Here is a 57,671-nt window from a genome sequence, read left to right on the forward strand (position 1 = left end):
CAAGGTGATTTTTTGTATAACTTTCGTTGCCGCACCCGCATAGCGGGTGGTTTTATGATTCGCGACTATGTCGCGAACCAGTCTAAAGACAATAATAAAGAAGAGCCTGCATTGCAGGCTCTTTTATTATCCAAAGATTTCTTCTAGTAGTGCGTCGTCGATGATGGTACCAACGTAGAAGTCGCTGAAGATGCCGTATTTTGCACTGGCTACTTCAAAGCGCATATCATATACGATTTTTTTGAATTGGATGTCGTCGTTACTGAAGATGGTAATACCCCATTCCCAGTCATCTAAGCCACAGCCACCTGTGGTGAATTCAGATAAAACGTCCAAGTATGTTTTACCAAGTTCACCGTGAGACTTCATCAAGGCTCCGCGTTCTTGCGGTGGTAGCATGAACCAATTATCATCACCTTCGCGTTTTTTACTCATATTATAGAAACAGATATATTTATCGCGAGGTACGTGAGGATATAGTTTTTGGTTAACTTCCTCTGTATCAAGTTTAGCCTTAACATAGGTGCTTACTTCTGTTACAGATGTATAAGAGTATGTTTGTACTAATACGCTTGCAATGGCAAGGCGGCGGAATTTGCGTTCTACTTGCGCCAAGTATTCAAGGGATGGACCAAGAATCCATAGGATTAAGTCCCCTTTTGCTCCATTACAATCATAGAATGCATAACTTCCTTCTTTAGCTTGATGTTTAGCTTCAAGGTCTGCTAAGAATGCTTTTAATTCATTGCGCGCTGCTGCTTTTTCATCCTCTGTGAAGCAGTTCCATGCGCTGAAATCCATGGCGAATACCATGTGTTGGCTATGCCAACCTTCTACTGTAGGGATTGCTTTTCCCATTATGATCACTCCTATCTACGGTGATTATATCAAAATAATAATGTATCTATATAACTAAGGAAATCAAAAGACTCCACTTACTATTATAGCATATAGAGTCTTTTCAATTTAGTTTCTATTGAGATTTTTTATTAGTACATTCTTTAGTTAAGACTAAACTTCTACTTTTATGCTGAGGATAATCCTATAGCTCTTAATACTATACTAACTCTTTTAAGCAAGTCACTATTTTACTTGTCATTCACAAGTTTTTCTACCAGTTCTTTTGCTTGTTTTACACCATCAGGGATTCCAATGCCATCAAAGGGCGTACCAATGAGGTGTAAATTGGGATAATGCTCTGCCACATGTTCACGAACAGCTTTAATGCCTGCGCGATGGCCTACATTATATTGAGGCATACAGTGAATGAGGCGATTGATGCGCACCCACTCTGGTTTGACAGAGAAACCCATGATATGTTGAATTTCTTTGACTGCCAATTCTGAAAGTTCCTCTTCGCTGAGTCGTTCTACCACGTCATTGCCAGGCTTACCGATAAAGACGCGCAATACCACCTTATCATCTGGCGTTGTTTGAGGCCATTTTTGATTAAGAATAGTACATGCTGTAAGAGGCGTATCTGTGTTTCTAGTAATGAGCAAACCCGATCCCTTGAGATCACCATCAAAGGTGCTTTTATCAAAAGACATAATAGCAATGGCACAGCTAGATTGCTCCATAGAACGCAAGAAGTCAAAACCCTGATCATCCTTAAACCATTGTGTATACGTTGCCGGCGGCGTACTGATAATCACATGATCTGCCATAGATTGACAACCACAAGAATTGTTATACTGATTGGCCACATCGATTGCGTACATGCCTTCAACATATCGAATATCCGAAACTAGTGTACCTGTATGCAAGTGTACATTACTAGGCATAGCCTCAACAATAGCGGTAATCACGCTTTCAAGGCCGCCTGTCAATTGACGAAACATGCCGGATTGAGCCGCTGTTCCCTTCCGACTTTCCATATCCGTTTGCGCCTTAGCAGACTGATGATTTGAACTAGTCTTTGTTATATGGTTAGAACTGCTTGCACTATTACTAGCAAAATTAGCTTGACTAGACTTTGCTTCGTGGCTTTCAAATTGACGGTCTGTCATAGTACCTTTACCAGCACGAGGCACATCGCCTTCTGCTACAGCATCTTTAGCTGCTTTAGAGACACCTGCTTTGGAATGACTCATCTTAGCAGCCATCATACCTTTCACCATGTTCCCATATTTTTGTTCTACTTGAATGAAATGAGGGAATGTCGACAATAGACTAATTTTATAAATATCCCCACCATAAATACCCGCTAATAGGGGCTCGATGAGTTTATCCATCATTTCTTGACCTAAGTGGTATTTAAAGAAATGACCAATGGATACATCACCATTTTCATCGAGTTGGTATGGTTTCTTAAAATAGTCTAAGCCAGCGCGCAATTTACCATGCCAAGAAATGAGCGTTGCTTTCACAAAGGGCATCATTTCCGTAGGAATGCCCATGATAGAGCCACCTGGAATAGGATGGATAGAACCCTTATCATATACAAAGGCTTGGCCTGTTTCATTAGACACAAGGGTATCCCCTAGTCCAAGATCATGCACGAGATCTGTCATTTCTGTTTTACGACCCAAATAGGAGTCTGGACCGAGTTCTACAACGAAGTTATCAACTCGTTGCGTTTGTATTTTCCCACCGAAGCGTGGGGCTTGTTCGTAAAGAGTAATGGTCCATTCTGGCTTTACATGACCTAGATAATAAGCCGCTGTTAGCCCTGTTAAGCCACCGCCCACAATTGTTACGTTCACGAATGAATCCTTTCTATTATTGCACTCGCCATTGCTTGTAAAAATATTTCATTACAATTTGGCATGGGTGCACGCATATATGTTGCGCCCTTTGCTTCAACGAGTTCTTTACACTCCACATCATTATCGTACAATACCTCAACGTGATTGCTTACAAATCCAAATGGTACAAAAACAATGCGATCAACACCAGTTTGTAAGGCTTCGTTGATAGCATCCTCTACAGTAGGGCCCAACCATTGTCCATGAGGAGCTGCACTTTGCCACGCCACAGTCCATTTCGGTAATTTACAATGTTCAGCAATCTCTTTGGCGCTTTCCTCTAAAGCTAACGCATACGAATCGCCACCATGATTATTGATAAGAGGTATACTGTGAGCACTAAAAATAACAAATAAATCTTTATTAATATTCACACAATTTGAAACTGCTTTTACCCAGTATTCCTTGAAAGTTGGTTGATCCCACCATGAACGGATAAAGTCGAATGTCACATTATCATAATTTGAAATAGCTGCTTGTACTTGTTTTTCATAAGCTCCAGTACCGAGAGCGGTGAAGAATGGAGCCGTTACAATAGCGATAATATGCTCCACTCCTTGCTGGACTAAGGAGTCAACTGCATCTGCAATGGACGGTTTCATGTGTAAAAAACCAATAGCGGAAGGCATAGTCAACAACAGAGTAAGCAAGGTTCTATATTGGCACTCTGCCATAGTTTGAAGTTCAACATTTTCCCATTGACCGATTGTATCATAACGCTTAGTAAGATTAGCAATCTCTTCTTTCGTTGGTACACGGCCACGACGAATGCTCGTCATATAGGGTACTAAATCATCCTTACTTAAAGGGCTACCATAAGACAGGAATAATAATCCTTTTTTTTCTACTTTCACTAATTTACCTCTCTTGAGCCCAAATTTCACGACTACGTTCATGCACATAGTCCGTTAGCCAATGGAGTTTTTGAGGATCTGCCTCGGGGAATACGCCATGACCTAAATTAAAGATATGGCGACCATAGCGAACTCCTTCGAGCAAAATACGATCTACTTCGTGAGCCAATGTTTTTTCGTCTCCGAACAGATACGCTGGATCTAAGTTACCTTGCACGGTTTGCGTTACACCCCGTTCATTCGCCATAACAATGGAACTACGCCAATCAAGGGCAATGACGTCTAATGGCAAATGAGACCAAATAGACACCAAATGGTCAGTGCCAACGCCATTCATCGCTATAGGTAAATGAGGATATTTAGCTTTTACAGCCTTAATGATTCGTTCCATATGAGGGTAAATCCCTTGTTTATACTGATCTGCATTAACAGCCCCTACCCAAGAGTCGAAGATTTGAAGTGCATTGGCACCCGCTTCGGCTTGCATGGATAAGTACGCAATGGACATGTCCGCCAGTTTAGTCATCAATGCATTCCACACATGAGGAGCACCGATGAGCATGCCACGAGTCTTATTGTAGTTCTTCGTTGGTCCCCCTTCGATAAGGTAGGATGCAATCGTAAACGGCGCACCGCAAAAACCAATGAGTGGCACGTCGAGCATGCCAGATGTTAAGAGTGTAATCGTTTTACCGATATACTCTACCTTGGTAGGATCAAAGGAATCTAGAGCCTCTACATCAGCCATAGAACGGATAGGCGTGCTAAACACAGGACCCACACCGGCCTTGAGCTCAACATTTACATTCATAGCCACCATTGGGCTCATGATATCTTTGTAAAGGATAGCCGCATCAACGCCGTATTCCTTAACAGGTAATTCCGTAACACGAGCACATAACTCGGGCTCTTTTGTAATTTCAAATAATGAATATTTCTCTTTGATTTTGCGATATTCCGCTTGGCTACGACCAGCTTGACGCATATACCACACAGGCGTTACACCAGGGTTCTTCCCTTGGATCATGTCCAAATAAGCTGTGTTCAAGTACTCAACCCCTTTCGTTCTAAATGTATACTAACACACTATGGTAACTAAAACAGTTACTTTGGTTACAATCACACACAACAATGCCATTAATATTCCCTGTGAAAGCTTGTAGCGACCACAGGGATTATTTCATTACCTCGTTGATATCTATTTAATCTAATTAGTCTTTAATTCAACTAGTCTTTAATTCCAGTCCGAAATTAATTTAGCTACGACTTAGTCTATGGCAATCGATGCCCATAATAGATTGAGCCATATCATATACGGAGCGTTGACAGGTAAAGAGCCAAATCTGTTGATTCTTTCCAAGCTCAGCCAACAGTTCCAAGGCACTACGTTGACGATTTTCGTCAAAACGCACCAAAATATCGTCCAAGATAATCGGCAAGGACTCCACTTGATAAGAGAATACCTTAGCTAGGGCGAGACGCAAGGCCAAGTACACTTGATCAGCTAAGCCACTAGACCAAAATTTAAGTTCTAGTCGTTCCCCATTATTGTTGATAAGTGCTACCCCTTTATTAATACCTAGAATATCAAGCGTATACCTCTCACCAGTTAGTTTTTCAACATAAGAGGAGGCAAGCTCTAACATATGAGGTTGTTTTTCTTGTTCATACGATTGTTGAGCCTTATCCATACAATGGCTTATCAATACTTGTGTAGCCCAATCTTCGAGAGCAGACTCTAATTCACTTTGTAAAGCCTCTCGTTCTTGCAACATTTGGTGTTGCTCCTGGTCAGATCCAAGTGTACGCATTGCTTCAACTATTTGACCACGGCGTTCGTACAAGGTAGCCAATTTATCTTCAATAGAGGCTATTTCACGCTCAGAGTGAGCCAATTCATCTAACCAGTTATCTTTGTTGCCTTCTCGCAAACGACGATAGAACAAGTCTTTATTCTCCGCGTCAGGAGCAAGCAAATCAAGCTGCACTTGACTTTGCTTGTAGATGGTTTGCCACTGTTTATATTGGTCCTCATCGATAAGATGTTGACGATACTCGTTGGAACTTTCCATACCCGCTTTATGGAGCAGTTCTTGTTGACGAAGGAGTAGCTCTTTTTCCTTACGATGCCAATTATCATATTCATTACGGAAGCTTTTACGTTGTGCTTCCTTTTGTTCCCATACAATCTTATTTTGTTGGAAGTTCTTATATTGGTTATAAATGCGTTTTAGCTCTGTTGGAGATACTGGTGCCTCTATCCCAAGGTTATACCACAAAGCCATCGCTTGGTCTTCAATAATACGTAGACCTTCTTTATGCTCCGCTAAACGCTTTTCATAGCCTTCTATAGTACGTAGTTGCTCATGATATTGATCATATTCATGTTTGAGGCCAAAGAAATCATCTTCATCGAGACTCTTAGCCGCCCCTTGCGGTAACCAGTTTTGCCATGCTGCGAGGGCTTCATCGTAAATGCCTTGTAATGTATGACCTTCTTGAATCCAACGTTCAAGATGTGCCGCCCCTTCTAAGGATGGTACAGGACTCACTGTAGGTGTAGCAGCCTTGATCAAAGCCTCTAGCTGATGCTCTACATCAGATTTATGGGAGGATAAAATTTGTAACTCATAGTTTAATTTAGATACATCCGAGTTACCATTATGAAGCCTCCAGGTAGCATACCAGAATAGCCCCATAGATAGAATCAAGAAAATAAAGCCACCTATAGTATATAATGCCGATTCAAGAACCAACAGGCCTGCTAATACTACCAATACAGCTATAACAGCACCTATACCACTAATGCGTTGTAGCCATTTTGGCAGAATTGTAGGCTGTGCAGCTGAACCAGAACTATTCCGTCTAGCCTCTACTCGATCTATATCCATTAAGATACGATCTAATTCACGTTCTAAATATTCTTTTTTAGCTAATTCTTCTTCACTAAAGTTAGGTAAGGATGCCCCTTCAAGGTTCGCTTTCGGCACCTCATCGGTAGCCTCTGCAGGTTTGCGGTCTTGCCAATGTAAAAGTTGTTCTTTTGCGGTGCGCAAACGACTTGCCAAACGTTCTCCATCAAACCAATTGATGTCTTCTGCCATTGGCTCATCGTGACGCCACGCAGAATGTAGGGTGCGTGAAAACTCCAATTGTTCTCTAACCTTACGGATATACGCATCGCCTTCCTCGCACTCACGGCGTAATTGCTCCCATTTAGCACCTTGTTGAATAAGGTCTTCAATATCTTGACCGTAAGTTCCAAATGGGCTATCAGGACTAAAGTTAGCCGGCATCAATGCCGCTTCCTTTTCCTGCCATAATTGCATATTGTCACGAGCCCGTTTAATTTCTTCATCAAGGCGAAGAAACTCATCACGACTCAAAGCGAGCTCACTATTGTACTGCTGCATGTGCATACGTGCCTCTTCACTGCGACGATACGTATCCCATGCACGCAATACTACATCGATACCATCCCGATATTCCTTCCATTCTTTCAACTGATTTTGCAATTCCATTTCGGTTTGCTCCGTACTGTGAAAGACGGTTTGTAATTCCACATATTGCGCTTCATGCTCCGCCAACTGACTCAGCTTTTGTCGATTTTCTTTAAGCTCATCCATCAATACATTGATACGACGTTTACCATTCGAGGATGCTACAAGTAGGTCTGTAGCCCCTTTTTCAACATTCTTAACAGCTCCACCTAAGTGTTCTCCCCCTTCGGCGCCAAAGAATCGAGAACGAACCTCTACCTCTTGTAATACATCAAGTCCTTGTAGGTCGTCTAATGTTAGCGCAAATATGCGGTTATATGTTTTTTTATCGATGCCATGCCACCAATATTGAGCCGGCTCTTCATGGATAGCAGGATTACCAGGACTGTAAAAGTCTAACTGCTTACCCTTACGACCGATATAGTAGCTTTCACCATTACGGTCCACATCAAGGGCCCCCGTCATAGGGCCATAAACCTTATGAGTACCGCCAAATAACAAGGTGCGCATCCCTTCGAGCAAGGATGTTTTACCACTTTCATTAGGACCATACATGAGTTGAACCCCATTATCACCCGTGGTGAAAGACCAGTCGCGATACGGGCCAAATTCATCAAATCGTATGCGTTTAATGTTCATCATTAGCCCCCATCAATACAGTAACACCTTCAATTTCACAACGTTTTAAAGCTCGTGCCAATAATTCATCACTTAATAAATCGGCATATGCGCCTAAGCGCTTAAATTCAGGACGATCAGCCATGATTTGGCGCGCAGTCTGTATCGCATCCCCATCTACCATATCATCATAAGCACGCAAATAATCACCTACTACATCTGTTAATAGACGTCGTTCAACTAGATTAATACTAGGTCTTGTATTAGAAGTGATACGGTAAGGCATAACAAATATAGATTTGCCTTTCTCTTCATTTTGAGACTCTTGCAACCATAGTTTTCGAATCCCCTCTTGCGTACATAGGCGATGTAGAGGTCCTGTACCGGACACAACGATGGATAGCAAGATGTTTTTCTTATGCTGCTTTCGCAAATTTTCTTTTTTACGGCGCAAAATCTCTAAGAAATCCGTTTCATTTTGCATGCCAGCAATATCGATTTTGATTTCCTCAAATCGGACAGCGCAGGTATCGATAAATCGCAAATCACAATGACCATTATGTGATACAGATACAATATAACATCCCTTAGGTCCATGTTCTTTACGATGCAAGCCTTGCGGATTACCAGCATAAACTACGAGAGGTTCCTCGCTAAGAACTTGAGATTTATGAATATGGCCCAATGCCCAATAATCCATAGCGGCCTCTGTTAAATCAGTTAAATTACAAGGTCCTGTTACATTATGGTTTTCAGAGCCTACACTAGAACCTACAGTACCATGCATGACAGCAAGGGAAAACTCATCCCGTTCAAAAGCTCTGTATTGACGAGCATAGTTGTCACTTTCATTACCATGACCACAACTAATACCATATACGCCACCAATTTCTATATTGTTAACGATGAGCGGAAAACGTTGTACCTGTTCACTAGAAAATATATGGACATTATCTGGCATCTGCAGTTGCGCCTTCCAGCTTTCAGCAGGATCATGGTTACCTTGTACCATATAGACATCAATACGATGCTCCGCCAAGCGATACATGGCGCGCACAAAACGGACTTGAGCCTCTAAATTATGGTCTTCACTATTATAAATATCACCAGCTATTACGACAGCATGAACATGTTCTGTAATAGCAGTATCAATAATTTTATCTAAGGCTACATAGGTTGCTTCACTTACGGCGCGATCAACAGCGCTGCTAATACCTGTAGCATATTGAAAGGGTGCCCCTAAATGCAGATCACCACAGTGTATAAATCGAAACGGCTGCATCTATATCCACTCCTCCATTAATATTCTTATTATAGTTATATATAGTAATTACAATAGTTTATTATACTACAAAACCTTAAAGATAAGTTAAAAATAACTATCATTTAGCATCAAAACAATATAGTTAAACTAAACTTCTCTTAACTATTAATAAATATAAATTATAAGATAAGCACATTTTCTTTCATCATAAGAGATAAATCATAATATGTTATTATTTTTGTTAACCAATTCACGCATTAAGTTGACAATTTATACGCGAACGTTTACAATCAAATTGTCAATATATTATGTTTTTATTAAGTTAACAATTTCCTGGAGGCTATTATGGCTTTGCCTATAGATCAACAACCATCCCAAGTGGGTACATACGAAAAAATACTTACCATTGCAAACCGCATCATGAACGGCGGCGAAATTACAAAAGAAGAAGCAATCGAGCTAATTCATACTTCAGATGATGATACTATGATTCTACTCGCTATGGCTGATAAAATTCGCCAACATTTCAATGATAATTCTGTAGATGTATGCGCCATTGTTAATGCTCGATCCGGCAAATGTCCTGAAAACTGTAAATTCTGTGCTCAATCCGCACACCACAACACAGGCGTTCAGGAGTATCCTTTCATGGATGAAGAAAGCATTCTCCAAGCAGCACGTAAAGCTAAAAAGGCTGGTGCCATTCGTTTTTCCATCGTAACAAGTGGTCGTAATACTAATAACCCTGATGAATTTGATCAAATCATCCACGTATTAGGCCGTATCAAAAACGAAATTGGCCTTGAAATCTGCTGTTCTCTTGGGTTGTTAACTTACGAACAAGCACTCAAATTAAAAGAAGTTGGTGTTACTCGATACCACTCCAATATCGAAACGGCACCTAGTCACTTCCCAGATATTTGTACTACACATTCCTACGAAGATAAAATGTTTACCATAGATAATGCACAAAAAGCAGGCATCCGTGTTTGCTCTGGTGGCATTCTTGGCCTTAACGAAACATTAGAACAACGCGTAGAAATGGCGTTCGAACTTAAACGTTTACATATTGACTCCGTGCCATTAAACATTTTGAATCCTGTTAAAGGGACTCCATTTGAAAGCAACGAAGCTTTACGTCCATTGGATATCTTACGTACCTTCGCCGTATTCCGTTTCATCTTGCCAAATGCATTGATTCGTACTGCAGGCGGTCGCGAAGTAAATCTACGGGACTTACAAGCTTATGCTCTAAAAGGTGGCCTAAACGGTATCATGGTTGGTGGCTACTTAACCACTGGCGGTCGTTCACCTCAAGACGATCTCCAAATGATTCAAGACTTGGAGTTGACTCGCAATACAGCTCAAGTCTAAAAACCTCATATATACCATTCTCCATATCTAGAGGATGTAGTATATAAATTATTCCCTAATGCTTTATAAATATTTTACACATAAAAAGAACCATCTAGTTTGCTGTACTAGATGGTTCTTTTATTTCCATAATAAAATGTAAATGGCTTGACCATTTGTGTTACCCGCAATGGGCTCAGGATTCTCATTAAATTCTACATTCTCATACGGCGTCCCGTCTGACATGTACGCATCTACCTTCAATGTTTCCATGGTTCGATTATATCTACTGATATAAACTTTATATCGCAATTCGTCGCCACCCAGTTCATTAACTCGCAGCCACAAAAGTGCATCGTAATCACTCTTCTGTACACTGTCATTGTCAATAAATAATTGGTTTCCTGATGCATCTGGTCCAACATAGTACCAGTCCGTTGCGTTAGTAGTCCCCCCTATACTGAGTAGCCACAAAAGTGTTAATATGGTGAATATTTTACTCATATGACTGCCCCTCTCATGCTATCGAGCTGTATATTTTATAAAAGCTTAATGTGGATAAACCTTTATAAAATATACAACTTCTCCTTTATATAATACCAAAATTGTCCCATATTTATCAACAATAATTAAAATTAATTACCATGTTTTTTACAAATATAAGAAACTTAAAGAAATTTATTAAATTTCTTCATTTTTAACTCATTTACCCTTCCTATAATGATAATGTCAAATGATAGACAAAGGTAACAATTCCCTGGTTACCGTACGTGTATTTATCTCCCGACAAGTAATACTAACCCCAAACCTACTACTTGTTTAAATACATGTTTCATTTGATATTAATACTAACACTCCCCTTACATGAAAAAAGGACTCTATATAGAGTCCTTTTTTCGTTGCTTCATAAACTTATACATATTGTTAAGTCTATATACATATTACCATAAGGGTTAATAGTAAAGGGTTTGTAAGAACTCACGAATTAACAAGTAACACTATACTCTTATATAAAGAAAAAAGCTCAAAAGCTTAAGGAAATACGATAACCATTACGCTTTTGAGCGTTTCTTATTATAAACTATAATTTACTAATTACTATTTTACTTCAGCCCAACCTAAAGCAGCGCGTTTTTCATCGATATCTGCCAAGATTTTCTCAGCTACTTTAGCAGGATCTGTATTAACATACATAACAGAACCTAAGATGTCTTTAGTGTCCTCTTTCAACCATTTTGTTACAGCATCAGAGCCTTGTGTAGGTGGTTCAACGCAGTGGTAAGAGTTAATACCCATTAGGCGGAAGCCAAGGGATGCATCGATACCTTTTTCGTTAGACCATTCAGGACTAGACATAGCAAATGGCAATTGAGGTAAGTTAAGGCCAAGTTCTGCAGCAATACCGCCGAAGATACCAGAGGAACGCGCATTATCTACACATTCACCCACATGCCATACTGGTGGTTGATCATCGCCCAAGAACTCTTGCAATGCAGGGCTACATTTCTTGTTAGCATCTGTATTACAATAGCCAAGTTTCATCAATGGGAAAGATGCACAACCGTTTGTAAGGATGATACAGCCATTTTTAATAAGTGTATCAACAATATCTACAGTTGCCTTTTCATAGATAACACGAGGGTTAGAACAACCTACTACGTTAACGATACCGCGAACTTTACCAGATTTTAAAGCCTCTGCCAATGGTTTGAAGGAACCATAATGTTTAACAGTGGATTCTGGAGAGAAGCCAACTTCTGCTGTGATTTCGTATGGCGGAATGAATACAGGCATACCTTTACGCAATTCATGCGCTTCAAGAGCACGATCCAAAATTTTGCGAGCCAAATCTTTTGTTTCAGCCAAGTTAGTGTGATGATGATCGTAGCCGATGTGTTCAGCACCTGGTAAACGAGCTGCATCAGATGTAGTGATAACCTTTGTGTTGAAGCAACGTGCTACGTCCATGATAGCAGGATATACGTCTTGTACGTCAGCTACCCAGCAATCGAGTGCGCCTGTACCAAGTACGAGCTCAGCGCCGATAGCATTACACAATGGAATAACATTTTCATAGCGGTACATACTGGATAAGCCAGAGCAGCAAATACCATAGAATTGAATACCTTTAGCTCCGATAGCTTTTGCTTTTTCTAAATACTCTTCGGACGCACCAATCTTACAAATTTGAGAAACCAATGTTGGCAAGTGACCATGAACAGCGATGTTAACATACCCTTTTTTCAAGGCTCCAATGTTAACTTTGGATGTACGGCGACCGCCTTGACCGAATAATGCATCAGTAGCGATATCTGCGGCCACTACGCCTGTGAATGTGAACGCAAGACCACAACGTAAGAATTGTTTCATGTTGCTTTCCCAATCGCCATCTGTACCTACGGTTGTACGATGATATGCATCAAAGGCTTCATTGTATGCGGAAACAGGCAAGATATCCAAGTTTTTCCAAACTTCGCGACGCTCTGCAGGAGCCATAGCTGTAATTGTTTTATATTCACCTGGCAATGCACGGCTCAAATCTTCGAGCAATACATCTGCTAAATCATTAGCCACTTCTTTCAAGGAACGACCTTCTTCAGGGATGTTGAAAGCCTTACATACAGTACGGATTTTTTCTTCCCCTAAAATTGGAATGTCCAATTGGTCATTAGCAGCAGCTTTCAAAGAAATCAAGATTTCACGAGCATGTGCACCATGTTGAGTCAAACCACCTGCAGCAGCACGTGTCATATTACGAGCTACGATGAGGTCAGCATCCGCACCGCAGACACCACGAGGACTCTTAGGTGTAATTTTACAAGGGCCCATGAAACAGATACGACAACATATACCAGCAATACCAAATGTACATTGTGGTTGTTGTTTATCAAAGCGGTCAAATACCGTATCACAACCGATTTGCTCCATACGAAGAATCATTTCACGCACAGCAGGATCTGGTGTTTGTTCAATTACATCTTGTTTTGTAGGCCATGTTTTACGATACTCAGCAACAGCTTTCATGTAGTCATTTACACCATGTTCATGAGGTACCCCTGGTTCATGAGTGTGTGGCACCCATTTATCCGTCGGAAGAGCCTTTGCATGACTATGGTCGTGACCATGATCATCATGACCGCCACAGTGGCAATGATGTTCATGATTATGGTCGTGACCATGTTGTTCACCATGATTGTGTTCATGGGTATTTTTATTTTCCACATCTTTACTCATTTGAAACCTCCTAGGGGCCTACATAGGCCAACCAATAAAAACAAAAAACATATTCTACTTTTAATTCACTTTAAATCCACTACAATGATGGGTTTTAAGTCCTATCTCCTAAATATGTTTTAAATCACTTTAAGTATATTTTCTGAAAAGACATTTGTCAATTAAAATTTGAGAAATTTTTGACGCATCTATATCTAAGAATATGATAATTACTATATTTATTAAATTCGATTTTTTCAGTTTCTTTTCATAAATAAAAAGAGACTAATTCCTAAACTTTACAGGAATTAGTCTCTTTATTTTATTGATTAATTGATTGATTTACGTATTAATTTATGTATTAATTATTAATTTATTAATATGATCCTCCCCTCAGGATATGCCACCTAAATATCTTTATACCTATGCACTACAAAAATTGCTGCATGATATGTGCTACTTCAGATAAATGGAAACGTTTTGCCCGATCAGACCTTGCCACAAGAACTAATTGGCGGAAACAAAGTTTCGATGCAAGAGGATAGAATTTAACCTTATCGTCATCCCCCTTGCTATTGAGCGTGCTCGGCAAGAATGTAATACCATAATCATCTTCTACCAAGGACCGGCATGAATCTAAAGTTTCAGCGCCAATTACGGCTTTTGGCACAAAGGATTCCGCTTGACACAGACGGTTTACCAACGTCCGCAATTTGAGTCCCTCTCTTAGCAAAATAAACGGAAATGCTCCAAAGGGTGCAATTTCTCGAATTCCATCATTAGTCATGAGAGAATCTGCAATATCTATGGCCTTCTTGTTTTCCACACTAATGGCCAATAAAATCTGTTCATCTAAAACGGGATAACTTTCAAGGTCCTGAGAATAAATCGGCGTTGGAAATAATCCTACATCTACTAAGCCATCACAAATTTGCTGTTCCAAAAAGTGAGATTCTCCCTCTACAACATGGAACTCCCAAGTAGGTTCAATCTGTTGAAAGCTTTTCAATGTTTTCCCGAGCATATGATGTCCATAAAATTGAGACAAGCCGATACGCACATGATAGGCTACATCTGTGCCTTGATTAATGATAGATTGCGTTAAAGCCTCCGCCTTTAAAACTAACGGCATGCCCTCTTTTGCAATTTGTAACGCCGCAGCCGTTGGCACGACTTTTGTACGATCACGAACAAACAACGTAACTCCTAGCTCTGCTTCAATGCGACGAATTCCCTGACTCAACGCCGGCTGAGAAATATATAACTTTTTAGATGCCTTAGAAAATGATGCCATCTCAACGATGGTACTAATATATTTAATGTCTTTTATGTCCATATACGAGTCCTTATAACTATGTACATATACAAGTCTTATAATAAAACATTATTTCTATTATAACTATATATTACTAAAATATACGTTACATATACATGGGGAAAATAAAAAAATACCAAGAAATTTAGTGCCTTACAAACCTAAATTTCTTGGTATGTCTTATAAGTTAAACGAACTACATATAGTATGCGGTAAAACCGCATTCTATTACAGCCCTTTTTAATTTTTAGATTACATTAAAGATTTAAGTACATCCAATACTTCTTGAGGTAATTCGTTTTTATGACCTTTAAGTTTTTCTACATAATCATAGCGGAACTCAAAAGCTTGGTGCAATTGGTGATGATACTCGCGTACTTCGAATGGAGGTTCAAAACCAGGAACCTCTACATAAGAAAGATTTTCGTATTCACAGAACGGTTTAAATTCTAATGTACCTTCTACTAAACGCTCTAACAAATCGAGAGTAACTTCTTTAGGAATTTTATTTTCCAAGAAGAAGCCGGTGTTCATGATATAGCACTCTACACCACATTTAGAGAATAATTTTTTATAACTTTCATAGTCACGAACCAATGGATATGTACGGAATGGATTTGCATATGGTTCGATAACAAGCGCATTTGGATCGACGTGAGCATCAAGTTTTTCTGCTGTAGAACGACGAGTCGCAAGGGTTGCCCCCATTGTAGAAGCCAATACAGGATCGGAAATCTTAAGGATTGGTGGCAATGTTTTATCTTTCATAAGCCATACTATGGCATTAACAGGTTCACCTACGTAGTTTACGCGGTTATCTGTCCAGAATTGAGATTTAATAGCACGACCATTGCTGTTTCGCACATCTTCGGCCAGTACAACCTTACGTCCATCCTCATCCATCGTTACACCTACATTTTGTAGCGTCAACAAGAATTCGTTAGCAGGATGTTCCACAGGATAATCTTGCATTTTATCGAAGTACGTAGGTTCAAGAGCAATAGAACTCAAATCCTCAGTATTGATGATATATGCATCGTCATGCAGGATAGAGATATCATAACGACCATCATGTTTTTCATGAGTCAATGTGGATTTACCGGAACCAGATAAACCGAATACACCGATAGTGTAAGATTTACCACCTTCAAGGTTGTAACGTTTCATGCCACCGTGGCAAGCAACATAGTCGAAACGATTTGCCAAGGACCACGCAAGTGTAAGTGTACCTTTTTTATGCTCTCCAAAGTAGCGCATACCAAGAATCATAGCACAGTTATGCGCAGGGTCAAAAATAGCAAGACCGCCTGGATGACCTGGTACAACATAGTCAGGATCAGAGTAAATATAGATGTCGCCTTCTGGGATCTCTACACTGTCATTGTAGAATTCTTTTACAGCTGCATCAAAGAACTTGAAGTTCATGAGCCAAGAATACAAAATAGACGCGTGATCTTTTGGAATCATCAAATGAGCACGAGCTGTGAATTTTTTATCAAGACCAACGATAGATTCTGCAGAAATCCACTCTTTATTGCGGCTATCATACACAGCATCACGTGCAATATTCGCGAGTTCAACTTCATCGATGCCCTCGTCTCCAATAATACGACGAGCTTTAGCATAACGACCTGTAGTTTTACCATCATTTGTAACAAGGACCTTTGCATCAGCTGGCAAACCTTGTTCTAATGGTTTAAATACTGGCATATCGAGGACGATAACACCTGGCTCTTCAGAGGCTAGTTGATACGCTTGTGCCACAGATGTTACAGGAGTTACATTGTTCCCATAGAATGCAGTTTCAATTGTACTGCGCATCATAGAAAATAATGGATTTGTTTTGATTTCACTTTGCTTCCAAACGCGTCTTGTAGACATAGTATCTAGATCCTCACCTTTTAATATATTAGTAATTTCTCTTGTAAAAGTAATGTTGTACATGAAAACACTGCTTAGGCAAATACTTTCATTATTTTCTATTTTACCCTGTTCAATCAAATTTGTATACATAAAACAGATGATTTATAGGAAATTATTGTATGTTTATTTTAAATTAGTGCAACACATTTGGCCAGATAAAAGAGACGAGGTCCAAAGTCCTCGTCTCTTTTCAAGGTTTAAAAGTACAATTATTTCTTATCTTTATTGATAAATGCATCGATTTTGCTAATTAGATCATCTACCTCAAAATCGCCGCGTTCTGCCATCATCTTGATTGTTGCCACCTTAGCCATTACTTTTACCATAGGTGTTTTTAATTTCTCAAATTTAGGATTTAAAGAAATCAAATGATCTACAATATCCGGGCATTGTTTAATTAGATTTGACAATGTTGTTTTTGCATCGATATGGAATCGACCATTTGCATCAGTTGTTAATGGTTCTTCTTCTACCTCTTCTGCTGCCTCTTGAGCCAAGGATTTTTCTTTACCACCATCGCCTACAAAATCAGTTTTATCCCAAGTCAACAATGTACGGGAACCCTCCAGTTCACGGATATGAGTACAGTCTTGCATCATTTCCAATACGCCGCGGAATTTACCATTTTCATCGCGTACTGCGGTGTAGATAACATAGATGAACAAGCCTGGTTTATTGATCCAGAATTCCGCTTGGCTTTGTTCGCCAGAACGGAACTTCTCTACGATTTCTTCTACTATATGAACAGATTTTGCTGGGTGACAATTCTTCACCTCACGGCCGATAACGTTCGCACTGCGAGGGAAAATACGATGTGCCGTATCGCTGTAGAACTTAACTAGTTCATTTTCATCTACATAGGATAAATCTACCGGTAAATGACGGAACAACAAATTAATTTGCTCTAATGTCAATTTACCCGTTGCTACATCGAGGACTGCGTCCTTACCAACGGGCGCACCACCAACAGGACCTACATATTTAGATAGCAAGCCGGCTAAATCATTTAAGAACTCGTTAGATACAGCACCACCTTGAGCTGAATTATTGCCATTCAATTGTGCCGCAGAATCATTGATACCTGGCACTACATATAAGCCTGGCGCATTGATGATAGCATAACCAATTTCATGGTCATTTTTACTCATCCGCACAAACTCTTCGTCACTCAACAATTTATAAGACGTTGGCAATAAGACTTCTAGTTCTTTAGAATTCAAATCCCGTAATTTCGCCAAAGTTTCTGGTACGGACGCTAGGAATTCTTCATACTTATCTTCCCGAAGCAATGCATAGGATGCAGAGATAGCATCGCGCACAGCATCATCAAAGGTCCACATAATGCGCGTTGGACGGTCAAAGCCGTGGTCCTCAAGCATTGGATACAATTGATTTTGCTTACGAGACAGATGTGTTCTCCACTCTGCTAAGGAATCAAAAACGCCGAGCCACGGATTTTTGATAAACTTCTCTTGCTTTAATAACTCATCCGCTTCTAGTGCTACCTTCTCAACAGCGTTAATTTCTTCCAAGTATGCCCATAACGGATGATTTTCAGGGTACTCATTTTCGGCACGCACCAAAACGCCATCAAATAATTCTAAGAGATCATCCATTTTCTCTAGGATTTCTTCGTCCTTGTAAACACCTTTCAAGCTTTGCTCTGCATAGGCAAATTCATCAGGTGTACAAGTGCCTAATTTTTCTTTTAAAATGCGATTGCCCTCTTCTAAGGACAATTTACCATCCAAATAATCTTCTTTAATGGACACGATAATTCTGTAACGTTCATTATTAATATCTAGCTTTTGTTTTAATGGATTCATATGCTTATACCTCCACGGGCTAATTTATTATTACAGTTTTATTATATCATTTTGAAAGTAATTTTCAGTTGCTACAGATACAATTTTGATTAATTTTTAACATTTACGAATCCAATATTATGAAAATGAATAACCTTACTTTATTTTTTAGAATATTTTGGCATGCAAAAACTGCACCTCGAAATTGTGTCCAATTTTTTGGGTGCAGTTCTGTATGAGTGATTTTGATTAGTTTTTAAAATCAATATATTCAGTTTTAGAAGATGCTACAGGTTTACCATTGGAATCTGTAGCAGGACTAAATCTCCATTTAGAAATAGTATCTACAATAGCCGCATCAAGAGCACTAGAGCCACTAGATGAAACAACTTCAACGTCCCCTACAGAACCATCTTCCTTGATGGTAAAACGTATATCCGCACCATGAGCTGCTTCACCATAGGCAGCGAGCAGTGCTCGGTCAATAGGTGGTGTAGCTATAGCTACTGGTGGGTCGTATGGAGCTGCCAACACAGAAGCTACCATACTCATTACAAACAATGAACTTAATATAATACAACGCAACACTTTATTCATCGTTTTCTCCTTATTTAGCTTTCACAGCTTGCTTAGGCAGAGTAATTGTCATCCCAATAATGGATTCGTGTGCCTTTTGATCTGTGCCAATAGCAGGTGTGAATTTCCACTGTAAAATTGCTTTTTTTACTGCTTCGTCAACTGGAGCATAGCCAGAAGAACGCTCAACGAAAACATTTTTAACATTACCTTTTTTATCAATCAAGAAGCGTACGCGCATATCAGGCGCTACCGTAGCGGTTTTAGGAATCTCAGGCAACTCAGGTTTTACAATAGTAACCTCACGTGGAGATTCTAAAAACTTCGCCGCATCGGCTGTATAATCACTTACCATGCCAAAAGATGCAACAAGTACACCTGCAGCAGCGTATCGGAATAATTTATTCATAAGAAGCCTCCTTATTAACCTTTTGTCTATGCATAATATCATACTAAATAAAGATGAATATTAAAAGAATAAATTCTTATTGATAAAATTTCTCATTTATGATATATTGAATTCAAGATAACTGTCCGGACTCACATATCTAGTTGATATGACAAAAAACTACACAAAGGAGGTTCATCATGAGACGTAGAAAGCGTATTCAAATGAAGGTCATGATGGTACTTGGTATTGTTGCCCTCGTTGGGCCTAACCATCTACAAGCACTTATTCCCTAGATTATTTTGACCTTAGCAGAAGACCGTATAACTGCCACTAGCCGCTACGTTAGTAGCGGCTAGTTTTCCGTTTAAATTCAGAGAGATATTTTCCTTCTTCAAATTATTTCATTATTAGAACAAAATATGTCCCTCAAACAAAGTCATTAATGTTTTTAAATTTAGTATCTATAAAAAGGAGACTTATTATGAAATTTAATCGAATTTTATTAGTCGTCGTATCATTAGCACTTATAGTATTTGCCCTTGCAGGCTGCGGAAAAGACACAGCCCAAGATAGTCAGAAAAAACTTAATGTCGTAGCTACAACGACGATGTTAACGGATTTAGTAAAAGAAATCGGCGGTGACCATGTAACCGTTCAAGGTCTCATGGGCCCAGGTGTAGACCCTCACCTATATCAAGCGAGTGCAGGCGATGTAACAGCTATGTCTAAGGCGGATGTTGTAGTATACAACGGCATTCACTTGGAAGGTAAAATGGGCTCCATTTTCGATAATCTAACAAAGCAAAATAAAGCGACCATCCGCGTATCTGATGCCATTGATCCATCTACATTGCTCGACTTTGACGAAGAAGATGGTGTAAAAACAAAAGACCCTCATATTTGGTTTGACGTTGCTAACTGGAAGCTGGCAGCAAAAGCAGTATACGAAGGTCTTGCTAAAGCCGATCCGGCTCATAAAGAAGATTACAAAAAACGCTATGACGCATATCTTACTAAGTTAGATGAAACTGATGCGTACGTTAAAGCTCAAGCAGAATCTATTCCGAAAGAATCTCGCGTACTTGTAACAGCTCATGATGCATTCCAATACTTCGCTCGCGCATACGGCTTTGAAGTAAAAGGTTTGCAAGGTGTAAGCACTGCTACAGAAGCAGGCACACAAGATGTGAATGAACTGGTTCAATATATCGTAGACCACAAAATTAAAGCGATTTTCGTAGAGTCTTCTGTACCACATAAAACAATTGAAGCCGTTCAAGAAGCAGCTAAGGCTAAAGGCTGGAATGTTGCCATCGGTGGCGAATTATATTCCGACTCTCTCGGTTCTGAAGGTACTGAGGGTGGCACATATATCGGTATGGTGAAAGCTAATATTGATACAATTACCAAAGCACTTAAATAATCATTTATTAGAATTTCTTAATTGAATACAACAAAGTAAATTTACTTATACTAAATTAGATTGACTTAAGTTTACTTTATTATTGTAAGTACATGTGCTACTAGCAATTCACAGCCAGTAGCACGCATTAATACAAGGAGGTTTCCATGGAATGGGCCGTTGAAGTTGAAGATATGACCGTAGCATATACGACAAAACCCGTATTATGGGACGTAGATATGAAGGTACCCATCGGTTCCTTAGCGGCCATTGTCGGCCCTAATGGTGCCGGTAAATCTACATTATTAAAGGCCATGCTCGGCCTACTAACAGTTATCTCAGGAAGTGTAAAATTTTATATAGATCACCACTTAGCGATGGACAAAAACGATTACAAGAAAATCGCCTACGTCCCTCAAAGTGGTAGCGTAGACTGGGACTTCCCTACCACCGTACTAGATGTAGTACTCATGGGTCGTTATGGTCATCTAGGTTGGTTTAAGCGTCCTAGCAAAAAGGATAAGGAACTCGCCCTCTCCATGATAGAAAAAATGGGCATGAGCGACTATGTGGATCGACAAATTCGCCAGCTTTCAGGGGGACAACAACAGCGCGTCTTCCTCGCAAGAGCCCTCGTCCAAGAGGCAGATATTTACCTCATGGACGAACCGTTCAAGGGCGTCGATAAAACCACAGAGCATGCTATTATTTCTCTTTTACAAGAAATGAAAGCTCGCGGCAAAACGGTTATCGTCGTCCACCACGATTTAAATACGGTGCCCCAATATTTCGATTGGGTAACGATGGTGAACAAACAAACTGTCGCCTATGGTCCTGTAGCAGATACGTTTACGGACGAAGCTATTGAGCGCACCTACGGCAAGGGGAGGATTGTATGACCATATTCCAATCCTATACGACGCAGATGGTACTGCTCGGCACGGCGTTATTAGGCCTCGCTAGCGGTATCGCTGGCACCTTTGCGGTACTTCGCAAGGAAAGCCTCATCGGTGACGGCCTATCGCATGCGGCACTGCCCGGTGTGGTCATTGCCTTCTTGCTGACAGGCATCAAGGACATCGAGGTTCTCATCGCCGGTGCCGCACTTTCATCGATAACTGCGGCTTGGCTCATTACCATCACCGTAGAAAACAGCAAAATCAAATTTGATGGCGCTTTAGCCACCATACTCTCCGCCTTCTTTGGGCTCGGTATGGTATTGCTCACCTATGTACAAAGCTTAAACAATGCTGGTCAGGCGGGGCTTTCAAAATTCATATTTGGACAGGCAGCCACCATATTGGCGCGTGACGTGTACATCACATCTGCAGCGGCACTCATCATCATCGTGTTAACCGCATTATTCTGGAAGGAGTTAAAGCTCATCTCCTTCGATGTGGAATACGCCGAAACACTACAAATTCCCGTCACTTTCACCCTTATTTTATATCGTTCACTATTGATCATGACCATCATCATCGGCATTCAATCGGTAGGGGCTATCTTGATTAGCTCCCTCCTCATTGCACCCGCCGTCGGGGCAAGACAGTGGACGAACAAACTGGGCACCATGTGTATATTAGCAGGATGTTTCGGCATGATATCCGCCATCGGCGGTACTATCTGGAGTACAGCGGTCCCCAAATTACCGACAGGTCCAGCTATCATCGTCATTTTATCGATTCTCGTATTATTGAGTCTCATCTTTGCTCCTAACAGAGGTATGCTCTGGCAGTTCCGTAAAAATAGACGGTCAAAGCACGCATTATTGTTAGAAACCACAAGGACTCCCAAATCCAAGGCACAGCAAAGTATTTACATAGCAGAGGACGCACAACCTCGCATAGGAGGTGCCCCATGACAGTTCATACAGAGATATTGCTCATTGCCATTGCGGTGTCCATCGCATGTGCCATCCCTGGGGTCTTCCTCGTATTACGTCGCATGTCCATGATGGCCGATGCCATTACACACACCGTATTCCTCGGCATCGTGCTAGCCTTCTTTATAACGGAAGATTTAAACTCTCCATTTCTACTCGTCGGGGCTACCTTAGTTGGTGTAGGCACCGTATGGCTTACAGAAATGATACATAATACGGGGCTTGTCAACGAAGATGCGTCTATCGGCATCATCTTCCCGCTTCTATTCTCTATCGCCATCATTCTAGTCAGCCTATACAGTGGTAACGCTCATCTCGATGTAGATACCGCATTACTCGGCGAAATAGCCTTTGCCCCCTTTGATCGATGGATTGTGAACGGCACAGACTTGGGGCCTATATCGCTATGGATTTCCCTAGGCGTGGCGCTCATCAATTTAATTTTAGTCATGCTATTCTACAAGGAATTGCAACTCTCCACCTTTGACCCGCTACTAGCGGGGCTCTTCGGCTTTATGCCAGCCCTCATCCACTATGTACTCATGACCATGGTATCCCTCACCGTTGTGGCCTCGTTCCAAGCGGTAGGTGCCATTCTCGTCATCGGTCTCATGATAGGACCTGCAGCCATCGCTTATTTATGGACGGACTCTGTGAAAGCCATGCTTAATAGTAGTATCATCATCGGTATTATCTGTGCTGTCATCGGTACAGAAGTCGCTTTCACCATGGACGTATCCATCGCGGGTTCCATTGCAACTACCATCGGTATCGCACTGATTATCGCTGTTATCGCAACACCGAAGACTGGCTATATCGCCACATACCGCCGTCAACGTCATTTGCGTCGCCATTATCGGGAAACGATGATGCTATGCCATATTTATACTCATATGGATACGCCTATCGCGCACGTTGAAAACGGCATCGGTACCATTCATGAGCATTTGAACTGGAGGCCTGATTATACTCATCAAGCTGCTTCACAGCTAAAGAAACAAGGTCTATTATATGTGACAAATGGACACTACGTGCTTACTGATAAGGGTATAGCACAGGTTAAAGAGATTATTTAAATACAATACCACTACTTTTCCCAACAAAAAGAAGCTGAAATCAATGCTGCTCTGCAAAGATTTCAGCTTCTTTTATTATTAACTAATTATTTTACAGCCTATTAATATAACTGGATTCACGTCAATGACTATCTATAATAAATAGTTCCAACACTATAATAGATCAGTGCAATCACAAAGAATCCTATTAATTAATAATAGCTTCTAATGGAATTACATGAGGTAGCCCATTGTCATCCATATAAATTTTCGTTTTAACACGGTATACATCTTCCATCATGGCTTCTGTAAAGATGTCTTTCGGCGCGCCTTGAGCGTATACTGTACCCTCTTTAAGCACGATGATTTCATCTGCGAACATAGCCGCCAGATCAAGATGATGCAATGTTACGAGCGTTGTAAAATCATTTTCTTGAGTCAGATTTTTTAGCAATGTTAATAAGTCAAATTGCTTGTACAAATCTAAAGCACTTGTCGGTTCATCAAGAATTAAGATTTTAGGTTCTTTTACAAGGGCTTGCGCCATGAACACAAGTTGGCGTTGACCACCGCTGAGCTCCATGATGCTGCGCGATGCAAAGCACTGTAAATTCAACCGTTCCAATACCTCTTGTGTGGCTGCAATATCCTCATCACTTACGCGGAAGGACATGGATCCCATGCGCCCTAGCATAACGACTTCAAAAACAGATAGATTGACTTTACAGTCATTATCTTGAGACAAATAGCTTACTGTACTACTAAAATCCTTTGTAGAATATTGAGATACAGGTTTACCATTAACGGAAATCTCGCCCTTGCCTTTCAAGATACCCATAATTGTTTTTAAAAGTGTAGATTTACCAGCACCGTTAGTACCAATGAGCGCAGTCAATTTACCTGTTTTAGCAGCAAAATCAACGCCCTTTAAGATCTGTCCGTCTTCCGTAGAGGAATAACCAAAGGTTAGATTATGAACTTCAATCATTTAAAATAGCTCCTTTTCCTAGTTAATACCAACGAGAAGAAGAAAGGTACACCGATGATTGCTGTCACAATACCGATTGGGAACATCGCCCCAGGAACGAGCATCTTACTTGCAATAGATGCGAGAGACAAAATCGCCATGCCACACACTGCAGATAACGGTAAGAAATACCGTTGATCTTCACCTACAAGCATACGTGCAATATGTGGTCCTACAATACCGATAAAACCAATGGTTCCAACGAAAGAAACAGCAACGGCTGTAATGATGGAGATGAAAGCAAACACTTTTACTCGTAAGCTTTCAACATTAACACCAAGACCAGAAGCCTTTTCATCGCCTAATTTTAATGCTGTTAAACGCCAAGATTCACGCATCATAAGCGGAAGCATGATTGCTAATACGATAAGAACAATAGAGATATTAATCCAATTAGCTTTCGCTAAGCTACCCATTGTCCAGAATACGATGTTTTGAAGTGCCTCAGGAGATGCCATATATTGCATCAAGGATTGAAGCGCTTGGAACAAGAACATCATGCCGATACCGGCGAGAATCATCGTTTCAGAGGAGAAGTTCTTAATCTTATTAATGGAATAGATAAAGAAGCTCGTCAAACTAGCAAATACGAAGGCGCCGAATGGAACCATAAAGACACCTAAAAACTCTAATGCACTAGCGCCTACAACAACCATGAGAGATGCACCGAAGCCAGCCCCTGCGGATATACCAAGTGTATACGGGCTAGATAACGGGTTATCAAGGATAGTTTGCATACCAGCACCAGCAATGCCCAAAGAAGCACCTACAAGCAATGCCATTATAGCCGTCGGAAGGCGAATCGACCAAATGATGACATATGCGTTTTTGGAAACCTCTGCTGGGTCTGTTAATGCGAGCCATACATCACTTAACGTAAGTGATGCAGGGCCTACAATAATATCGGTAACAAAACTTACCGCACAAATGATCAATCCGATAATAATGAACAATAGTTTTTTATAACTCTGCTTCTTATAATCGTACTGATTGTTAGTATCCGTCACTATACAAAACCCCTTCTTAGTTTAAATGCATAAACCAAACGCCACCGTAAGAGAATGGAAGGAATTTATCATAGAATTCCTTAAGTGTGCCTTCAGGATCTACATCCTTGAATTCCTCAGGATAGAATGTTTTAGCTAAGTATTCAAATACTGCAACGTCATATACTTCACGAGGTAAACCATGGTGAGTAGAGAATACGTTTTTAGATTGAACGGCTTTCAATTCAGGCCAGCCTTGACGTTCTGTGGTGAAAGCTTTCAATAACTCTTGAGATTTAGCTTCATTTGTATCAAAACCTAAACGCATGGATGTAGGTTTCTTAGGCCAGTAAGAACCAATAATCATGATGATATCTGGGTTTCTTTCCAAAATAAATTCTGGGTTAACAGGGCCTGCTTTTTGAACTACATCTTTTGTAATAAGGTCGCCACCTACTTGCGTTGCTAATGCGCCCCAGGCTACATTTGCACTATACGCAAAACCTAAACCTTCTGGGCCTTCGTTACCTGTTTCAATATAAACAGTTGGTTTTGGTTTATTGATTTTGCTAATGCGGTCCATAACTCTTGTTAAACGGTCAGTATAGAACTTGTTGATTTCTGCTGCACGCTCTTCTTTACCCAATGCTTTACCGATAGCTTCGATAGATTTTTGGTGATTTTCAAGCTTTTCCGCATGGTAATCGATGTAGATAGTTGGAATACCAGCTGCATCGATTTTAGGTTTGTAATCAGATTCATATTGATCTTTGAAAAATAATGGCATGAAAATAACATCTGGATTTAAGGAAATAACTTTTTCCACATCAAATGTTTTGTCATTTACGTTACCAATGAGAGGAATTTTTTCCAATTCTGGAACGTCCGCTTTATAGCGATCCCACATATCTGTACGCAATTTGCTCAAATATGGGTCCATGCCAACAATAGTCTTAGCTACATCTTTACCTTGCAATGCAGCCATAGTCAAGAACGCACCGCCAGAGGCACTCAATTGAACTACTACGCGTTCTGCTGGTTTTTTTAACGTAACTTTTTGACCTGTTACGTCGGTAATTTCAATTTGTTTGCCAGATTGTGCCGCATCCTTTTTCGTATCTGCTGGACCACCACAAGCAGTCAAGAGCATACTCACAATCAGTAGAAAAACGGTGGCAATATAAGCCATACATTTCTTTTTCTTAACCATAGAATACCTCGATTCAAAATTCAAAACTCAATACATTCTAATAAATACAATGTACGACAGCATTTATATAGTTTTACTCCATCAACTCCTTCTACACACACTCTTAATTCATATGCATAAACCAGATGCCACTATAAGAGTATGGCAAGAATTTATCATAGAACTCTTTCAGTGTAGCTTCTGGATCTACATCCGCAAACTCTTCAGGATAGAATGTTTTTGCTAAATATTCAAAGACTGCTGCATCAAATACTTCGCGTGGAAGGCCATGATGCGCGGAATAAACTTGTTTATTTTCAACAACTTTCAAATCACTCCAACCTTGACGCTCTGTGGTGAAAGCTTTCAACAACGCCTGAGACGAATCTTCGGTTGCTTCAAAACCTAAACGCATAGAGGTTGGTTTCTTAGGCCAGTAAGAACCCATGATCATGATAATATCTGGATTTTTCTCAAGTATAAACTCTGGATTAATAGGAGACGTTTTCTTAATAACATCCTTGGTGATGACATCAGCACCAGCCATAGTAGCTAATGCCCCCCAAGAATAATTACTACTAAAGGAATTACCAAATTCTTCCGGACCATTCATACCAACTTCAAGGTAAACTGTTGGTTTTGGTTTGTTAATTTTACTAACACGATCGAGAACTCTTGTCACGCGATCCGTATAGAACTTGCTGATTTCTGCGGCACGTTCCTCTTTACCCAAAGCCTTACCTATGGCTTCGATAGATTTTTGATGACTTTCAAGTTTTTCAGCATGGTAATCAATGTAAATCGTTTGTACACCTGCTGCATCTAATTTTGGTTTAGCATCGGACTCATATTGTTCTTTCAAGTCAAGAGGAATGAAAATAACATCTGGGTTCAAGGAAATAACTTGCTCCACATTAAATGTTTTATCACCGATAGTCCCCACTACTGGGATCTTAGCTAACTCAGGCATTTCAGCAGTAAAGTGCTTCCACATATCCGCCCTGTAATCCTGCAAAGATGTATCCATACCGGCAATAACCTTTGGAGTATCTTTACCCATAAGGGCAGAAATCGTAAAAAATGGACCACCAGCACCACTCCACTGTAAGACAACTCGCTCTGCTGGCTTTTTCAGTGTTACCGTACGTCCTGTTACGTCAGTAATCTCAATAGGCTTGCTATTTTGCGCCGTATCTTTCTTTGTCTCACTAGTACCTCCACATGCAGCGATGAGCATACTAACAATTAGGAGGAAAACCGTGGCTAAATACGCCATAAACTTCTTTTGTTTGAACATAAGTACCTCTCTTCTCTCAACTAAAACTATCACTATAAGTGCACATAAAAAGCCCGTCTCCCCACGAAGAGGAAACGGGCTGTCATCTCAGTTAGACTAACTACCACGCCTAATAAGCTAGCATATAGTATGAGCTTTCAACTATGCATAGCTAGTATAAATTCATCTATATCAATCCCCATCCCTGTCTCTCGCAGGTCAATTGGCAATTGTTAATTAGGCAGTTCTCCTGGCTCCAGTTCAACGTTACTTTGCGCCTTCCCAAAAACTTCAGTGACCGAGAGCATTTCACCCTCTATGCAAAGTACCTCGCTGTTACAGTGGCGTGACCGCTTTGGCTTATACCAAATTCTCTATTAAGTCAATAGACACCTAACCCAATCATATGTGATTTTTCTCATCGTAGCATGAGGGATATACAGTGTCAATAAACATATAGGGGTACAGCTATTCTTGTAAAATCTATACTTTTCAGCAAAAAAGAAGCTAAAACTCAACCACTAAGCAGAGTTTTAATTTCTCATTAGGACAGTCTGTAAAAATGTCCGTCAAATTCTATAATTTATTTTTATCGATTAATAACTTTTCCTCTACAATTCAAGGCGCATTTGATACCATTTGGCACCGCCGTGATCAGACTCAGACTCACCTTCATTTACAAAACCAAACTTAGCATAATAAGGTATCTTTTCTTTCTTACAGGTTAGAATAACACCCTTACGTTTTTCCTCTCTCGCAAGGTCGATAAACGCCCCAATTAACTTACCACCTACACCGCGATTCCGATACTCTGGCAATGTATTTAAGCCAAATATCATCTGCCAAGCACCGTTTGGATTATGTAAGGAAGCATCGGCGAACATCTCATCCGTCAAGACTTCATCATCCGTTACAAAACCATCGATAAAACCAATCGGCGTAGCTCCATCAAAGGCAATTAAAAACTGACCTGCATAATGGTCTAATCGTTCCTTAAAAGCCTCACGAGGCGCCGCCTCTGCAGGAGGGAAACAAGTTGCTTCTATATGTGTCACTAAATCTAAATCAGCGGTTGTCGCTTTTTGTATTAATATATCCATATCCTTCTCCATCGTATCTACATATCGGTTTTAGTATATACCGTTTACATAACAAAGACTACACGTAACTCTATGTACGTGTAGCCTTTTATTAACAATTTGACCAGTTATTTACTATACAGATTATCCGACCAATCATCTTTTCGTATATTTAGGCACATTCCGATATTGCATCGGTAAGGAATTTTCTTTTACTTTAAAACCATGCTTCTCGTAAAAGGTTGCATTCTTGCTTTCACCAATCATAACATTAATGTACAAGTAAGACTTGTAAGCCTCTTTCACCATTTCTAGCAAATGACCAGCAATACCTTGGCCATGATACTCAGGATGAACCAACACATAATTGATGAAGCATACTAACTCGCTATCATCCATGACACGAATAAGACCGACTAAACGGTCACCGTCCCAAGCAGTAATCACGCGCGACGAATTCATCAAAGCCTTATACAATCGATCAGGATATTTACCTACCACCCAACGAACAGACAGAAATAACGCTGCTACTTGCTGGGGCGTAAAATTTCGCTCCTCAGTATATGTAATCTCCATAAAAGCTCCTCCACATTATCAAAAAATCCAAGGTTTTTCCAAAGTAGCCGCTTTATTAAAGGTTAATGTACAGAGTGTAGGATTTTCTTTATCTAAGTAAGCAATAAAAACTATTTTATTAATCAATTTCTCTTTTACCATCATCGCTTTTTCAGCATCGTGATACATATATTCACGAAGCAATTCCGGAAGAGTAAACCGAATACTAAGGCTGTAAATCTCATCGTTATTAACTATTGGTACTATAATCCATTCATCAGGTTTATCTGGATCAAAATGTATTGATACTTGTTGGTGCGGATTAGCTTTCAATAACTCATTAAATTCTGAATTAGCTAATAGAGGAATCATATATACACTATTTATTGTAGCCAAATATATAAATTGATTTTCAATATTATTCTTTAAATCCATTATCAGCTTTTTTAAATCAATATCAAATAAATATTCATCCCAACAATAAGAAGATCTCCTATAATATGCCACTTCATCACGAATTAATTCTGAAAATGTCCTTTTGAAACTATTAAATTCAGTATCATCTATACCTGAATCATCCATCAATTCATCTATTATTTGTTGAATAAGGTTTATGATATCTTTATATACATCACTAGATAAATCAATTAAATGTATTTTATGAGCAATTGCATAACGTTGTGCAGGCTTTGAAAAACCAGATGTAGAAAAGATAGCATAATGATATTGATAACGTTTGACAGATAATTGCTCCGTACTCAAATTTACAGTAGCGTAGTTAGTATTAATATCATTTAAACTACCAACACCCATTCTAACTCTATCAATACCAACTTTTGTGCTTGCATAACACTTTGCTTCTACAAATAAGCGCAAAGGATATACAAAGGGAGGCGTTATTTTAAAAGTCCCCAATGTGTCAAACTGATGATAACCTCCACGCCCTCGAACATTTAAACCATTATGTTTACTTTCTATTTCTTTTTCGCCATGTGGTACACCAGGTTCACAAGGAATATTGCTCTCTGTAATTACTTCATAACCATTCACTTCAATAAGTTTTGATAATACTATCTCTAAAAGGTATCCTTTTGCTTGCTGTTTATTCATGTTACTGCGCTCCTAAGTTATAAGTGCCAAACGTATTTTTCTACAACCTCTTGCTCATATATATAACATCGACCATAGGGTTATGATAATACGGCTCGCATTCAACAAAGCCATGCTTCTCATACAAATGGATCGCAGCTTGCAACGGTTCAATTGTATCTAGCACCATTTCTTTATATCCAGAGGCTTTAGCATGGTCCATAATACTTTCAATCAGACGATCACCGAGAGCATGTCCGTGCCCTTCGGGACGCACATAGAGGCGTTTCATTTCACAACGGGTATCGCTATGCTGATAATACACCACCATGCCAAGCACTACATCATTATCATCGATAGCAACCAATAATTCACCATTGGGCGCCGTATATTTCTCACCGATATCTGCTAGTTCCTTATCTAAATTCTGAAAGGACAAATCGCGACCAAGCCATTGTCTCTGTAATCAACTCTTTTACTTGATCTAAATACGGTTTTCCATCAACAATCTTAATCATTTAAACTCCAATAATAGTGATTACTTTAACTTTCGCATCTCACGAATAAACGCCTCTGCCTCTTGTAGATTCTTAGGGAATTCAAAATAAATACATTGCTCATGTCCACAATAAGGATTTCGGAAGTCATAGCCGCTCAACAACAAATACTCGATAATCTTCCATTCTTTATCATTAGATTTTTTAGGAGCCTTGAACTTCTCGTTCACAAAGTACATTTTACCTTTACATGTAGGGCAAGTTTTATTTCTGTTAAACAACTCATAGTTTGTGCCCTCCGACAAGGAGATCCGGCAGGTTACACATACATTTTTATAGCCCATAGTTATTTACTCCCATATGGTTTATGTTGAAAGATTTCTTTTACAATCCCTTCACCAACAATATTTCCGCCTTCCATGATAAAGAACTCAGTACCTGCTTGTAGAGCAGAGTAATCTACAGTTTCATAAAGTGGCAGCGCATTAGCTTCTATTTGTTTATTAAAGATGACATCCTCACCATCAATAAAGTTAATACCAAGATATTCCTCAGTACCTTTTATAACTATATGAGGATAGTACATTCCATTATTTAAATTAGGTGGAGTTCTCCTCTTCTTGCTAAAGAAAGTAACTGTACAGCCAATAGTAAAATCTAAATTACTCATTTCGAGCCTCATTCAACTACATATACCATATCACCTTTAAAGTATATCCGAGGAAAAACTAAATTACTCTATGTTAAGATTATCTAATCAATCTAAAACCTTTTTTAAAATTCCTTATTTTCTAAAACTATATTATATATTTTAACCAAAAAGACTTTTATAAAGCCCTTTAATTTCTTGTGCGTATTTCACTGCACCAGGAAGATGCATTCGTTTATAGTAATCTCCTAAAATTTCTGTATGATTTTTCAAAATATCAAATTCAATCATATACATAGCAATACTCGTTATAGAATATTTTCCTATCTCAAGTATAGTTGATTTATCTTCTATATCTAATTCCTCGCCTTTTGGAAATTCACCATCAGAATATTCTTCCCAAGTTTCATCACTGTATTGCCAAAAGGCATTACTCCAAAGAATCAGTTCTTTACGATTGTATTCTATTAATTGCTCGAAAAACTGCACTAACTCTTTCTCAGAATATAACTTGCAATTAAACCCTTCTAATAAGAATTGCCTTTGATTCAATCGATTTCTTAGTTCTTGAATTTCTATACTTTGTAGTTCTTTATTAAAGTTATCAGGTCCTAATTCCTCTATAATATCTAAATATATAGGGCTATCTAAAAATTCTTTTAAAGTTTTCATATTCTTACGTCCTTACAGAATTAACACCTTCCATAATAAAGAACTCCGTACCTGCTTTTAGAACAAAATAATTTACAATTTCAAAAACTAACAACATATTATCTCATATTTGTTTATCAAAGATGACATCTTTACTACTATAAAGTTTATACCAAGACTCGGTACCTTTTATAATGATATGAGGATAGTACATTCCATAATTTAAATTCGGTAGACTTGTTCTCTTCTTGCTGAAGAATGTAACTATGCAGCTAATAGTAAAATCTAAATTGCTCATCTCAGCTCTCATTCAACTACATATACCATATCACCTTTAAAGTATATGTTCATTATACAGTGTACGGGATTCCCTTCGGTCCATAACCAACCTTGGAATACAGCGTGACCCCAATTATAGGTCTCTGTAATGATTTCAAATTCACTTTCACTATAATCCTGCTGATACTGAGATAACTCAATTCTTTTACCTGTGAAAGTATCTAGAATTGTATTGTTAAATACGAGAATTTCAAAAAAATCTATATCGCACGTCTCAAACACGACTTGAGCCTTATGAGTTTGCTCAATACCGTTCTCATAAGAGAAAATGTACTCAAAAGTAAGAATCAAATTATCATCTGCGTATTCTATTTTCTGTACCCTTGCATCGTGGAGAGAATATTTGGAATGATTGCCAAAAGATTTTGTTGTTTTCATGGATCCTCATTACACAATTAACAATACTATAATCTAAAACTTAATTAATTTGAGCCTATTTTATTAATCCTTTTCATCTAATATTGTATCATAATAATAAATGATTATTTATCATTCACTAATTAAATATTAAAATACAAAAAAGTACATAATAATGAAAAATGCCCCCTTTACTAGACAAGCAGTAAAAGGGGTATTTTTCATGAGATATAATTATAAATATAAAAGGAAGGCAATTGATTTATTTTATTAAGGTGAATAACCTAAGACACCAAACGGAGTATTAACACATACTTTTCATAAACAAATAAAGAAACAGAGTAAACAAAAGGAGCTTCATAATCCGAAAATTATTAACCTTTATGGAGATAATAAAAAGTTACTCTCTAAAGTATAAATATGAATTAGTGTGTCAAGTATTATCTGGAAAATCTATAAATGCAATAACAGTTCAGGCTAAAATTAATACCAAACACCTTTATCAATAAGCCTGAAGGACAACAATAAAAGGGTCCTAAAATGAAAACAACTAAGAATATCTTACCTAGAAAACTCAAACCAAACAAATATGAGGAGCTAATTCGCTTACGAGCTGAAAATACTTATATTAAAGCTGAGAGTGAAGTCATAAAAAAATTGACTTGAAAGAAGAAAAAGAAGCTACACATCTTAAGGCGAAAAAACACGACATTATTCAGTCTGTGTCCATGAAAATGACTACATATCATAACGAAGAACTTTTAAAATAATATCATTATGTATAAATAGTATAGAATCAATATTTTTATTATCAAATTTACATCTATTTCTGCTCACTCAATTACTTACAAACATAAAATAGTCATATTCTATCATGAGCTAAAAACAATAAATAAGAGTAAAGTAAATTAAAAATCAGTTGATCATTTTTATAAAATTCTTCATTAACAATACGCGTCAATCCATGAGTTGAATAGTTATATTTATCTACAAAAGCACCATTTATTAAACTTGATTCATATATATTATATATACTAGTTATCGCTTTCTTATCTCTATCATCCTTTACTTTAGAGAATAAATTAGCTTCAATGCTCTTTTTGGAAAAAATCTTTTTAAAATTTTCTTTTAAATATTCATTCTTATTTTCTTTCAATAAATCCAAAATTGCACAACAAATTACTTCTAACAATGTTCTTACAGACGCTACTCTCAACAACTTACAAGTATCATTATCATAAACTTTATTAAATTCTTTTATAAAATTCACTAAATCATGATCCAGTTCAATACTTTCACTTAAAGAAATTAATGGATGTATAAATCCCATCTTATTAGTTTTAATATCAACCTCTTTTTTTGTACAAGAAATCCTTTGATTAAAACTAAATTCTCTATTTGAAATCTTATCAATAAATCGAATGTTAAAAGTAACATCTGATGGACTCATTACAATAAACTTCTCATTTTTTCTATCAAAAAAAATATTCTTTTCTGGCAGAATATCTATATGTTCTAGTCTTATTTTTTTAGTTCCTTTACAATCTGTTACTTCTAAAACTTCATCTAGCATGTACTCTTTGGCAAGCTCTAACTCACTTAGTAGAAAACGCATTTTGGCACTTGGATAATCTATAATACTTATATTCGTCACATCTCCATTATTATGCAAAACTCTCCAACTACCAAGTTTCATTGAATCAAAATTTTTTTCAAGGTTATCAGCATAATATATTTTTTCTATATTATACTCATCAATTCCACTACCTTTTAAAGAATCACCTTTGATCATTTTAACGTCTCTAGTCTTAGGTTTTTGTTGTTTTTCCGATTCTTCAATTTCTTTTATCTTATTTTGAGAAGAAGAAGATATAAAATTCAATAGCTCTTGCAATAAAAGTTGATTTCTAGATTCAATTAACATAGTTCTATCTGAATTAAAATCTAAAATCCCTTTTTTCATTAAATAAATATTAATAATACCCGCTTGTTGTCGTATGACTTTTTTTGAGCTACTAGATACATTAATTTCAACATCATATAAATCATTACTAAAATATACATTATTAAAATAGACTAGAGGTGTAATTTTTTTCAATTTCTGATCTTTATAATAGTCAGAAACTTTTTTTAACTCACCACTGTTAAATTTAAAATAATCTATTTCCAGTTTTATTTCAAAATCATTATTAGCTAATAAACTATTATACTTTTGATCAATATCTATATCATACGATAAGCCATTTATATAGATCCTATAATAAAATATATCTTTTTCTCTATACGTTTTGCTTTGAAAACATGTTTTTGCAATGATTTTATCTTTAACCAATGAATTGCTGATATCAGATGGTATCTCTTTAGCATCTTTATATAATTTATTGATTTTAACTTTAAAATTATCATCAATAATCGAATTCTGTAATTTTAAAAAATCTGAGGAATTATCTAATACTTTCCTAAAAAGTTCTATGGCTTCCGAATTTAAATTTTCTATAACTATTCTTGTTCCATTTTTTTTTAAATCGATACTTGAACTTTCAGAAATATCAACATTAGAATCATGGATATCCTCTAACCCCTCAATTTCATTCATATCTATAGTAAAACTATAATTAGTCCCCTGCTTTGAAGTTTTTACAGTAACCTTACTACCAAATTTAAAAACAGAAAAAAATCCCAATCCTTTTTCACCTGAAATTATTCTGCCATTTTTGACAACACCGTATTCTTTATTACTATGACTAACAATAAGTAACGAATGAATATCATCTAAGTCCATTCCATCTCCATCATCAAAAATTTCAATGTTATTATCACAAACGTTAATTTCTATGGTATTAGCCATAGCTTCATATGAATTTTTTATCAATTCAACTATTGCATAAATTGTATTCGGAATCTTTTCTGAAATTTCCTTAATTATTTTTCCAGATACTGATAATCTCATCATTATCTCCTACTTTGTGAATATTAAAATCGTTTCTTCAGATATAGACTTTACAACCTTTTCATTTTTTCCTGAAGAAAGTGTAAGAGGCGTCTTTTTGTATAGTATATTTCTATTAAATTTAGAAATTATTTTTAATCCTAGATTTTCTGCTATTTCTATCGTTATTTTATCTAACGGTTGCCGAATTGCATCTATACTCCTATTTCCTACCGTCATTATTAAGTACCCATCTTTAGATAAACAACTTTCTATAGATTTCAACACAACACAATAATCTTCAAAAAAATTAATTACTTTTTCTTTCTTATTCACAGATATTTTATTTAAATATTCACTAAGTGACTGTATATTATTTGTATTACAAATCGTTCTTCTTTTTCCTCCAATACTAATTTTATCTATTGTAGAATATTTATCCAATATACAGGGTTTACATGGCAAGTCCTTAGTATCAATCCATTTAAGATATAAAATTGAAGATTGACCATATGTAACTGTAGTAGAATTATCACCATACGGAGGAGAAGTACAAATAATTTCAAACTTCCCCTTTAGTTTATGTTGCATAACATCACAACAATCACCATAAATAATCTTTACTTTATTTTTTTCTTCATAATTTAAGAAACTAGCATTTTCTTTAACTTTACCAATAAAATAATCAATGCAATTATTTTGTATAAGATTTATTTTATCCTTAGGCAAAATATGTAGCTTAAAAGTACTTGTCCTATCGTTACTATATTTAAATATTGTTTCCGACAAACAAACCCAAAAAAATTTTCTAATACTTGCATCTTCCTCAGCAATTATACATTGCCTAATTTTACTTAGTGACTGAATTATATCTTTTCTAAACCATTTTTCTATATTATAAAAATAATGATTCTTAAAACTTATTTCTTGATTCAATTCAGTGTTTATTCTTTCAATTGCATATAACAGCTTATTACGATTATACAGATTTGTTTTTACATATGATAATAAAGTAGCATAAGGATTAATATCTATACCTATTGAATTAATCCCTAAATCTTGTGCAATTGCCAAAATAGTTCCTGAGCCACAAAAGGGATCTAACAACTTAATATTATTACCTTTAATTTGTTTTATAATTATATTTAATAACTCATATTGCATATCTGGAACCATTGTAGCTGGATACTTTCCTATACTATGTATTCCTGTTTTAATTTTCCCTTTAAAATCCCAATATCCTTCCGGATATTTATCTAATTCTCCAATAATATATTGCATCATAGCCCCCTACGTCCATCTACACCTATTAAAATAATAGTTGCATACCTGATTGTGGTTAATCATCAATATTTTCTATGATCAGAGTTAGTTAAATTCATAATTATTTCTCTACGAAAATCTCTTACTTGTATTTTTATAATATTATGACATATGAATTTATTCACAATCTAATATAAAAAAGCATTCTCTTTTAACTTTGGTATCTTCAAAAATTAGTATGTGCAGAAAATCTAATAAAACTCCAGACATTGTTTTATATAGATAATTTTATCTGTCCAAACAATTATCAGTGCTTCAAAAAAGCTAGGAAATTTATTAAATCATTCATCTATCTTTACTTATTTTTAACTCTACAGATTCTCCATAAATAGCTTTCCGATATATTAGCTAATCACAACCTTCTCCTTTTTATTTTAAATATATCCAAATCATAGACAATCTAACTTTATATATTTCCAATCCAATTTTATAATGCAACACATATAAAATATTAATTTATTCCCACTCAATTGTAGCAGGTGGTTTAGATGTAATGTCGTACACGATACGGTTGATATGTTGTACTTCGTTTACGATACGACGGGAGATTGTGTCCAATACGTCGTAAGGGATGCGTGCCCAGTCAGCAGTCATAAAGTCTGTTGTTGTTACGCCACGCAATGCCAATGTGTAGTCGTATGTACGGAAGTCACCCATAACGCCTACAGTACGTGTAGATGTTAATACTGCAAAGTATTGGTTGATGCTGCGATCAAGACCAGCTTTTGCAATTTCGTCACGGAAGATGTAGTCCGCATCACGCAAGATGTCGAGTTTATCTTTAGTAATTTCGCCCATTACACGGATAGCAAGACCAGGGCCTGGGAATGGTTGACGCCATACGAGGTAATCCGCCAAACCTAATTCAGAACCAAGTTCACGTACTTCGTCTTTAAAAAGATTGCGCAATGGTTCGATAAGACCTTTAAAGTCTACAACTGCAGGCAAGCCTCCAACGTTGTGGTGAGATTTAATAACTTCCGCTTCGCCAGTACCGGACTCAATAACGTCAGGGTAGATTGTACCTTGTGCTAAGAAGTCAACGGAACCGATCTTACGGCCTTCGTCTTCGAATACGCGGATGAATTCTTCACCGATAGCTTTACGTTTAGCTTCTGGATCTTCAAGACCAGCCAATTTATCTAAGAAACGTTTTTCTGCATCGACGCGGATAAAATGCATGCCGGAATCTTTGAAAGCTGCTTCAACTTCATCGCCTTCATTTTTACGCATTAAACCATGGTCAACAAAGATACAAGTCAATTGATCGCCTACGGCTTTAGAGATAAGTGCTGCCGCAACGGAGCTATCTACACCGCCAGACAATGCCAATAATACTTTGCCATCGCCTACAGTGTTACGGATGTTTTCAATAGCAGTTTTAGCATAGTTTGCCATTGTCCATGTGCCTGTGAAGCCACATACTTCGTACAAGAAGTTGTGAAGCATTTCTTTACCATGTTCAGTGTGTAACACTTCTGCATGGTATTGCATAGCATATAGTTTGCGTTCTTTATTTTGCATGGATGCCACAGGGCAATCCTTAGTATGTGCTACGATTTCAAAGCCTTCTGGAACTTTTGCTACATAGTCAACATGAGACATCCAAACAACTTGGTCTTCTTCCAAGCCTTTGAACAATGGAGATGTAGTGTCCACTTTAGCAGGTGTTTTACCAAATTCACGGTTGTCCGCAGATTTAACTTCGCCACCTAATGTATGCGCCATAAATTGCATACCATAGCACATGCCAAGAATAGGAATACCAAGTTCAAAAATCTCTTTCTCAATTTTTGGAGAGTTTTCTTCATACACGCTGTTAGGACCGCCTGTGAAGATGATACCTTGCGGTTTTAATTCCTTAATTTTATTCAGCGCTTTGTTGTATGGATATACTTCGCAGTATACGTGATTTTCACGAACACGGCGCGCGATCAATTGGTTATATTGACCACCAAAGTCAACAACAATTACAAATTCCTTGTTTTCCATGCCTTCCTCCATATGCATCTATTTGTGAAAGTATATTCACTATTTTTTATGCCCATACATTTCTGTACTGGGGCGCGTTTTTCCGAGCTAAACGCTAATTTTTCATTACATTTTATTATACCATAGGAAGTATAACGACTCCACATATTCCGTATGGAAATTATAAATAAGAATTCAATGTTCGGATTTCTAACTATCACGCTTTAAGAGCTCTCCGTATGTAAGTCAATTTGCTGACAATACTAAAAAATTTCTAGCTATCACTTTTTAGGAACCTCTCGCTTATACATTTTTACAGCCCCCACCGGACAGATGGAATAGCAGTCGCCACAACTGATACAGCCTTTCTCAATGATAAATCGAGTCTTACCTTCGGTGATGCATTGAACAGGACAATCCTCTGCACAAGCTCCGCACTTAACGCAAGTGTCGTCAATATTAAACTTTAGATTCCCCATTATACATCACCTCCTATGTACTGTTTATCTGTGCCAAACTTAACATTATCTACTCTTAAATAGTAGGATTCATATTTTAATACAACAATAGTTATTATATATTTAATTTATACAACAGCTAATATAATTACTTTTTCTTATTTAGCTCATTGTTATATGCAATAGCCGAGTAAATAGCTTTTGCCACGCCTTGGTGGTTATTGTCTGTTGTTTCGTATTGTGCCGCTTCTTTAATGTTCGGCTTACTATTGCCCATCGCTACGCCAGCGCCCGCAAAGCGTAACATAGATAGGTCGTTTTCGCTGTCCCCTAGTGTCATCACCTCATTGGGACTTAAGCCCCAGTGTTTTGCCAAGGCTTCTACGGCTGTACCCTTTGTAGTGTGAGGCAATACAAATTCTAGATTACCCTCACTAGAGAGCAATACATCATAAAAACGTTCACGGCCTGTGCCATCGTGAGACAGACCTTGGTATTCATCTCGTAAGTCTTGCAAGATGCGCTGACGCATCGGCTCGTCACCGTAGAAGATTTGAATCTTCTCAGGTCCTTCGTCTAAGGCTTCCATATGAGCTAACAAATCACATACCATAGTGCGCGTCGCTAAAATAAATGAACGAATATTAGGTCTAAAGAAGAAATTAGATTGCTCTACTTCACATTCGGACATCTTTACTTTTGCTGCTTCGTTGCCTTCCGCCAATGCATAGTGATTGTAAGTTGCTCCTGGCAGACGAGTGTCTGCTGTACTAGAAATATGATTTTTGGTATTAGGTAAATGGTTATCCATTATTCCATGAACCTTTTTATCACTTTCATTACGTTCACTAGCGCATGCCCCTAAACGTTCAGGTGTAATACATCTAGACGGAGGATACATGCCAAAGATTTGGTCTTTCACATAGGCCTCTACATAGACACCATAGGTTAATAGTTTACGCAACAAATGTAATGCTTGTTCTTTATCAAAACTTACGTGGAATAGACTGCGATTTTCGTCCTTATCCATTACATAAGCACCATTGGTGCACATAAAATAGCGCAAGCACGGCAATTTTTCGATAACATCATTCATCTCATTCCAAGCGCGGCCAGAAGCAATGGCTACCCGAATCCCACTTTCACGAGCTGCACGAATCGCCTCAATGGCATCCTCAGGAATTGCTTTCGCATCGTTTACCAAGGTACCATCTACATCGGATGCGATGAATCGAATGCGCTTATCTCCAACTATACCTATATAATTTTTTATCGTTAATGTTTCTTTTAAGGTCATAGTGTCTCCCTTATGGTATCTAACAAATCAATAAGCTCAAGCATTACCCTATGGATGCGTTAAATTCGGCTACAATTTCTTCTAAGACTGTTGGGTCCTCAACTAATCGCAATAAGGAACCCCCTATAATAGTAGCACCATCGATGATAGTTTGTTCAATGGTAGGCTCTAACATGGCACCAGCAAATTCTTTAGAATGACACACCTTTGGATCGCCGGCCAAGCGTAACTTAGGGTGGAATGCCGCACATTGATAGCTTACATTGCCAATATCTGAACTACCTCCAAGGGCTGCTGGACCGGGCTCAAAATTGAGGCCCATGTCGGCCATTACCTCTTCGATAAGCTTTGTGCCACGGTGGTTTTGATTCATATCATCATACGGATTGCCATAAAACTCTACATCCACAATTGTACCGGTACAAAGAGCCGCCCCTTCAAAGATGTTTTTAATCTGCTCAGATAAGCCATTTAAGTAATCCCGCTCCGTATGACGCACGGTAACCTCTAATTCACCGAAGGCAGGAATTACATTGGAGGCGGTACCTCCAGCAATGATCCACGTGCCGATGCGCGTTTCAGGGCGCACTTGTTGGCGTATCATATCCATAGCATGGATAGCGAGTTGCACACCATTCACCGCATTGACGCCATTCCAAGGCTCTCCGGCTGCATGGGCTGGTTTACCGTGATACTTAGCACGGAAACAATCGAGTGCCAAAAATTGTGAGTTAGGGCGTGTTTCCTCGCCGTCGAGATGAACCATGATGGCAAAATCGTATTCTTTAAACACCCCTGCATTGCACATATCTACCTTACACCCCATCGCTTCTTCGTCTGGTGTGCCGATAATATCGATGTCCATGTTGAAAGCTACGCCCTCTTCTTGCATTTTATGTAGTGTCAATGCAGCCAACACGCTCATAGAACCACTGGCGGAATGACCGCATGCATGGCCTACCTCTGGCAGTGCATCATATTCACAAAGTATGGCTAAGCGACCTTTTGAATTATCTACTTTCACAACAGAGGCCTTGAAGGCAGTCGGTAAATCACAAAATTCATAGGTTACGTCCATGCCATGTTTTTCGAGAACAGCACCAATGGTTTTGACGGACTCGAATTCTTGACTAGAAATCTCAGGGTTTTTAGCTAATGTATAATTCACCGCAAAAGCATCTGGAGCGAAGCTTTTACAAAGATCGGAAAATGTATGCATAAGGTTCATAGCTCCTCCAATAGATATAATCAAAAATGTGTGCAAATCGATGAATTTAAACAATGTTAAATGAAATCCATTTTTAAATATGAAACTCATGTACTCTTAATTATACAATGTTATTGCCTATTGGTGTAAAATTCCGTACAATATAAACAGAAATGTATAAACCATGTATATGGATGTTTGAGGAGGATACTATGTTTAAGTTCAAAAAATTGACAGCCATCGCCCTCGTAGCGGTAGCAGCAATGGGTTTATTGGCTGGTTGTGGCAACGACAAACCTAAAATGACACAACAAGAAGGCGTATTGCGTGTAGGTTCTGAAACTACATTCCCACCGTTCGAATTCACTGAAGGCGACAAATATGTTGGTTTCGACGTTGATTTGTCCGAAGCAATTTCTAAAAAAATCGGCCTAAAAATGGAATTCAAATCCATGGGCTTCGACGCTTTGATTCCAGCTGTTCAATCTGGCGATATCGACATGATTGCTGCAGGTATCAACGCAACTCCTGAACGCGAAAAAGTATTGGACTTCTCCGACGTGTACTTCGATCAAGGCGGTTTCATTACAGTTGTTCGTAAAGACAACACAACAATCCACAACATGGACGAGTTAGCAGGCAAAACGGTAGGTGTTCAAATCGGCACAATCCCTGTTGAAATGGCTCAAAAAATTCCTAACACAACAGTAAAACAAATTGATTCCAACGCTAATATCTTTATGGAATTGAAAGCTGGTACAATCGATGGCGCTATCATCGATAACGCAGTGGCTATGTACTACCTAAAACAAGGTGCTGATCAAGATCTTAAACTCGTAGGCGAACCTACTAAATCCCCAGGCACAGTTCTTGGCGTGAAAAAAGGCAACAAAGCTTTACAAGAAGCTGTTAATAAAGCTCTTAAAGAACTTAAAGAAGACGGTACTTACCAAAAAATCTACGACAAATGGTTTGGTAATTACAACCAAAAATAATATCTATCCTTATGCTTTAGGGTAAATACAATCCCCTCTGAAAGATTTCAGACATCACATAAAATTTGTGACAACAGATCTTCTTCAGAGGGGATTTTTGTGCTTAAATACAACACATACTAAAGCTTCCATATTAAATTGTATTACATACGGGCATATTAGAAATAAGCTAGTATATTGTGAGAACAGTTAAACAATATCAATATACTATCAATAGAAGACATACAGTTATACTAGCATTGCCTCTTTTACGGTACCTAGCGTTCGTTATATAATAAATATGTATTCTATAGTATAAAAGGAGGCCTAATGGTACAGTACTTTACGGAACGCCTGCAAAAGGTCTTCCACATGATTTTTACATCCTATAATCAAAAAATGGCTCAAGAAGGCTTACGTCAATTGGAGCTCATCGTCAATAATCAGCAAAATCCTAGTCAGCTAAAAGATAGAGCCTTACGAAACGACAAGACAAGCCGTCTTGAAAGTGATATAGACACTAAAGAGGATGCTCTCAAGATAGCCAATGATCCAGAGGCGCGAGAGCTAGGTGACGCCTATGCCCTCTTGGCACGCGTCTATGCAGGCCCTCGTTTTACCTGGGAAGAGTTTAACTTCCCAGAGGATAATATGCGCACCTATCAATGCTTACACGATAGCATTCGTCGCTGTAGCCCTATCGGTACATTACAAGCTTTGCGCATCAAAGGTTCCATCACCCCTACCGTGGAAAAGGATATGCAAATTTCCTTCGACGATGCCTTTCGCATTGTCTATGATTACGCAAACCAAGGCGATGCCTATTGCCAATATGTTATAGGCAATGTCTTTTTCTGGCGTGATGACAATCGCATCAGCTCCGCTGAGACTATGCTAACACCTCCGCCTATGAGTTGGACTAAACGCATTCAAAGAAGCCTTACAGCAAACTCTGTGCAGGATCGTATTGCCGCCTTACAAGGCACTGTGCCAGACGAAACATTGCAAGAAAATGCATCTAATCTGGCTAAGGAATGGTTTAATAAGGCTCTCGACAACGGTCTTGCCATGTTCCAAGGAAACTTGCGCAATATCTATATCGACGAAGCTGACTTTTCCAATGCGCGCCGCGTCGCCAAGACTGCGGCCGAACTTGGCAACCCTGCCATGATGCTATATACAGGCCTCGACTGCCACGAAAGCGGTAAATTCGAGGAGGCTTTCACGTGGTTCACTAAAGGTGCCGCCTTAGGTCAATCTGAAAGCATCGCAGAATTAGCGGATTATTACTATCATTTCTATGATGCCAAAAATTTACGTTGTACTATCCCCTATAATCCGGTAAAAGCCATAGGTCTCTACCGCCGTGCGGCAACGAAAGAGTTTAGTGATGCGGGCTACACCGCCTTACAGGCGGCCTTTGGCTATATCTTTCACATAGGCCACCTGCCTCTCGACTGGGGACTCATTGCAGATTTAACACATATGGCGGCTACAAAAGATCGCTTCATATTCGCCTTGCCCTATATCGGATACATGCGAATCCACGGTTTAGGGGTGACGAAAAACATACGCTTTGGTGTGCAATCATTACTACGTGTCTTAGACGAGGAACAACGAGCCTTTGAAGAGGAGAATCGCGTTCTTTTCTACGATATTACGCGCGCTTTAACACGTGTTGCCTTGGGCTATGCCTACGAAAAAGGCTATGTAACAGGCAAGCCAGATTTAACTCAAGCCGTATCCTATTACGAGCAATCCCATCAATATATCTTGTCTCATAAAGCCAATTTGGATCCGGAGCTAAAAGATATTCCTATCGATGACGAAGCAGAAGAACGCTTAGCAGCCTTTGAAGAGGTCGATGGTCATTGGCAATACAAAGAAGGTATTACCGAATCCACTACTACGGTGCGCCCTGCACCTACCACCTGGCCTCAAAATGCGGCCCGCTTATCTGTAACTATGGACGACTTTCTCTGGGATACGACACTGTACGACTGGCAAACCATTGAAACGGCCTTAGAGTCACAGGAAGAAATGAAGCTCAGCTTTTACAATCATTTCCTATCCGTTCCAGATATATTGCGTAATATCTTTAAGATCGATGTAAAACGGATGCTACGAAATCATTATCAAATAAGGCTACATGGTTATGATCCATCAGAAGGACACGAAATTATCTACAAGTCCATTTACGACAAAGAGAATACCATAAGCCTATTGAAAGAGCTTTACGATAATCATCAATTGCCTAGCCTCGAAGGTAATTGGACTATTGAAAAGAACGAAGAAAAGACAACCTGGCATTACGTGCTCGATGTGGATCAACAGCCGTTTTTGCTAGAGGAATACGATGATGCAAACGCTATGATTCAAGCTGCATTACAAGGATTAAAAGAGAAAAAGTACGAACAAATTAATATTCGCACCCATGACTTTGTAGGCCCATCCTATTTCATTTTTAAAGGCAATCAGTCGGCCCCATTTAGGGTGCAGCTCTATCTAAAAGAGTCCGCCCGTCATACCATCGATGACGATGGAAACCAACAAGACATGCCTGGTAAGACCTACTTATTTGAACAATATGTGGGAAACGAAGTGTCCTTAAACTATTGGATTCAAAAAACGATAAATACCTTGGAAATCCCTGAACTAGATAATTGGAAACAGTTAACAGTGCCAAAGGATTTACAAACATAAAAAAGACCATCCCCAGTGAACTGTACCCCAAAAATTGGACACAATTTTTGGAAGCGAAGTTCAACAGGATGGTCTTTTTTTATTATAATGTTTTTACAACGTCGGCACAGCGTGCACAAAGTGTAGGATGTGCACTATCTTGGCCGACTGTATCGCGATGAATCCAGCAGCGTTCGCATTTTTCGAGACCAGAGGCAACAACAACTGTTGCAACGCCTGTTTCTTCGTCTTTTACAGCCTCTGCCGGTGCAGCGCCGTTTACGATGTGCGCTTCGGATACGATAACAAGTTTAGCCAAGCCTTCTTCACCAAGGGCATTCAATGCATCGAATGCAGCACCTTCAGCATATACTGTAACGGATGCATCCAATGGATGACCGATTGTTTTATCTTGACGAGCAAGTTCCAATGCTTTTTGTACGGATGTACGCAAGTCTAACAATTGGTTCCATTTGTCAGCCAATTCTTGGTTGAAGTGTTCTGGATGACCTTGTGGCCAATCTTGAAGCATAACGGATTCACGCATGCCCTCTTCTTTTGGCATGTATTTCCAAACTTCTTCCGCTGTGAAAGAAAGTACTGGAGATACCATGGCTACCAATGTTTTCAAGATTTCATACATCGCTGTTTGAGCAGAACGACGAGCTACATTATCTTTGCTTTCAGCATACATAGTATCTTTCATTACATCAAGGTAGATGGAACTCAAGTCTACTGTACAGAAGTTATGAATTGCATGGTACAACATGTGGAATTCATAGTTTTCGTACGCATCAGTAACCTTTTGACGTACTTCTTCTAAGCGCAATAATGCCCATTTATCGAATTCGGACATGTCTGCGTAAGCCACTTTATCGGTGTTCGGATTGAAGTCATCCAAGTTACCGAGCAAGAAGCGGAATGTATTACGGATCTTACGATATACTTCGGATAATTGTTTTACGATGTCTTTGGACAAACGTACGTCTGCTTGGTAATCCGCGGAAGATACCCACAAACGCATAACGTCAGCGCCGTATACGTCGATAATGTCGCTAGGTGCTACTGTATTACCTACAGATTTAGACATTTTGCGACCTTCGCCGTCCACAACGAAGCCGTGAGTCAATACGGAGTTGTATGGTGCTTTACCAGTTGTTGCTACTGCAGTTAACAAGGAAGAGTTAAACCAACCACGATGTTGGTCAGAACCTTCAAGGTACATAGCACATGGCACATCTAAGCCGTTAACTTCAAGTACGCCAGACCAAGAGGAACCAGAGTCAAACCATACGTCCATGATATCTGTTTCTTTTTTGAACTCATCATGACCGCAATGAGGACATTTGAAACCTTCTGGTAACAATTCTTTTGCACTGTGAGCCCACCAAGCATCAGAGCCTTCTACGGCTACTTTTTCTTGTAAAGCTTTGATAGTATCATCGTTGATGATGTGCTCGCCACAGCTTTCACAATAGTAAATAGGAATTGGCACGCCCCAAATACGTTGACGAGAAATTACCCAGTCACCGCGGTCGCGCACCATGTTGAAGATGCGGTCATGGCCCCATTTAGGAATCCATTGCACTTGATTGTCGATTGCATCAAGAGCTTGTTGACGGTACCCATCTACAGAGGAGAACCATTGTTCTGTAGCACGGTAGATGACAGGATTTTTACAACGCCAGCAGTGAGCGTATTGGTGACGCAAGCTGGATTTATGAAGCAATGCATTGTTGTGCGCCAAGATTTTGATTACAGGCACTTCTGCATCGTGGATTTCTACGCCAGCCAATGGGAATTCAGTATCGCCATAACGGTTGTCGTCTACTTGTTTAGTGTAGTTACCAGTTTCATTTACAAGGGATACGATAGGAAGTTCAGTTTTTCCTTCCTTGTTATAACGCATAACGATGTTAAAGTCGTCTTCACCGTGTGCAGGAGCTGTATGTACGCAACCAGTACCTGCTTCAAGTGTTACATGGTCGCCACACAACACAGTGGATGTACGTTCTACAAATGGATGTTTAAATTCAGCCAATTCTAAGTCTGCCCCAGAGAAACGGTTTACGATTTCGTAGTCTTCGATACCAATATCTTTCATAGCTGCGTCAACAAGTTCAGTAGCCATCAAGTAGTATTCGTCGCCAGCTTTCACCCAGCCATATTCAAGCTCAGGATTAACGGAAATAGCTACGTTGGCAGGCATTGTCCAAGGAGTAGTTGTCCAAATAACAGAGTATGCTTGTTTTGGATCTACGCCAGCTGGCAATGTAACCTTTTTCTCGGATACGTAAGGGAATTTTACGTAGATGGAGAAAGATTTTTTCTCAGCATATTCGATTTCTGCCTCTGCTAATGCAGTTTCGCAGTGCGTACACCAGTATACAGTTTTAAGACCTTTATAGATGTGACCGCGTTTTGCCATTTCGCCGAAGATGCCAAGTTGTTTAACTTCGAACTCAGGACGCAATGTCAAATACGGACGGTCCCATTCGCCTAATACACCAAAACGAATGAAGTCTTGTTTTTGTGCTTCTACGCACTCCAATGCATATTCCTTACATTTATTGCGCAAGTCCAATGGAGCCATTTCATGACGGTTAAGACCAGTGTTCTTAATAACCGCATGCTCGATTGGCAAGCCGTGTGTATCCCAACCTGGGATGTAGCGAGTATAGTGACCTGTCATAGTCTTGTATTTCATGATGATGTCCTTCAACGTTTTGTTGAGGGCATGACCGATATGCAATTTACCATTTGCGTATGGAGGACCATCATGCAAAATGAAAGGTTTTGCGTCTTTACGCAATTCCAAACGTTTTTGATAAATCTTGTTATCTTCCCAGAATTGTAAGATTTCTGGTTCGCGCTTAGGCAAATTGCCGCGCATTGGGAATTCTGTTTCAGGCAAATGTAACGTCTTACCGTAATCCATGCTGTTGCTCCTTTTACATAAAAAAATCGCCCGCCCCCGAAGGGACGGACGTCATATCCGTGGTACCACCCTACTGACTCTCGTTACTTGTGAAAGCTAGCGCCACCGCATTTCTGCGATTGTCACACCATGCTAGCACATGATTGTAACACATAAGACGCAACTCATCTCTCATATTGTGAAAGCCACTTAAACATATAACGGTGTTCACCGGCAGGGTTCCTGCTTGCTCCAAAGTGATCCGCAAATCTCTAGATTTCCAAACCTTTCAGCCCATGAGTTTGGTCTCTACTAAATCCGTCTGAGACATGCCGTCTTTTTCAACGCAATATTCATATAATAGATAATTATAGGACTCAAACGGGGAAATTGTCAAATACTTCATTTCTAAATTTAACAGAACCTACATCCCCTATTAAGCAAAAGAAAAAGCCTACTTACGTAGGCTTTATTGTATATACAATTATTAGATGGCACTCATGAGAATTAATTCAAGAATAATAATTGCAATGCACACGTACATGAATTTACGATCCATGTCGTCAGTTGGAGTTTCTTTAAGACCAGTGCGAGCAGCTTCTTCAGCAGTAATTACTTCATAGCTCATTGGAGATCCATATTGGTTATCACCTTCATCACCCTTTTGAGCGAGTAGATAAATAACATAGATAATACCAAATGGAATCAAGCTAATCAAAAGCATCCAACCACTTTTACCAATGTCATGTAAACGACGTGCAGCAAGACCAATGGAAGGCAATAGAATTGCAAGATTATATACTATGGAAATAAGACCTACAACACTTGCTAGCGCAGTATCCATTACAAGAGCACTCAATACATTGAAGATACCAGCAATAACAATTGTGATACCATAGAAACGCCAATATTCACTGCGGCTTGCACGACCTTTGAAATTAGCATAATTACCCATAATCGTATGTTTAAAATTATCTACATACGAAAGATTTTTGATAGACAAATCAGTCATAATCTTCTCTCCTCTAGAAATAACAAATAAATTCTTCTTGAAAATATTATATCATTACTGTTGACGATTTTGAAAATGAATGTCTATATGTTTTGGGAATAACTTATGCTTTATATTTCATTATAGGATACATCATAAACTACATCGCACTGGTCATAAGTAGTTTATCTACCAAGAACCAGAGTACAAAGATAGCGCAGAATAGTCCTGCAGTTAGTCCCATAGATGGCGTAGTATCAATAAGACCTAATTCACGGGCCATTTGTTTTGTTACAACTACTTGACCGTTAGGGGGACCAAAGCGATTTGGTTGGCTTTCACCAGGCAGAGCCATAAGGATCAACAGGATAATGGTCCCTATTACAGGGATGAATCCAATAAATACGAGTCCCCCTGAGCGGCCTTGATCGTGTAGACGTCGCACTGAAACAGCCACGCCAGGAATAACCATAATCACGGACAAAAGGACAAGGATGACCAAACCAAAACCTACGCCTACTACGCTAGATAGTGGGCTAATATAGCTCAAAAAAGCACAAGTAAATAGAATGGCCACAAACAACAATTGATAGACTAACAAGAAATGCCAATATTCACTACGACTTGCACGACCATCAAAATCAGCATATTTATAAACCAAACATTGTTTAAAATTTTCAATCAAGCCTAGATTGTATTTATCTAACGAGATTTGTGGTCTACTAACATGCCCACACTCTGGGCAGTAACAATCTGTTTTCAACACTGCATGTCCACAATAGGGACAAGATTTCATAATAAACTCCTTCTAGCTACAAACAGAAATCAGCAAAGATTACGATGTCCTGCTGTACTTAACACATATAACAACTAAGATATTCTTTATTTATTAATATCTAAGTTTTTAAATTCATCTGAAATTCATTTTACTATAAAGTGTTATATTGTCTATAAAGGAGATGTTAAACTTTTATAAAATAAAATAATGAGATTGTTAATAAATACAGGTGATTATTACATGTATCCATTCCCATTAATTCCATACCATAATATCTCTCTAATGATATCGGCAATAATAATAGATTGGATAATAAAGATGGCAATCCCCATCGCCCAATCTTGACGACGGGATGAAGTTTCTTCTAGTCCTGTAGCCTTGCTAACCTCAGGAGTAATAGGTGTATAGCCGGTTCTTTCACCATAGGAATTCTCTCTTTCATCGCCACGACGCAATTCGTAAACGAGGAATATAAAGAAGCCTATAACAGGAATAAATGAGATTAGCTGCGTCCAACCACTCCGGCCAATATCATGCATACGCCGCGCTGTGATAGCTATATTGGGAATTATAAAGAAAAGAGATACCCCTACAGCAACATTATCAATAAGTTTTTCATAATTAGGAAAGCCCAAGGTACTACAAAGTAAAGCTAAAATCCCAAGTAATCCTTGTATCAGTGTAACACCTGCCACGAATCGCCAATATTCACTACGGCTAACACGGCCGTTAAAATTAGCATAATTTCTAATGCCTAATTTGAAGGCATCAGTATAGTTCAAATCATATATATTTATGGTTGACATAACCTAATCCTCCTCCGCGGCTTCAATAGCAACAATGCCCCAGCCTTTGCCTTCATTATGCAAACGAACTAATAGAGGCTCTAGATTATCTTCAAAGGTAACGGTAAAGCCCATATAGTTTACAACAATATCATCATCTTGGTCTTGAGAAACATAGTTAAGCTGTATCGCTTTCACCTTAGGAACCTCGTCCTTAGTCATGGCTTGCTCCCATAGTTCAAAGGTACCATATCGCTCCATAGCACGAGCGCTCAAATAACGATATGCACCACGATAATCCTTTTTATTGAGGGCTTCATAATAATTACTTACCACAGTACGCCCCTCTGTTGTAGCCGTTTCACTTTGTAAAAGACGATTTGCTTGTTTCGTTAACGAACTAGGTTCCAAATTGGCATAAGCAGTCTCTTCTACCATAAAATTATGATTAATCATTGTACTACCTGCACTAGTGGCTAGGCATCCTAATACCAATATGGCCACAATAAAGAGGCCCGATACGGAACGTTTTTCCTCTAATTCATTAGATACAGGCGATGTGCGCTTACAGAATAGATACAATAATGCAAACCAGCCTAAAAAAGGAACCAATAGCAAAATCATCAACATTGGATCATTATTAGAGTCTCGCAACCGTCTTGCCATTAGCATAATCTTCGGCAAGCATAACAGGATGGACAATACAAATAATACGCCGCCACCGATAGAGACAGCATAAAGAAATCCGTACGGTATGTAGGTTGCAAGACCTGTAATACATATAATTAAGCCATATACAAAGGATATAGCACTTATGGTGAGCCAAAAATCGGCTGTATTGGTACGTCCTTTACTGTTTGCATAGTTTTCCACTAGCTCACGATAGAGGATTTCGTATACTCTCTGTTTCATAAAACTCCTACCATAATCTTAGATAATAAACATATATAGATATACCTATTATACTATGATTTATCAACTTAGTTGATTCATTTTTTGTTCATGAAATATGCCTATACTACAGATATATTTCTTACAACTAAAATTCGTGCAATCAATTATACAGGAGATAATTATGAAAGCTAAATTAATGAAAGCAATAGCCTTAGCCAGCTTAGGCGCCTTCTTAACAGTTGGTATTGGTGCCAATGTAGCCCAAGCTAAAGATTACCACTTCAAAATCGGTGAAAATCATCGCATGGTAAAAAATGATGATGGCACAGTAGATAGCAGCGCTCATCCATGGTACAAAGTAAAAGAGAAAAAGCACAGAAAACATAGAATATCTAAACATGAAAAGCATGATAAAAATGCAACAGCAAAACGCAGTGAACAACATCAACGTTCTGAATCCTCTAATGACTAAGCCTTGCGCCTGTGCCAAAACCACCAAAAGAGAAAAAAATAAAAAAGTGAATGCTCATCATAACCAACATGCACCTGAACAACATTAAATACCAAATGAACTGCACCCCAAAAATTGTATTCAATTTCTGGGGTGCAGTTTTTCTATGTCAAAATATTCTAAAAATCTAATTCACTTACTAAAGCCGGTATTTAGATGAAGTCATTTATTATACACCAGCCTTTAGCACAGCTTGTTTCATGGATTGTACGTAATCAAACAACGCTTGGTCCGCATGTTCACCGTGTTCTGCCACGATTTTAACGATAGCAGAGCCTACGATGGCTCCATCGGATACGCGCGCCATAGCTTCTGCTTGTTCTGGCTTAGAAATACCGAAACCAACAGCTACAGGAATATCCGTATATTTGCGAATCGTTTCAACAATGGATTTAATATCCGTCTTGATTTCACTGCGCATGCCTGTAACGCCAAGGGAAGATACACAGTATACAAAGCCTTCTGCGTCTTTGGCGATCATTTCGATGCGGTTTTCAGATGTTGGCGCAATTAAGGATACCACTTCAACACCATGCTTATGAGCCACACTAGCGAGCTCGCCTTTTTCTTCAAATGGCATATCTGGCACGATAACACCAGAGATTCCCACCTCTTCACAGAGGGTAAAGAATTTTTCACGACCGAATACGTAAATAGGATTCAAATAAGTCATGAATACGAGCGGTATAGTCACCGCATCATCACCAGTACGTAAACGACGCACCATATCAAAGATATTATTGATTTTTACACCTGTAGAAAGCGCACGCGTGCTTGCTTCTTGAATAACTGGGCCTTCCGCTGTTGGGTCAGAGAAAGGAATACCAATTTCTACCATGTCCGCACCGGCTTTCACCATAATACGAATATAACGTTCTGTATTCTCAATACCGTGGTCACCAGCACTAATGAATGGGATGAATGCCTTGCCCTTTATGAAAGCGTCTTTAATTTTACTCATGAAGATCCACCCCTCTGTATTTCGCCATAGCCGCCACGTCTTTGTCGCCACGACCGGATAAACAAATAATAATAATGTCGTCCTTGCTCATAGTAGGAGCAATTTTACGTGCATGTGCCACCGCATGAGCACTTTCAATGGCTGGAATAATACCTTCCAAACGAGATAAATATTCAAAGGCATCGACTGCTTCGTCATCTGTAACAGGCACGTATTCAGCACGACCGCTATCATGCAAGTACGCATGTTCAGGGCCGATACCAGGGTAATCGAGGCCTGCAGAGATAGAGTATACTGGAGCGATTTGTCCATCTTCGTCTTGGCAGAAGTACGATTTCATGCCGTGGAAAATACCAACGGAACCCTTTGCGATTGTCGCCGCATGTTCTTCTGTATCGATGCCACGACCTGCCGCTTCACAACCGATGAGACGAACACCTTCGTCTGGAATGAAGTGATAGAACATGCCCATCGCATTAGAGCCGCCACCTACACAAGCCATAACAGCTGTTGGTAATTTTCCTTCTGCTTCGAGGATTTGCTCACGCGCTTCACGGCTGATAATGGATTGGAAATCGCGTACGATCATAGGAAATGGATGTGCACCCATGACGGATCCCAATACATAGTGCGTATCGGACATGCGGTTTGTCCATTCGCGCAATGCTTCGGAAACCGCATCTTTCAATGTACTAGTCCCCGTTGTTACAGGATGCACCTTAGCACCTAGCAATTCCATACGGTAAACGTTAAGTGCTTGACGTTCACAGTCCTCTGCACCCATGTATACTTCGCATTCCATACCCATCAACGCAGCGATAGTAGCCGTTGCCACGCCATGTTGACCTGCGCCGGTTTCAGCAATAACGCGAGTTTTACCCATTCGTTTTGCCAATAACATTTGACCGATTACATTATTCAACTTGTGAGAGCCAGTATGGTTTAAATCCTCACGTTTTAAATAGATTTTGGCACCCCCAAGGTCCTTTGTCATGCGATCTGCATAGTATAAAAGGGATGGACGACCTGTATATTTTTTATGTAAATCCTCAAGTTCATGTACGAAATCAGGATCATCTTTGTACTTGTTGTACGCCTCTTCTAATTCGATGACTGCATTCATCAATGTTTCTGGCATAAATTGGCCACCAAAGGAGCCAAAATAGCCATGTCTTTGTTCACTCATATAACTTACCTTTCTATATACCATTCCTGCTAGCACACCATATTATGGCATTGCTATTGTTCTCACAATGTTAGTGAAAGCTTTAATTTTCTCATCGTCCTTCACGCCATCTGTTTCAATACCGCTACTGATATCGATGCCGTACGGTCGAACCGTGCGAATGGCACGTGCCACATTGGTGCTATCGATACCACCAGCGAGCATAAATGGACGTTCAAACTCATCTAAGCAAGACCAGTCGAATACTTCCCCCGTACCGCCGCGCTCGTCTTTGTGATACGCATCAAACAATAGCATATCCGCACTGCTATCGATCCACGCCTCTGCATCTGCAGCATTGCGGATTTGAACAGCCTTCCAAACCTCTACATTACTACGTTCTTTTATGGATTGGATGAAAGCTTCATCTTCATCACCGTGCAATTGCACCACATCAAGATTGGCTTCTGTAGCAATGCTAACGAGATTATCTAGCGTTTCATTGACGAAAACGCCTACCGTTTTAATCTCATCATTATTAGACTGTTCAGCACCATTGTTATATCTTTTAGTATATTGCTTATGTAGTTCTTCAACTAATGTTTTAGCTTGGTCTACAGTGACTTGTCGTTTACTTGGTGCAAATACAAGGCCCATATAGTCTGGTTTTGCTTCTACTACGGCAGGGATTGTTTCTACCTTTGAAATACCACACATCTTAACCTTTGGTGTGTAGTAGGTTGGACCATAGAGATATGCTAGTTTCTCCACCTTGTTTGGAGAACGCATAAAAGTTTCACCCATTAAAGCTACGCCGATATTGTTATCGCGCAATACTTGTATATCCTCTGGCGTTTCTAAGCCGCTTTCAGATACGAAAATCACATCATCTTGCACGAGATTACGCAAGCGTACACTGTTTTGTACATCTACAGTAAAGTCTTTCAAATTGCGGTTGTTAACGCCGATAATGCGGGCACCGCAATCGATGGCCATTTGTACCTCATGCTCATCATGAGCCTCTACTAAGGAGGATAAGCCAAGAGAATCTGCTAGTTCACGGAACTTTGTCAGCATCGGCACATCAAGGCATGCACAAATCAAGAGGATTGCACTAGCGCCCCATACCTTTGCTTGGTAGATTTGGTATTCATCGATGATAAAGTCCTTGCGAAGCACGGGAATTTTTACGGTGCTTGCAATCTCTTGCAAATATTTTTTATCGCCTTTAAAGAAGTCTGGCTCCGTCAATACAGAGATAGCCGCTGCACCAGCAACCTCATATTCTTTAGCGATGTCTAAATATGGGAAGTGCTCAGCAATGATCCCCTTAGATGGAGATGCCTTTTTCACTTCACAAATGAAATTGAAATCTTGCTGACGGAGGGCCGCTTCAAAAGGAAATCCTGTATCAGCAGGTAATGCCAAAGCCGCTGTTTTCACAGCTTCAGGCGTTTCCACCTCTTTTTCTTGGGCTACTCGAACTTTAGTAGCCTCTACAATCTTATCTAAAATCAATGGTTACACCTCTTGGGTTGCTTTCACAAACTGTTCTAGTGTAGCAAGTGCCTTGCCAGAATCGATCATGTGTTTCGCCTCTTCGATGCCCTCTGCCAATGTAATGCCGTCTTTCGCAAGGTAAATCGCCATGCCCGCGTTAAGAACAACCGCAGTGCGTTTACCACCTTGTTCACCACCGAGAACGCAACGTGTAATCTCAGCATTCACCGTAGCATCACCACCTTCAAGCTCGGTTTTATCAGCATATTCGAAACCATATTCCTTAGGATCGAATTCGTAGCTTGTGAAAGTACCATTATTAATTTCGCATACGTACGTTTTATTAGTAGCCGTAATCTCATCAAGGCCGTCAAAGCCGTGTACCACAGCACCGCGTTTAACGCCAAGATTAGCCAATACACGAGCCAATGGTTCTACTAAGGATTTATCATACACGCCCATCAACTCCACAGTAGCACCGGCTGGATTTGCCAAAGGGCCAAGGATGTTAAACACAGTACGAACGCCCAACGCCTTACGTACAGGGCCCGCATATTTCATGGCTTGGTGATATACAGGCGCAAACATGAAGCACATATTCGCTTTGTTCAACACCGCCTCGTTTTGTTCACCGTTAAGCTCTAATTTAGCGCCCAACGCTTCAATTAAGTCAGCAGCACCACATTTACTAGATACACTACGGTTACCATGTTTTGCTACAGGAATACCTGCGGCG

Annotated in this window: 48 protein-coding genes and 1 riboswitch (1 of these 49 running past the window's edge); of the genes, 8 read left to right on the plus strand and 40 right to left on the minus strand. The window is 39.1% G+C overall.

Annotated elements, in window-relative coordinates:
• Window positions 1–126: 126 nt before the first annotated feature.
• From hemQ to KH286_RS03935, 6 genes are all read right to left on the minus strand, one after another.
• The gene (gene hemQ / locus KH286_RS03910) at window positions 127–858 is read right to left on the minus strand and encodes a hydrogen peroxide-dependent heme synthase (RefSeq protein WP_039965396.1); all 732 of its coding nucleotides are present in this window, start codon (window positions 856–858) and stop codon (window positions 127–129) included.
• 230 nt (window positions 859–1,088) lie between these two features.
• On the minus strand, window positions 1,089–2,705 hold the full coding sequence (gene hemG, locus KH286_RS03915; RefSeq protein ID WP_278617628.1) for a protoporphyrinogen oxidase: 1,617 nt from the start codon (window positions 2,703–2,705) through the stop codon (window positions 1,089–1,091).
• Window positions 2,702–3,601 (minus strand): ferrochelatase, encoded by a 900-nt coding sequence (gene hemH / locus KH286_RS03920; RefSeq protein WP_221741400.1) that lies wholly within the window; start codon window positions 3,599–3,601, stop codon window positions 2,702–2,704. Before hemH ends, hemG begins: the two co-directional genes overlap by 4 nt.
• Window positions 3,602–3,605: 4 nt before the next feature.
• The gene (gene hemE / locus KH286_RS03925) at window positions 3,606–4,649 is read right to left on the minus strand and encodes a uroporphyrinogen decarboxylase (RefSeq protein WP_123138387.1); all 1,044 of its coding nucleotides are present in this window, start codon (window positions 4,647–4,649) and stop codon (window positions 3,606–3,608) included.
• A gap of 208 nt (window positions 4,650–4,857) precedes the next feature.
• Window positions 4,858–7,740 carry an ATP-binding protein gene (locus KH286_RS03930; RefSeq protein WP_341458848.1) on the minus strand — a complete coding sequence of 961 codons (2,883 nt, stop codon included), beginning with the start codon at window positions 7,738–7,740 and terminating at the stop codon, window positions 4,858–4,860.
• Window positions 7,730–9,001, minus strand: coding sequence for a metallophosphoesterase family protein (locus tag KH286_RS03935; protein WP_278617630.1), 1,272 nt, complete (start codon window positions 8,999–9,001; stop codon window positions 7,730–7,732). The genes KH286_RS03930 and KH286_RS03935 overlap by 11 nt, the downstream gene beginning before the upstream one ends.
• A gap of 327 nt (window positions 9,002–9,328) precedes the next feature.
• On the opposite strand from KH286_RS03935, the gene bioB reads away from it, so the two are divergent.
• Entirely contained in the window at window positions 9,329–10,357 is a 1,029-nt protein-coding gene (gene bioB / locus KH286_RS03940; RefSeq protein ID WP_077708013.1) for a biotin synthase BioB, read from the plus strand.
• Window positions 10,358–10,477: 120 nt separating this feature from the next.
• Here bioB and KH286_RS03945 read toward each other — a convergent pair whose 3' ends face one another.
• The 7 genes from KH286_RS03945 to KH286_RS03975 all read right to left on the minus strand — a co-directional run bounded on the left by KH286_RS03945 (window position 10,478) and on the right by KH286_RS03975 (window position 19,577).
• On the minus strand, window positions 10,478–10,840 hold the full coding sequence (locus tag KH286_RS03945; protein WP_008603073.1) for a hypothetical protein: 363 nt from the start codon (window positions 10,838–10,840) through the stop codon (window positions 10,478–10,480).
• 594 nt (window positions 10,841–11,434) lie between these two features.
• On the minus strand, window positions 11,435–13,570 hold the full coding sequence (cooS, locus tag KH286_RS03950) for an anaerobic carbon-monoxide dehydrogenase catalytic subunit (RefSeq protein WP_278467046.1): 2,136 nt from the start codon (window positions 13,568–13,570) through the stop codon (window positions 11,435–11,437).
• A 409-nt stretch (window positions 13,571–13,979) separates the two neighbouring features.
• Window positions 13,980–14,885 carry a LysR family transcriptional regulator gene (locus tag KH286_RS03955; RefSeq protein WP_278617631.1) on the minus strand — a complete coding sequence of 302 codons (906 nt, stop codon included), beginning with the start codon at window positions 14,883–14,885 and terminating at the stop codon, window positions 13,980–13,982.
• Window positions 14,886–15,116: 231 nt separating this feature from the next.
• Window positions 15,117–16,745 carry a phosphoenolpyruvate carboxykinase (ATP) gene (locus tag KH286_RS03960; protein WP_008715251.1) on the minus strand — a complete coding sequence of 543 codons (1,629 nt, stop codon included), beginning with the start codon at window positions 16,743–16,745 and terminating at the stop codon, window positions 15,117–15,119.
• Window positions 16,746–16,996: 251 nt separating this feature from the next.
• Window positions 16,997–18,613 (minus strand): PAS domain-containing protein, encoded by a 1,617-nt coding sequence (locus KH286_RS03965; RefSeq protein WP_156697094.1) that lies wholly within the window; start codon window positions 18,611–18,613, stop codon window positions 16,997–16,999.
• Between the two features lie 228 nt (window positions 18,614–18,841).
• Entirely contained in the window at window positions 18,842–19,189 is a 348-nt protein-coding gene (locus tag KH286_RS03970; RefSeq protein ID WP_004697914.1) for an energy transducer TonB, read from the minus strand.
• Window positions 19,190–19,199: 10 nt separating this feature from the next.
• Window positions 19,200–19,577 carry an energy transducer TonB gene (locus tag KH286_RS03975; RefSeq protein WP_004694057.1) on the minus strand — a complete coding sequence of 126 codons (378 nt, stop codon included), beginning with the start codon at window positions 19,575–19,577 and terminating at the stop codon, window positions 19,200–19,202.
• Window positions 19,578–20,040: 463 nt separating this feature from the next.
• Here KH286_RS03975 and KH286_RS03980 point away from each other — a divergent pair, with 463 nt between their 5' ends.
• The 4 genes from KH286_RS03980 (at window position 20,041) to KH286_RS03995 (ending at window position 23,919) form a co-directional block, all read left to right on the plus strand.
• Window positions 20,041–20,982: a metal ABC transporter solute-binding protein, Zn/Mn family gene (locus tag KH286_RS03980; RefSeq protein WP_004694058.1), complete on the plus strand. Its 942-nt coding sequence runs from the start codon at window positions 20,041–20,043 to the stop codon at window positions 20,980–20,982.
• A gap of 146 nt (window positions 20,983–21,128) precedes the next feature.
• Window positions 21,129–21,860 carry a metal ABC transporter ATP-binding protein gene (locus tag KH286_RS03985; protein WP_004697906.1) on the plus strand — a complete coding sequence of 244 codons (732 nt, stop codon included), beginning with the start codon at window positions 21,129–21,131 and terminating at the stop codon, window positions 21,858–21,860.
• Window positions 21,857–22,822, plus strand: a complete 966-nt coding sequence (locus KH286_RS03990) for a metal ABC transporter permease (protein ID WP_278617632.1) — start codon at window positions 21,857–21,859, stop codon at window positions 22,820–22,822. Before KH286_RS03985 ends, KH286_RS03990 begins: the two co-directional genes overlap by 4 nt.
• Window positions 22,819–23,919 carry a metal ABC transporter permease gene (locus tag KH286_RS03995; protein WP_278617633.1) on the plus strand — a complete coding sequence of 367 codons (1,101 nt, stop codon included), beginning with the start codon at window positions 22,819–22,821 and terminating at the stop codon, window positions 23,917–23,919. The genes KH286_RS03990 and KH286_RS03995 overlap by 4 nt, the downstream gene beginning before the upstream one ends.
• 187 nt (window positions 23,920–24,106) lie before the next feature.
• On the opposite strand, the gene KH286_RS04000 is transcribed toward KH286_RS03995, so the two are convergent.
• From KH286_RS04000 to KH286_RS04085, 18 genes are all read right to left on the minus strand, one after another.
• The gene (locus KH286_RS04000; protein WP_205112819.1) at window positions 24,107–24,886 is read right to left on the minus strand and encodes an ABC transporter ATP-binding protein; all 780 of its coding nucleotides are present in this window, start codon (window positions 24,884–24,886) and stop codon (window positions 24,107–24,109) included.
• Window positions 24,883–25,932 (minus strand): FecCD family ABC transporter permease, encoded by a 1,050-nt coding sequence (locus KH286_RS04005; RefSeq protein WP_278617634.1) that lies wholly within the window; start codon window positions 25,930–25,932, stop codon window positions 24,883–24,885. Before KH286_RS04005 ends, KH286_RS04000 begins: the two co-directional genes overlap by 4 nt.
• A 16-nt stretch (window positions 25,933–25,948) precedes the next feature.
• Window positions 25,949–27,121, minus strand: coding sequence for an ABC transporter substrate-binding protein (locus KH286_RS04010; RefSeq protein ID WP_278617635.1), 1,173 nt, complete (start codon window positions 27,119–27,121; stop codon window positions 25,949–25,951).
• A gap of 103 nt (window positions 27,122–27,224) precedes the next feature.
• On the minus strand, window positions 27,225–28,397 hold the full coding sequence (locus tag KH286_RS04015; RefSeq protein WP_278617636.1) for an ABC transporter substrate-binding protein: 1,173 nt from the start codon (window positions 28,395–28,397) through the stop codon (window positions 27,225–27,227).
• A 202-nt stretch (window positions 28,398–28,599) separates the two neighbouring features.
• Window positions 28,600–28,788: riboswitch (cobalamin riboswitch) on the minus strand.
• Window positions 28,789–28,987: 199 nt separating this feature from the next.
• On the minus strand, window positions 28,988–29,476 hold the full coding sequence (locus KH286_RS04020; RefSeq protein WP_278617637.1) for a GNAT family N-acetyltransferase: 489 nt from the start codon (window positions 29,474–29,476) through the stop codon (window positions 28,988–28,990).
• 135 nt (window positions 29,477–29,611) lie between these two features.
• Window positions 29,612–30,031, minus strand: a complete 420-nt coding sequence (locus KH286_RS04025) for a GNAT family N-acetyltransferase (RefSeq protein WP_278617638.1) — start codon at window positions 30,029–30,031, stop codon at window positions 29,612–29,614.
• Between the two features lie 18 nt (window positions 30,032–30,049).
• Entirely contained in the window at window positions 30,050–31,120 is a 1,071-nt protein-coding gene (locus tag KH286_RS04030; protein ID WP_278617639.1) for a hypothetical protein, read from the minus strand.
• 40 nt (window positions 31,121–31,160) lie between these two features.
• Window positions 31,161–31,538 (minus strand): GNAT family N-acetyltransferase, encoded by a 378-nt coding sequence (locus KH286_RS04035; protein ID WP_278617640.1) that lies wholly within the window; start codon window positions 31,536–31,538, stop codon window positions 31,161–31,163.
• Between the two features lie 99 nt (window positions 31,539–31,637).
• The gene (locus KH286_RS04040) at window positions 31,638–31,940 is read right to left on the minus strand and encodes a hypothetical protein (RefSeq protein ID WP_278617641.1); all 303 of its coding nucleotides are present in this window, start codon (window positions 31,938–31,940) and stop codon (window positions 31,638–31,640) included.
• A 2-nt stretch (window positions 31,941–31,942) separates the two neighbouring features.
• Window positions 31,943–32,266, minus strand: coding sequence for a hypothetical protein (locus tag KH286_RS04045; RefSeq protein WP_278617642.1), 324 nt, complete (start codon window positions 32,264–32,266; stop codon window positions 31,943–31,945).
• A 141-nt stretch (window positions 32,267–32,407) separates the two neighbouring features.
• The gene (locus tag KH286_RS04050; protein ID WP_278617643.1) at window positions 32,408–32,917 is read right to left on the minus strand and encodes a hypothetical protein; all 510 of its coding nucleotides are present in this window, start codon (window positions 32,915–32,917) and stop codon (window positions 32,408–32,410) included.
• Between the two features lie 285 nt (window positions 32,918–33,202).
• Window positions 33,203–33,613 (minus strand): hypothetical protein, encoded by a 411-nt coding sequence (locus tag KH286_RS04055; protein WP_278617644.1) that lies wholly within the window; start codon window positions 33,611–33,613, stop codon window positions 33,203–33,205.
• Window positions 33,614–34,454: 841 nt separating this feature from the next.
• On the minus strand, window positions 34,455–36,545 hold the full coding sequence (locus KH286_RS04060; protein WP_278617645.1) for an ATP-binding protein: 2,091 nt from the start codon (window positions 36,543–36,545) through the stop codon (window positions 34,455–34,457).
• A gap of 6 nt (window positions 36,546–36,551) precedes the next feature.
• Entirely contained in the window at window positions 36,552–37,805 is a 1,254-nt protein-coding gene (locus KH286_RS04065) for a DNA methyltransferase (RefSeq protein WP_278617646.1), read from the minus strand.
• 495 nt (window positions 37,806–38,300) lie between these two features.
• On the minus strand, window positions 38,301–39,836 hold the full coding sequence (gene guaA / locus KH286_RS04070; protein WP_278617647.1) for a glutamine-hydrolyzing GMP synthase: 1,536 nt from the start codon (window positions 39,834–39,836) through the stop codon (window positions 38,301–38,303).
• A gap of 260 nt (window positions 39,837–40,096) precedes the next feature.
• On the minus strand, window positions 40,097–40,294 hold the full coding sequence (locus tag KH286_RS04075; RefSeq protein ID WP_278617648.1) for a 4Fe-4S binding protein: 198 nt from the start codon (window positions 40,292–40,294) through the stop codon (window positions 40,097–40,099).
• A 127-nt stretch (window positions 40,295–40,421) separates the two neighbouring features.
• Entirely contained in the window at window positions 40,422–41,570 is a 1,149-nt protein-coding gene (locus KH286_RS04080) for an HAD hydrolase family protein (RefSeq protein WP_278617649.1), read from the minus strand.
• Window positions 41,571–41,613: 43 nt separating this feature from the next.
• A complete protein-coding gene (locus tag KH286_RS04085) occupies window positions 41,614–42,798 on the minus strand; it encodes an amidohydrolase (RefSeq protein WP_278617650.1) in 1,185 nt (394 codons plus the stop codon).
• A gap of 191 nt (window positions 42,799–42,989) precedes the next feature.
• Between KH286_RS04085 and KH286_RS04090 the strand changes: the two genes are divergently transcribed.
• Window positions 42,990–43,772 carry a basic amino acid ABC transporter substrate-binding protein gene (locus KH286_RS04090; RefSeq protein WP_278617651.1) on the plus strand — a complete coding sequence of 261 codons (783 nt, stop codon included), beginning with the start codon at window positions 42,990–42,992 and terminating at the stop codon, window positions 43,770–43,772.
• 309 nt (window positions 43,773–44,081) lie between these two features.
• Window positions 44,082–46,454, plus strand: coding sequence for a tetratricopeptide repeat protein (locus tag KH286_RS04095; RefSeq protein WP_278617652.1), 2,373 nt, complete (start codon window positions 44,082–44,084; stop codon window positions 46,452–46,454).
• Between the two features lie 82 nt (window positions 46,455–46,536).
• Here KH286_RS04095 and ileS read toward each other — a convergent pair whose 3' ends face one another.
• From ileS to KH286_RS04120, 5 genes are all read right to left on the minus strand, one after another.
• Entirely contained in the window at window positions 46,537–49,371 is a 2,835-nt protein-coding gene (gene ileS / locus KH286_RS04100; RefSeq protein ID WP_278617653.1) for an isoleucine--tRNA ligase, read from the minus strand.
• Window positions 49,372–49,837: 466 nt separating this feature from the next.
• Window positions 49,838–50,362, minus strand: a complete 525-nt coding sequence (locus KH286_RS04105; RefSeq protein WP_024061335.1) for a DUF805 domain-containing protein — start codon at window positions 50,360–50,362, stop codon at window positions 49,838–49,840.
• Window positions 50,363–50,501: 139 nt separating this feature from the next.
• Window positions 50,502–51,137: a DUF805 domain-containing protein gene (locus tag KH286_RS04110; RefSeq protein WP_004697807.1), complete on the minus strand. Its 636-nt coding sequence runs from the start codon at window positions 51,135–51,137 to the stop codon at window positions 50,502–50,504.
• 218 nt (window positions 51,138–51,355) lie between these two features.
• Entirely contained in the window at window positions 51,356–51,925 is a 570-nt protein-coding gene (locus tag KH286_RS04115; RefSeq protein WP_278617654.1) for a DUF805 domain-containing protein, read from the minus strand.
• A gap of 3 nt (window positions 51,926–51,928) precedes the next feature.
• The gene (locus tag KH286_RS04120) at window positions 51,929–52,816 is read right to left on the minus strand and encodes a DUF805 domain-containing protein (protein ID WP_004697893.1); all 888 of its coding nucleotides are present in this window, start codon (window positions 52,814–52,816) and stop codon (window positions 51,929–51,931) included.
• 163 nt (window positions 52,817–52,979) lie between these two features.
• On the opposite strand from KH286_RS04120, the gene KH286_RS04125 reads away from it, so the two are divergent.
• Window positions 52,980–53,270, plus strand: a complete 291-nt coding sequence (locus tag KH286_RS04125) for a hypothetical protein (RefSeq protein ID WP_278617655.1) — start codon at window positions 52,980–52,982, stop codon at window positions 53,268–53,270.
• 208 nt (window positions 53,271–53,478) lie between these two features.
• On the opposite strand, the gene trpA is transcribed toward KH286_RS04125, so the two are convergent.
• The 4 genes in view from trpA to trpD are tightly spaced (at most 42 nt apart) and all read right to left on the minus strand, a layout consistent with a single transcriptional unit that may run on beyond the window.
• A complete protein-coding gene (gene trpA, locus KH286_RS04130) occupies window positions 53,479–54,270 on the minus strand; it encodes a tryptophan synthase subunit alpha (protein WP_278617656.1) in 792 nt (263 codons plus the stop codon).
• On the minus strand, window positions 54,263–55,456 hold the full coding sequence (gene trpB, locus KH286_RS04135; RefSeq protein ID WP_118091088.1) for a tryptophan synthase subunit beta: 1,194 nt from the start codon (window positions 55,454–55,456) through the stop codon (window positions 54,263–54,265). The genes trpA and trpB overlap by 8 nt, the downstream gene beginning before the upstream one ends.
• 42 nt (window positions 55,457–55,498) lie before the next feature.
• Complete coding sequence (gene trpCF, locus KH286_RS04140; protein WP_278617657.1) at window positions 55,499–56,953, minus strand: bifunctional indole-3-glycerol-phosphate synthase TrpC/phosphoribosylanthranilate isomerase TrpF; 1,455 nt, start codon at window positions 56,951–56,953, stop codon at window positions 55,499–55,501.
• Between the two features lie 3 nt (window positions 56,954–56,956).
• On the minus strand, window positions 56,957–57,671 hold the 3' portion of the coding sequence (trpD, locus tag KH286_RS04145) for an anthranilate phosphoribosyltransferase (protein ID WP_024061342.1). 296 nt of this gene lie beyond the right edge of the window; 715 of the gene's 1,011 nt are visible here — the last part of the coding sequence; the start codon falls outside the window, past its right edge — the gene reads right to left on this strand; it ends in the stop codon at window positions 56,957–56,959.

The sequence above is a fragment of the Veillonella parvula genome (assembly GCF_018378075.1).
Taxonomy (GTDB): Bacteria; Bacillota; Negativicutes; order Veillonellales; family Veillonellaceae; genus Veillonella; species Veillonella parvula_K.

Coding starts and splice junctions, on each gene's coding strand:
- hemQ (WP_039965396.1), bottom strand. CDS start 858: ATGGGAAAAGCAATCCCTACAGTAGAAGGTTGGCATAGCCAACACATG.
- KH286_RS03930 (WP_341458848.1), bottom strand. CDS start 7,740: ATGAACATTAAACGCATACGATTTGATGAATTTGGCCCGTATCGCGAC.
- KH286_RS03935 (WP_278617630.1), bottom strand. CDS start 9,001: ATGCAGCCGTTTCGATTTATACACTGTGGTGATCTGCATTTAGGGGCA.
- bioB (WP_077708013.1), top strand. CDS start 9,329: ATGGCTTTGCCTATAGATCAACAACCATCCCAAGTGGGTACATACGAA.
- KH286_RS03945 (WP_008603073.1), bottom strand. CDS start 10,840: ATGAGTAAAATATTCACCATATTAACACTTTTGTGGCTACTCAGTATA.
- cooS (WP_278467046.1), bottom strand. CDS start 13,570: ATGAGTAAAGATGTGGAAAATAAAAATACCCATGAACACAATCATGGT.
- KH286_RS03955 (WP_278617631.1), bottom strand. CDS start 14,885: ATGGACATAAAAGACATTAAATATATTAGTACCATCGTTGAGATGGCA.
- KH286_RS03960 (WP_008715251.1), bottom strand. CDS start 16,745: ATGTCTACAAGACGCGTTTGGAAGCAAAGTGAAATCAAAACAAATCCA.
- KH286_RS03965 (WP_156697094.1), bottom strand. CDS start 18,613: ATGAATCCATTAAAACAAAAGCTAGATATTAATAATGAACGTTACAGA.
- KH286_RS03970 (WP_004697914.1), bottom strand. CDS start 19,189: ATGAATAAAGTGTTGCGTTGTATTATATTAAGTTCATTGTTTGTAATG.
- KH286_RS03975 (WP_004694057.1), bottom strand. CDS start 19,577: ATGAATAAATTATTCCGATACGCTGCTGCAGGTGTACTTGTTGCATCT.
- KH286_RS03980 (WP_004694058.1), top strand. CDS start 20,041: ATGAAATTTAATCGAATTTTATTAGTCGTCGTATCATTAGCACTTATA.
- KH286_RS03985 (WP_004697906.1), top strand. CDS start 21,129: ATGGAATGGGCCGTTGAAGTTGAAGATATGACCGTAGCATATACGACA.
- KH286_RS03990 (WP_278617632.1), top strand. CDS start 21,857: ATGACCATATTCCAATCCTATACGACGCAGATGGTACTGCTCGGCACG.
- KH286_RS03995 (WP_278617633.1), top strand. CDS start 22,819: ATGACAGTTCATACAGAGATATTGCTCATTGCCATTGCGGTGTCCATC.
- KH286_RS04000 (WP_205112819.1), bottom strand. CDS start 24,886: ATGATTGAAGTTCATAATCTAACCTTTGGTTATTCCTCTACGGAAGAC.
- KH286_RS04010 (WP_278617635.1), bottom strand. CDS start 27,121: ATGGTTAAGAAAAAGAAATGTATGGCTTATATTGCCACCGTTTTTCTA.
- KH286_RS04015 (WP_278617636.1), bottom strand. CDS start 28,397: ATGTTCAAACAAAAGAAGTTTATGGCGTATTTAGCCACGGTTTTCCTC.
- KH286_RS04020 (WP_278617637.1), bottom strand. CDS start 29,476: ATGGATATATTAATACAAAAAGCGACAACCGCTGATTTAGATTTAGTG.
- KH286_RS04025 (WP_278617638.1), bottom strand. CDS start 30,031: ATGGAGATTACATATACTGAGGAGCGAAATTTTACGCCCCAGCAAGTA.
- KH286_RS04030 (WP_278617639.1), bottom strand. CDS start 31,120: ATGAATAAACAGCAAGCAAAAGGATACCTTTTAGAGATAGTATTATCA.
- KH286_RS04040 (WP_278617641.1), bottom strand. CDS start 31,940: ATGGGCTATAAAAATGTATGTGTAACCTGCCGGATCTCCTTGTCGGAG.
- KH286_RS04045 (WP_278617642.1), bottom strand. CDS start 32,266: ATGAGTAATTTAGATTTTACTATTGGCTGTACAGTTACTTTCTTTAGC.
- KH286_RS04050 (WP_278617643.1), bottom strand. CDS start 32,917: ATGAAAACTTTAAAAGAATTTTTAGATAGCCCTATATATTTAGATATT.
- KH286_RS04055 (WP_278617644.1), bottom strand. CDS start 33,613: ATGAAAACAACAAAATCTTTTGGCAATCATTCCAAATATTCTCTCCAC.
- KH286_RS04060 (WP_278617645.1), bottom strand. CDS start 36,545: ATGATGAGATTATCAGTATCTGGAAAAATAATTAAGGAAATTTCAGAA.
- KH286_RS04065 (WP_278617646.1), bottom strand. CDS start 37,805: ATGATGCAATATATTATTGGAGAATTAGATAAATATCCGGAAGGATAT.
- guaA (WP_278617647.1), bottom strand. CDS start 39,836: ATGGAAAACAAGGAATTTGTAATTGTTGTTGACTTTGGTGGTCAATAT.
- KH286_RS04075 (WP_278617648.1), bottom strand. CDS start 40,294: ATGGGGAATCTAAAGTTTAATATTGACGACACTTGCGTTAAGTGCGGA.
- KH286_RS04080 (WP_278617649.1), bottom strand. CDS start 41,570: ATGACCTTAAAAGAAACATTAACGATAAAAAATTATATAGGTATAGTT.
- KH286_RS04085 (WP_278617650.1), bottom strand. CDS start 42,798: ATGAACCTTATGCATACATTTTCCGATCTTTGTAAAAGCTTCGCTCCA.
- KH286_RS04090 (WP_278617651.1), top strand. CDS start 42,990: ATGTTTAAGTTCAAAAAATTGACAGCCATCGCCCTCGTAGCGGTAGCA.
- KH286_RS04095 (WP_278617652.1), top strand. CDS start 44,082: ATGGTACAGTACTTTACGGAACGCCTGCAAAAGGTCTTCCACATGATT.
- ileS (WP_278617653.1), bottom strand. CDS start 49,371: ATGGATTACGGTAAGACGTTACATTTGCCTGAAACAGAATTCCCAATG.
- KH286_RS04105 (WP_024061335.1), bottom strand. CDS start 50,362: ATGACTGATTTGTCTATCAAAAATCTTTCGTATGTAGATAATTTTAAA.
- KH286_RS04110 (WP_004697807.1), bottom strand. CDS start 51,137: ATGAAATCTTGTCCCTATTGTGGACATGCAGTGTTGAAAACAGATTGT.
- KH286_RS04115 (WP_278617654.1), bottom strand. CDS start 51,925: ATGTCAACCATAAATATATATGATTTGAACTATACTGATGCCTTCAAA.
- KH286_RS04120 (WP_004697893.1), bottom strand. CDS start 52,816: ATGAAACAGAGAGTATACGAAATCCTCTATCGTGAGCTAGTGGAAAAC.
- KH286_RS04125 (WP_278617655.1), top strand. CDS start 52,980: ATGAAAGCTAAATTAATGAAAGCAATAGCCTTAGCCAGCTTAGGCGCC.
- trpA (WP_278617656.1), bottom strand. CDS start 54,270: ATGAGTAAAATTAAAGACGCTTTCATAAAGGGCAAGGCATTCATCCCA.
- trpB (WP_118091088.1), bottom strand. CDS start 55,456: ATGAGTGAACAAAGACATGGCTATTTTGGCTCCTTTGGTGGCCAATTT.